At 44.7% G+C, this 57,671-nt stretch carries 46 protein-coding genes and 1 other annotated feature (2 of these 47 only partly in view); of the genes, 39 read left to right on the plus strand and 7 right to left on the minus strand.

Annotation, left to right across the window (positions count from 1 at the left end; translation table 11 throughout):
• The 11 genes from BMX69_RS05185 to BMX69_RS05235 all read left to right on the plus strand — a co-directional run.
• Nucleotides 1-856, plus strand: the 3' portion of a protein-coding gene (locus BMX69_RS05185) for a translation initiation factor eIF-2B (RefSeq protein WP_242941363.1). The gene continues 131 nt to the left of window position 1, outside the view; the window shows 856 of its 987 coding nt (coding positions 132-987); its start codon lies beyond the left edge, outside the window; the stop codon is at nucleotides 854-856.
• Between the two features lie 25 nt (nucleotides 857-881).
• Entirely contained in the window at nucleotides 882-1,673 is a 792-nt protein-coding gene (locus BMX69_RS05190; protein WP_054789592.1) for a BtpA/SgcQ family protein, read from the plus strand.
• Nucleotides 1,674-2,175: 502 nt separating this feature from the next.
• Nucleotides 2,176-3,162 carry a reverse transcriptase family protein gene (locus BMX69_RS05195; RefSeq protein WP_054789593.1) on the plus strand — a complete coding sequence of 329 codons (987 nt, stop codon included), beginning with the start codon at nucleotides 2,176-2,178 and terminating at the stop codon, nucleotides 3,160-3,162.
• Nucleotides 3,162-4,751, plus strand: coding sequence for a response regulator (locus BMX69_RS05200; protein ID WP_100041747.1), 1,590 nt, complete (start codon nucleotides 3,162-3,164; stop codon nucleotides 4,749-4,751). Before BMX69_RS05195 ends, BMX69_RS05200 begins: the two co-directional genes overlap by 1 nt.
• Nucleotides 4,752-4,766: 15 nt before the next feature.
• A complete protein-coding gene (locus tag BMX69_RS05205) occupies nucleotides 4,767-6,572 on the plus strand; it encodes a sensor histidine kinase (protein WP_054789597.1) in 1,806 nt (601 codons plus the stop codon).
• Nucleotides 6,573-6,773: 201 nt separating this feature from the next.
• A complete protein-coding gene (locus BMX69_RS05210; protein WP_100041748.1) occupies nucleotides 6,774-8,201 on the plus strand; it encodes an ABC transporter substrate-binding protein in 1,428 nt (475 codons plus the stop codon).
• Nucleotides 8,202-8,274: 73 nt separating this feature from the next.
• Complete coding sequence (locus BMX69_RS05215) at nucleotides 8,275-9,195, plus strand: carbohydrate ABC transporter permease (protein ID WP_025232622.1); 921 nt, start codon at nucleotides 8,275-8,277, stop codon at nucleotides 9,193-9,195.
• A 10-nt stretch (nucleotides 9,196-9,205) separates the two neighbouring features.
• Entirely contained in the window at nucleotides 9,206-10,072 is an 867-nt protein-coding gene (locus BMX69_RS05220) for a carbohydrate ABC transporter permease (RefSeq protein ID WP_025232623.1), read from the plus strand.
• A gap of 4 nt (nucleotides 10,073-10,076) precedes the next feature.
• Nucleotides 10,077-12,515 (plus strand): hypothetical protein, encoded by a 2,439-nt coding sequence (locus BMX69_RS05225; RefSeq protein WP_100041749.1) that lies wholly within the window; start codon nucleotides 10,077-10,079, stop codon nucleotides 12,513-12,515.
• A gap of 61 nt (nucleotides 12,516-12,576) precedes the next feature.
• Nucleotides 12,577-13,557, plus strand: coding sequence for an acyltransferase domain-containing protein (locus tag BMX69_RS05230; RefSeq protein WP_166433176.1), 981 nt, complete (start codon nucleotides 12,577-12,579; stop codon nucleotides 13,555-13,557).
• Nucleotides 13,558-13,579: 22 nt separating this feature from the next.
• Nucleotides 13,580-14,521, plus strand: coding sequence for a BadF/BadG/BcrA/BcrD ATPase family protein (locus BMX69_RS05235; RefSeq protein WP_054789633.1), 942 nt, complete (start codon nucleotides 13,580-13,582; stop codon nucleotides 14,519-14,521).
• A 124-nt stretch (nucleotides 14,522-14,645) separates the two neighbouring features.
• On the opposite strand, the gene BMX69_RS05240 is transcribed toward BMX69_RS05235, so the two are convergent.
• The gene (locus tag BMX69_RS05240) at nucleotides 14,646-16,733 is read right to left on the minus strand and encodes a sodium-translocating pyrophosphatase (RefSeq protein WP_100041751.1); all 2,088 of its coding nucleotides are present in this window, start codon (nucleotides 16,731-16,733) and stop codon (nucleotides 14,646-14,648) included.
• 266 nt (nucleotides 16,734-16,999) lie between these two features.
• Here BMX69_RS05240 and BMX69_RS05245 point away from each other — a divergent pair, with 266 nt between their 5' ends.
• The 13 genes from BMX69_RS05245 (at nucleotide 17,000) to BMX69_RS05300 (ending at nucleotide 35,014) form a co-directional block, all read left to right on the plus strand.
• Nucleotides 17,000-19,102: an elongation factor G gene (locus BMX69_RS05245; RefSeq protein WP_100041752.1), complete on the plus strand. Its 2,103-nt coding sequence runs from the start codon at nucleotides 17,000-17,002 to the stop codon at nucleotides 19,100-19,102.
• A gap of 589 nt (nucleotides 19,103-19,691) precedes the next feature.
• Nucleotides 19,692-21,035 carry a hypothetical protein gene (locus BMX69_RS05250; RefSeq protein ID WP_054789602.1) on the plus strand — a complete coding sequence of 448 codons (1,344 nt, stop codon included), beginning with the start codon at nucleotides 19,692-19,694 and terminating at the stop codon, nucleotides 21,033-21,035.
• A 70-nt stretch (nucleotides 21,036-21,105) separates the two neighbouring features.
• Nucleotides 21,106-23,235, plus strand: coding sequence for a hydantoinase/oxoprolinase family protein (locus BMX69_RS05255; protein ID WP_100041753.1), 2,130 nt, complete (start codon nucleotides 21,106-21,108; stop codon nucleotides 23,233-23,235).
• A gap of 16 nt (nucleotides 23,236-23,251) precedes the next feature.
• Complete coding sequence (locus tag BMX69_RS05260; protein WP_100041754.1) at nucleotides 23,252-23,899, plus strand: hypothetical protein; 648 nt, start codon at nucleotides 23,252-23,254, stop codon at nucleotides 23,897-23,899.
• 12 nt (nucleotides 23,900-23,911) lie between these two features.
• Nucleotides 23,912-24,658, plus strand: a complete 747-nt coding sequence (locus tag BMX69_RS05265; protein WP_100041755.1) for a GntR family transcriptional regulator — start codon at nucleotides 23,912-23,914, stop codon at nucleotides 24,656-24,658.
• Between the two features lie 83 nt (nucleotides 24,659-24,741).
• Entirely contained in the window at nucleotides 24,742-25,653 is a 912-nt protein-coding gene (locus BMX69_RS05270) for a CPBP family intramembrane glutamic endopeptidase (protein WP_242941364.1), read from the plus strand.
• Between the two features lie 87 nt (nucleotides 25,654-25,740).
• Nucleotides 25,741-25,989 (plus strand) — a binding site (T-box leader).
• A 109-nt stretch (nucleotides 25,990-26,098) separates the two neighbouring features.
• The gene (gene leuS, locus BMX69_RS05275) at nucleotides 26,099-28,513 is read left to right on the plus strand and encodes a leucine--tRNA ligase (RefSeq protein WP_100043775.1); all 2,415 of its coding nucleotides are present in this window, start codon (nucleotides 26,099-26,101) and stop codon (nucleotides 28,511-28,513) included.
• 348 nt (nucleotides 28,514-28,861) lie between these two features.
• Entirely contained in the window at nucleotides 28,862-30,283 is a 1,422-nt protein-coding gene (locus BMX69_RS05280; RefSeq protein ID WP_100041757.1) for an MBOAT family O-acyltransferase, read from the plus strand.
• A 17-nt stretch (nucleotides 30,284-30,300) separates the two neighbouring features.
• Nucleotides 30,301-31,314, plus strand: a complete 1,014-nt coding sequence (locus BMX69_RS05285) for a GDSL-type esterase/lipase family protein (RefSeq protein WP_242941365.1) — start codon at nucleotides 30,301-30,303, stop codon at nucleotides 31,312-31,314.
• A 278-nt stretch (nucleotides 31,315-31,592) separates the two neighbouring features.
• Nucleotides 31,593-31,751 (plus strand): hypothetical protein, encoded by a 159-nt coding sequence (locus BMX69_RS24030; RefSeq protein WP_157724389.1) that lies wholly within the window; start codon nucleotides 31,593-31,595, stop codon nucleotides 31,749-31,751.
• A 58-nt stretch (nucleotides 31,752-31,809) separates the two neighbouring features.
• On the plus strand, nucleotides 31,810-32,415 hold the full coding sequence (locus BMX69_RS05290) for a hypothetical protein (protein ID WP_100041758.1): 606 nt from the start codon (nucleotides 31,810-31,812) through the stop codon (nucleotides 32,413-32,415).
• Between the two features lie 100 nt (nucleotides 32,416-32,515).
• The gene (locus BMX69_RS05295) at nucleotides 32,516-33,595 is read left to right on the plus strand and encodes a CPBP family intramembrane glutamic endopeptidase (protein WP_100041759.1); all 1,080 of its coding nucleotides are present in this window, start codon (nucleotides 32,516-32,518) and stop codon (nucleotides 33,593-33,595) included.
• Nucleotides 33,596-33,685: 90 nt separating this feature from the next.
• The gene (locus BMX69_RS05300) at nucleotides 33,686-35,014 is read left to right on the plus strand and encodes a LysM peptidoglycan-binding domain-containing protein (RefSeq protein ID WP_100041760.1); all 1,329 of its coding nucleotides are present in this window, start codon (nucleotides 33,686-33,688) and stop codon (nucleotides 35,012-35,014) included.
• Between the two features lie 60 nt (nucleotides 35,015-35,074).
• Here BMX69_RS05300 and BMX69_RS05305 read toward each other — a convergent pair whose 3' ends face one another.
• Nucleotides 35,075-35,362 carry a hypothetical protein gene (locus BMX69_RS05305; RefSeq protein ID WP_054789608.1) on the minus strand — a complete coding sequence of 96 codons (288 nt, stop codon included), beginning with the start codon at nucleotides 35,360-35,362 and terminating at the stop codon, nucleotides 35,075-35,077.
• A 56-nt stretch (nucleotides 35,363-35,418) separates the two neighbouring features.
• Entirely contained in the window at nucleotides 35,419-35,991 is a 573-nt protein-coding gene (locus BMX69_RS05310) for a hypothetical protein (RefSeq protein ID WP_054789609.1), read from the minus strand.
• 77 nt (nucleotides 35,992-36,068) lie between these two features.
• On the opposite strand from BMX69_RS05310, the gene BMX69_RS24375 reads away from it, so the two are divergent.
• The 4 genes from BMX69_RS24375 to BMX69_RS05325 all read left to right on the plus strand — a co-directional run bounded on the left by BMX69_RS24375 (nucleotide 36,069) and on the right by BMX69_RS05325 (nucleotide 38,971).
• Nucleotides 36,069-36,218, plus strand: coding sequence for a hypothetical protein (locus BMX69_RS24375; RefSeq protein ID WP_166433177.1), 150 nt, complete (start codon nucleotides 36,069-36,071; stop codon nucleotides 36,216-36,218).
• Nucleotides 36,219-36,257: 39 nt separating this feature from the next.
• The gene (locus BMX69_RS25205; RefSeq protein ID WP_054789610.1) at nucleotides 36,258-36,533 is read left to right on the plus strand and encodes a hypothetical protein; all 276 of its coding nucleotides are present in this window, start codon (nucleotides 36,258-36,260) and stop codon (nucleotides 36,531-36,533) included.
• 134 nt (nucleotides 36,534-36,667) lie between these two features.
• Nucleotides 36,668-37,822 carry an alanyl-tRNA editing protein gene (locus tag BMX69_RS05320; protein ID WP_100041762.1) on the plus strand — a complete coding sequence of 385 codons (1,155 nt, stop codon included), beginning with the start codon at nucleotides 36,668-36,670 and terminating at the stop codon, nucleotides 37,820-37,822.
• A 12-nt stretch (nucleotides 37,823-37,834) separates the two neighbouring features.
• Nucleotides 37,835-38,971: an AI-2E family transporter gene (locus BMX69_RS05325; RefSeq protein ID WP_100041763.1), complete on the plus strand. Its 1,137-nt coding sequence runs from the start codon at nucleotides 37,835-37,837 to the stop codon at nucleotides 38,969-38,971.
• Between the two features lie 170 nt (nucleotides 38,972-39,141).
• On the opposite strand, the gene BMX69_RS05330 is transcribed toward BMX69_RS05325, so the two are convergent.
• Complete coding sequence (locus BMX69_RS05330; protein ID WP_025232640.1) at nucleotides 39,142-39,381, minus strand: hypothetical protein; 240 nt, start codon at nucleotides 39,379-39,381, stop codon at nucleotides 39,142-39,144.
• A gap of 165 nt (nucleotides 39,382-39,546) precedes the next feature.
• On the opposite strand from BMX69_RS05330, the gene BMX69_RS05335 reads away from it, so the two are divergent.
• Entirely contained in the window at nucleotides 39,547-40,590 is a 1,044-nt protein-coding gene (locus BMX69_RS05335) for a P1 family peptidase (protein ID WP_054789611.1), read from the plus strand.
• Here BMX69_RS05335 and BMX69_RS05340 read toward each other — a convergent pair.
• Nucleotides 40,587-40,841 carry a hypothetical protein gene (locus tag BMX69_RS05340; RefSeq protein WP_025232642.1) on the minus strand — a complete coding sequence of 85 codons (255 nt, stop codon included), beginning with the start codon at nucleotides 40,839-40,841 and terminating at the stop codon, nucleotides 40,587-40,589. The two genes, BMX69_RS05335 and BMX69_RS05340, sit on opposite strands and share 4 nt — an antisense overlap.
• Before the next feature lie 220 nt (nucleotides 40,842-41,061).
• On the opposite strand from BMX69_RS05340, the gene hemB reads away from it, so the two are divergent.
• Nucleotides 41,062-42,045, plus strand: coding sequence for a porphobilinogen synthase (gene hemB, locus BMX69_RS05345; RefSeq protein ID WP_054789612.1), 984 nt, complete (start codon nucleotides 41,062-41,064; stop codon nucleotides 42,043-42,045).
• A 21-nt stretch (nucleotides 42,046-42,066) separates the two neighbouring features.
• Here the strand turns inward: hemB and BMX69_RS05350 are convergent, their stop codons facing one another.
• Nucleotides 42,067-42,921, minus strand: coding sequence for a PHP domain-containing protein (locus BMX69_RS05350; RefSeq protein ID WP_100041764.1), 855 nt, complete (start codon nucleotides 42,919-42,921; stop codon nucleotides 42,067-42,069).
• Between the two features lie 181 nt (nucleotides 42,922-43,102).
• Between BMX69_RS05350 and BMX69_RS05355 the strand changes: the two genes are divergently transcribed.
• The 8 genes from BMX69_RS05355 to BMX69_RS05395 all read left to right on the plus strand — a co-directional run bounded on the left by BMX69_RS05355 (nucleotide 43,103) and on the right by BMX69_RS05395 (nucleotide 55,755).
• Nucleotides 43,103-44,821, plus strand: a complete 1,719-nt coding sequence (locus tag BMX69_RS05355; RefSeq protein WP_100041765.1) for a VanW family protein — start codon at nucleotides 43,103-43,105, stop codon at nucleotides 44,819-44,821.
• A 230-nt stretch (nucleotides 44,822-45,051) separates the two neighbouring features.
• Nucleotides 45,052-48,591 carry a pyruvate:ferredoxin (flavodoxin) oxidoreductase gene (gene nifJ, locus BMX69_RS05360; RefSeq protein ID WP_054789613.1) on the plus strand — a complete coding sequence of 1,180 codons (3,540 nt, stop codon included), beginning with the start codon at nucleotides 45,052-45,054 and terminating at the stop codon, nucleotides 48,589-48,591.
• A 166-nt stretch (nucleotides 48,592-48,757) separates the two neighbouring features.
• Complete coding sequence (locus BMX69_RS05370; protein WP_054789615.1) at nucleotides 48,758-49,600, plus strand: DUF4397 domain-containing protein; 843 nt, start codon at nucleotides 48,758-48,760, stop codon at nucleotides 49,598-49,600.
• An 89-nt stretch (nucleotides 49,601-49,689) separates the two neighbouring features.
• Nucleotides 49,690-50,115, plus strand: a complete 426-nt coding sequence (locus BMX69_RS05375; protein WP_100041766.1) for a GntR family transcriptional regulator — start codon at nucleotides 49,690-49,692, stop codon at nucleotides 50,113-50,115.
• Nucleotides 50,081-50,980, plus strand: a complete 900-nt coding sequence (locus tag BMX69_RS05380) for an ABC transporter ATP-binding protein (protein ID WP_025232649.1) — start codon at nucleotides 50,081-50,083, stop codon at nucleotides 50,978-50,980. The genes BMX69_RS05375 and BMX69_RS05380 overlap by 35 nt, the downstream gene beginning before the upstream one ends.
• Nucleotides 50,955-53,132 carry a DUF6449 domain-containing protein gene (locus tag BMX69_RS05385; protein ID WP_054789616.1) on the plus strand — a complete coding sequence of 726 codons (2,178 nt, stop codon included), beginning with the start codon at nucleotides 50,955-50,957 and terminating at the stop codon, nucleotides 53,130-53,132. Before BMX69_RS05380 ends, BMX69_RS05385 begins: the two co-directional genes overlap by 26 nt.
• A gap of 72 nt (nucleotides 53,133-53,204) precedes the next feature.
• A complete protein-coding gene (locus tag BMX69_RS05390) occupies nucleotides 53,205-53,693 on the plus strand; it encodes a zinc ribbon domain-containing protein (protein WP_025232651.1) in 489 nt (162 codons plus the stop codon).
• A gap of 133 nt (nucleotides 53,694-53,826) precedes the next feature.
• Nucleotides 53,827-55,755, plus strand: a complete 1,929-nt coding sequence (locus BMX69_RS05395; protein ID WP_100041767.1) for an LTA synthase family protein — start codon at nucleotides 53,827-53,829, stop codon at nucleotides 55,753-55,755.
• Between the two features lie 85 nt (nucleotides 55,756-55,840).
• Here the strand turns inward: BMX69_RS05395 and BMX69_RS05400 are convergent, their stop codons facing one another.
• A complete protein-coding gene (locus BMX69_RS05400; protein ID WP_054789618.1) occupies nucleotides 55,841-56,947 on the minus strand; it encodes a DUF362 domain-containing protein in 1,107 nt (368 codons plus the stop codon).
• A gap of 147 nt (nucleotides 56,948-57,094) precedes the next feature.
• Here BMX69_RS05400 and BMX69_RS05405 point away from each other — a divergent pair, with 147 nt between their 5' ends.
• A protein-coding gene (locus tag BMX69_RS05405; protein ID WP_100041768.1) for an O-acetylhomoserine aminocarboxypropyltransferase/cysteine synthase family protein crosses the window boundary here: on the plus strand, nucleotides 57,095-57,671 show its 5' end (the start). Its footprint extends 707 nt past the window's final position; the window shows 577 of its 1,284 coding nt (coding positions 1-577); the start codon lies at nucleotides 57,095-57,097; its stop codon lies beyond the right edge, outside the window.

The raw sequence follows: 57,671 nt of genomic DNA on the forward strand, positions 1-57,671 counted from the left end.
CATAGCGTTGCGGGGAAAGGAAGAGAAACGGCCTGTAAGCCAGGTGATCCATGAGATATTGACGGTGGCGGAATTCTTCATCGCCACGAGAGGAGAGGCCAGTCAGGCGGTGAGCAATGCCATCCTTTTGATGATACACAATGTGCGAGAATATGCGGGGATGGATGTAGAGTCGGCCGCTGAACACATGATTGAGGATAAGAACAGTTATGCGGCCACAGCGGCCGATGCGGTCAGGCAGTGTGTCGCCTATGGTGTCAAACTGGCAGAGCCGATGCAGAAAATATTTGTCTATGATTATTCCAGCACGGTTGAGAAATTCCTTTGCGGCTTGAAGGAAAATGGAAAACAATACGAAATCTATATAGCGGAGAGCAGAGTGATCGACGGTGGAAGGCCCTTTGTGAGAGCTTGCCAGGAAGCGGGGCATAGGATTAAATTCATACCGGAAGCCGCTATGATGTATTATCTGCGGGATTGTGACGGTGTATTTATGGGGGCGGAGACATTTTATCCTGATGGGACAGGATTTAATACTACAGGCTCCGATATTGTGGGACTTATATGCGGCTATTATAAGATTCCTCTCTATTTTCTGACACCTTTTATCAAGCTTGATATCAGACCTGTGACCGGCGGGAGAAAGTGCTTGGTATACAATGACCTGAAAGATAAGCTCACGGCTGGATGGGACGATGATATTGATAAGGAAGGCATTGATTTTGTGACACCGGAGCTAGTAGGCGTGGAACCCGGGGCGATTCGCGCGTTTATTACGGAGATTGGTGTTATTCCCTCGGAGCAAATGTATGGGATCAGCATGGAATACAGCAAAAATTTAAGGGGAGAACTATAATAAGTCAAGAAGGGATGAGGATCAGATGAATTGTTTTGGCCGTACGGAGAAGATCATATTGTCCATGATACAGCCGGAGCCGCTTCCGGGCAGTTACCGCCACAGGGATATGGCAATTGGGGAGATTGTGGACAGGGCTCTCAGAGAAACGGAGATGGTTGCCAGGAATCATTTTGACGGTATTATCGTGCAGAATATGAATGATATGCCTGTCAGACAGGAATCAAATCCTGAGGCAATTGCGTATATGACAAGAATCTCATATGAAATCCGGAAGCGCTTTCCGGAGCTGATCATGGGAATTTTGATGAACTGGGATGGGGTGGCAGGACTTTCGGTGGCCGACGCAGTGGGAGCTGACTTTGTGCGGGTGGAGCATTTGTATACAGGAGCAAGCATAACCAGCGCAGGAATTCTTAAGGCACAATGTGTGGATATTGCAGCGCTGAGAAAACGCACCGGATCTACGGTGCCGGTGTATGCGGATGTCTACGAGGTTCACGGAATACCTCTTGGCAGGAAACCCATTGGGGACGCTGCCTGGGAGTGTGTAAATGAAGCATTTGCGGACGGCCTGTTCATGGCCGGAAAGGATTCCGCGGAGAGCATCGAGATGATAAAAGAAGCAAGACCCCGCGTGAAAGACACACCGATTTTTCTCGGAGGGGGAGCCACCGGAGAAAATATCCGTGAACTGATGAAATATTTTGACGGTGTCTCCGTTGCCACCTGGATTAAGAACGGGGATATGAAAAATCCTATTGATCCGGAACGGGCCAGAATTTTTATAAATGAGGCGAGAGAAGGGGGATCGTGAAGCCTAAGGTAATCATAATCTCCCGTACCGCTGCCGGTCATAATATTCAATAATCGAATGCGCGGATCAGGACGTATGAAAGTCCTGATCCGCGCATTTTTTATGGGTCTTGACTCTTTTGGGCCCGCATAGCGTGCGAAATATAAACCACTCGCTATGGGGATGCGCGTCATTTACTGTAAAAAACAGGCTTAATAGTCCGTGAAATCTTAAAAAACATATCTCGTAAATATTTAGGAGTTGTGTTAGAATAAATACCATAACAGCAGAAGCAATAGTTTTTCCGCGTGTAATAAACCTGCGGCCGGGCAGCGAGTCGCTGCCGGGATTTTCTTGGGATAGGAAAAGGCCGTAATCTGCTGCGAGGTACTACCGCACATTGCATGTGCCTGCGCCTGTGGCTTGTACATCTTCACATCTTACGGCATCATGTTTGTATTGCTTCTGTTGTTTACTCAGAGATAAGCAAGAATTTTAGTATATAACTACGATGGAGGAGCCGATGTATCAGACAGATTTATGGAAATACTGCACGAAGGAGTATTGCAAGGACATGCTATTATCTTTCCGGCTTCTGGGGAATACCAGCTGGCCGGACCAGAAGGTAATGGCATGTCTTTATGCGTTCAGCAACCATACAGAACGCCATTACCGCACCGTCCGTATTCCAAAGAGAGACGGAAATCAGCGGAGTCTCATGGTACCGGATTATATGCTGATGAGAATACAGAGGAATATCCTGCATCATATCCTGGAAGGGTATGAGGTCTCCAGCTGTGCCACCGCCTACCACAAAGGTGCAGGAGTGGTGTCCAATGCCAGGGTCCATACAGGAAAACATGTGGTGGTGAAGCTGGATATCAAAGACTTTTTCGGCAGTATTTCATTTCCAATGATATTAAATCGTGTATTTCCCGTCCGGTATTTTCCTCCTGCCGTAGGAACCATGCTGACTGCCTTATGCTGCTGCAACGATTTTCTGCCTCAGGGGGCTCCCACTTCGCCTGCAGTTTCCAACCTGGTTATGAAGCATTTTGATGAATCCATAAATAAATGGTGTGAAAATAAAGGAATTTCCTATACCAGGTACTGTGATGATATGACGTTTTCCGGTGATTTTAATCCGGACCTGGTCATCCGGAAGGTATCCGGCTTTTTAAATTCCATGGGGTTTGAACTGAATGAAACTAAGACCAGGATTTTATACCGCAACGGGAGGCAGGCGGTCACAGGAATTGTGGTCAATGAGAAACTGCAGGTTTCCCGGGATTACAGAAGGAAACTGAGGCAGGAGATTTTTTACTGCCAGAAATACGGGGCAAAGTCCCATCTGGAGAGGAACAAAAGTGCTGCGGGAATTTCGGAGAATCAGTATCTTATTTCTCTTTTGGGAAGAATACAGTATATCCTTTTGGTGAATCCTGAAGATCGGTGGTTTCAGGAGGCGGAGAAGAAGCTTTTGGCTGTACTTGGGAGGAAATCAGAATAATGGATGCAAATAAAAATATAACCCTATTGATTGCGGACGATGAAGCGACGATCCGCAATGGGCTGTCTACGGTTGTTCCCTGGGAGCAGTTTGGCATTACCATCGTGGGCACTGCAGAGGATGGCAGGGAGGCTTATGAGATTATTAAGTCCTGCAATCCGGACATTGTCATTACCGATATCCGCATGCCGGGCATGGATGGGCTGCAGCTGATGGAACGGGTAAAAAACGAAAAGCTGCAGACCAATTTTATTATTTTAAGCGGATATGGGGATTTTAAATATGCGCAGAAGGCAATTCAGCTGGGGGCTAAGAATTATTTTCTAAAGCCCATTAAAATCGATGAACTGGTGACGGAGATCAGGCAGCAGAAAGAGGAGATCCTCCAGTCCAACCATATCCATTCTTATTCTGCCTATTTAAATGTCAAATCTGAGCCAAAAGAAAAGTTCTTAAAGAGACTGTTAAAGAACGAATTTTATTCCTATGATGAAATTAAGGATGAAATCAGACGGCTGGAACTTAAGTTAAATGACAGTCCTTTCCGGGTCATGGTTTTTTCCATTCAGGGGAAAGAAGACGGGGAACAAGAGGATGAGTTCCAGCAGATCAATTATCTGATGGATATTGTAAGCGAAGAACTTCAGGAAACCAGATATGAATTTCTTATCTCAAGCTCCAGCGAGCTTTTGACGATCATCCATACCATGCAGCCGGGGAATCTGCCTGTGAATTACCGGTTCCTTGCGGTCCGGTGCTTAAAACGGGTGAGCCGGGATTCGATTATGGACTTAACGATCGGAATCGGTAAGGAAGGAGCCTCGCTTACGGACTGCTCCAATTCCTATAAAACAGCCCTTATGTGCCTGTCCTACAGCTTTTATGAGACAGATCATAGGATCTTTGATGAGAGCATCCTGTGCACTGCGCCGCCGCCTGCAGCAGCTAACCAGATGGATTATAATAATCTGATGTATTCAATTGCAATGAACCGGACGGAGCAAATACGGGAATTCTGCCGGGAATATTTTTCCCAGCTTCTTTATGTGCCGATGCCTCCGCCCAATTATATCCGCGGGATGTGTATTTATCTGATCACGGACATTCAAAAGGAATTGGGAAGCGGCAAAGAATTTTCCCAGGCGGAAGTCATCCTCCCCATTAATACCATACGTACCTTTGAAGAACTGAAGGCTTATATGGAGGATTTTCTGGAAGCGTGTGCGGGAAAGCAGGGATCCGGAGAGAACGGGCCGAAGAACCAGATCATTCAGGCGGCGGAGTATTATATCAAATCCCATATGGGAGAAAAGATACTGGCTAAGGACGTGGCAAGGCACGTAAATCTCAGTGATGTTTATTTTACCAGCTATTTTAAATTAAAGACGGGAATTAATTTCAGGGATTATGTGATCCGGATTAAAATGGATCATGCCAAGGGACTTATGGAACGGATGCCGGATATGCCGGTGGCGGAAGTTGCCGCTGCAACCGGCTACGACGATTACCGTTCCTTCTACCGGGTATTCAAACAGAACACGGGTGTCTCTCCTTCGGATTACAACAGAAACAGCGGAAAAATACCGTAATTTGGAAAGGCAGATATGATAAAACGGTTAAAAGAAACGGTTTTTAAATTTATTGGAGACAGGAAGATCGCTTCCAAAATCCGGATTTGCATGTTCAGCATCGACATCATGCTGACAATTTTTATTTGCATTTTTGCAAGAGGTTATTTTAACAAACTCTATTATGAAGAAGTGGAAATGCAGATGCAGGATACCATGAATGTAATTTCGGAATCCTTAAATAACATGTATGATACCTTGCTTACCAATGTAATCAGCTTTGCTTCCACCCCTGCCATACAAAGGGTGGTAGTAAGCGGCCGGGATCAGAACAACTATTTAAACCAGGAAGGGGTTCAGGTCCAGCTCATCAATCTTATAAGCAGCAACAGCATGATTGAGTCGGTGTTTATGGTCAATAAGGATGGAACCTGCAATACGGTATATGCATATGGGGTGAGACCGGAGAAAAACTTATCTGATTTCCTTGCTGATTATGGAACCATTGATGAGATTACCTGGCTTCCTAACTGCCAGAGCCCTTTTTTGCAGCAGCAGGACGTGATTCCCATTGTGATTCCTCTATCAACGCTGATTCCCGGTGATAATGTGGTGATCACCACAAAGGGAGAAGAAGTTGCCACCAGACTGGTGGTCCTGTTAAATCTGCAGAAGTTTCAGAGCAGGCTGTCCTTATCCAATGCCAATTATTTTGAACGCTCTTATTTTGTGGTGGATTCCAAGGGGAATAACATCAGCATTAAAAATCCCCAGTCCATGAGAATGGTGTTAGAAAACCAGGATTTTATCCGGGGAGTAAAGGAAAATAATAAGGATACCCAGATCCGCCAGATTGCGGATTTGACAGACAATGTGGTTTATTCCCAGATGCTTCCCTTTTCGGACCTTCAGCTGATCAGCGTTCTTTCCAAAGAATCTTTAAACAGGAAGATCGCAGCCATGAATCAATTCATCGTCTTAATGGGCGGCGCCGGTCTGATATTTTCTGTGATATTTTCCGCTCTTTTGTCTAAGTTTATCACTTCGCCTCTGGAACGGCTTATGGAGAGCATCCGGCAGATCAAGGAGAATCAATATGAAGAGCCATATGAAACAAAATACGATGATGAAATCGGACAACTGAATGCAGCAGTCAATTCCATGCACAGTACCATTCAGTCCCAAATCAGCCAGATCAAGGAAGATGAGCATGAGAAATACCAGCTGGAGATACAGCTTCTGGCAGAACAGATTAATCCCCATCTGCTTTACAATACACTGGAAGGCATCAACCTTGAAGTGCTGAATAACCATACTCTGGTGGCATCATCCATGATCAATAACCTTGGGACCTTTATGCGGATTGGTTTGAATTATGGGGATGAGCTTATCATGGTCAGAAATGAAATCGCCCATGTGGAAGCTTACATCAATATCATGAACCACAGGACCAATAAGTCTATTTCCTTCCAGTCCTATGTGGAGGAGGAGCTAAATGAGTACCGGATTCTCAAATTGATATTACAGCCCCTGGTGGAAAACTCCATCAAGCATGGCTTTCGGGATGAGAAGTGGGGGGAGGCGGTGTGCATTCCTTCCATTGATGTTCGGTTTTACCGGAAAGAGGGCTGGATCTACATTGAAGTTACTGATAACGGCTGCGGCATTGATATAGATAAAGCCCGTGATACCATTTACCGGAATGAACCGGCGGGAGGCCATCATATCGGGCTTCATAATGTCTATACAAGATTGAAAATCTATTACGGAGAAGCGGAGATGGATTTTCAGACGATTCCATATTACAGGAACAGTGTGGTGATCCGCATTCCCGAAAAATAAGAAGCGTAAGAGAGGTATCCCAAATGCCGGATAATGGCCTGCGGGATGCCTCCTTTTATTTTCATTTGGCTGTCTGCAGCGGTACAATGTTTAAAAATGTTACATTAAACATGGAAAATGCCATGTCATAATAAAGCTGAAATGGTTAAAATTATAGCATAAAGGCAAATACGTTATGATAAGTTTGGAAAGGAGAAAGTTATGAAAAAAAGAGCTTTGAGTTTTATGATGGCAGGAGTCCTGGCTGCTGCAACACTGACCGGCTGTTCCGGCGGAGGGGGTACGGCCGGCACAACTGCAGCGCAGAATCAGGCAGAGGGGGAGGGCACAAAAGCCGCTTCAGCAGGGGAAACCGTGATTAAGGTCTGGACCAATGACCGTCATGACTCCGAGTACGTGGATCAGAAGATCAGCGAATTCAATGAGACCAATGACAAGGGCATCAAGATCGAGATGACTGTGGTAACAGACGATTACGCAAATATGCTTTCCATGGCATATTCCTCCGGCACGGCACCTGATATTGCAGGAATCAGTGCAGGCCAGAGCGGCTTTGATTTAAAGACCTTTGCAGATGCAAAAATCCTGGAGCCCTTAAATGATAGAATTACAGATGCTGATTATGAGAAGGTGACCGAGGCCAGCAAGCTTCAGTATGAAGGAATCGACATGATCGACGGCAATGTATACTGGATTCCAACAGGCATGAGAAGCGGTGTAAGAATGGAGTACAACAAGGCTCTGGTGGAAGCAGCAGGCGTTACAGAGTTTCCGGATACCTTAGATGGTGTCATTGATCTGGCTAAGAAGGTAACGGAAAACGGCGGCGGGAAAAGCTACGGTGTTGCCTTTACCTCAAGTGTTCCCTTCATCAGATGGATTGAAGGAACTTCTGAGACAAGCGGTATCTACCGTTATGACTATAAGAATGGTGAATTTAATTTTGACGGTTACAAACCGGTGATCGAAAAGAGCAACCAGTTCTTTAAAGATAACAGCGTTCTTCCAGGATCCGTATCCCAGGGCGTTGACGCCATGAGAGCACAGTTTGCAGAGGGTGCATTTGCTCTCTGGGGAAATGCATCTCAGGAAGCAGGCGTGTTTACCGATCAGTTCCCGGTTACTAAATTTGACTGGGGAGTATCCACCGTTCCGACTCTTGACGGAGAAGTAAAGGGTGCTTTAACCATTCAGCCTCAGAAGGGGTACATGATGCTCTCTTCTTCCAAGAATAAAGATGCTGCATGGGAAGTTATTAAGTTCTTTTCCAGCGAAGATTTCTTAAAGGGCTACTTAGAGGGCGGCTATTGCCTTCCGATCTCCAGCTATATGAGCGATGCGATCGATTCCTCTAAGACCGGAAGACTGGCAGATTTCAAATTACAGGATTACGAAAGCGTATATCCGGCAGTACCGGCTGTGGCTATCCAGGGTGATGATTATATAGCAACTCTTTGGAATGCGATCTTAGGCAATGTCAGTGCTGATGATGCGATCAAAGATTTAAACAAGAGATACAATGAGGCGCTTGACAATGATGTAAGCATGGGCAAGATTAAGAGACTTATCATCAAGGACTTTGACCCGATGCATCCAAATGCAGGAACTATTGAGTACTTAGACAAATAAGTGCAGAGAGCAGAGGGGCTGTTTTTAGACAAACTAAAAGCAGCCCCTGTTTTAAAGAAAGGTGATACGACTCATGAAAGAAAAATTAAGCTTTGCGGAGCGATTGAAACGGGCAGGCAGCAGGGGGGATTTTGCTTCTGTTTTCATGCTGCTTCCGGCAGTGTTCTTGCTGGTGGTGATATCCATCTATCCTTTCTGCTGGCTTTTCCGATATATTTTCTATGATTATAACGGATTTACAGCCTACTATATAGGATTTAAAAACTTTACCAGAATGTTTCAGGATGCCGTTTTCTGGCGCAGCGTCCTTCATACCTTTGAATATGCAGTGATGAAGTTAATCATCATCATACCCTTATCCCTGCTTCTTGCTGTATTGCTGAATCAGAAGATCAAGGGAAGCGGAATCTTCCGTGGGATTTATTTCATGCCTACGGTCATAAGCTCCGCCGTTTACAGCCTTATATTCGGCTTTATCTTTGCCGTATACAACGGCGTATTGAATGCTTATCTGCAGAAGCTTGGAATGATCCATTCCCCCATTGACTGGCTGGGAAGCGCCTCCATCGTTATGATATCCATTATCATCGTGGCGGTATGGGGCGGATTCGGAAACTATATGATTCTGTTCATGTCAGGTCTTTCCAGCATCTCGGAAGAAATATACGAAAGCTGCAAGATGGACGGGGCTAATGGGGTACAGTCATTTTTTTATATCACCCTTCCCATGCTGAGTCCTGTCTTAAAGGTTATCTTAATGCTGGCTATAACTACGGCGCTGAAGGATTATGAATCGATCCTTGTACTTACCAATGGAGGACCAAACAGCAGATCCGAGGTAATGTTTACCTATATTTATAAGCTGATATTCGGTTCACAGACAACGCCCCAGATCGGTTATGCAACCGTACTCAGCATTATGGCGGCTCTTATTATCGGCGTGATTACAGCCGTTTATATGTACCTTGCAAGAAAACTGGATGATGTGGTTTAAGGAGGCAGATATGGAAAAGACACATACCGTATATTCAAAAAAGACAAAAGTAATGCGAAGCCTTCTGTTCCTGCTTCTCCTGGTTATTTCGCTGATAACCCTTTACCCGGTTATCTATATTATACTGGGATCTTTTAAGGCGAATAATGAACTGCTTTTAGGAGGCACTGACATTCTGCCTAAAACATTTATCTTTGACAACTACAAGCAGGCCTGGGAAAAGGCCAATTTCGCGGTCTATACTGTGAACAGCCTTATGATAAGCCTTGGTGTCATGGTATTGTCCATCCTGACAACGACCATGGCCGGATACGTGTTCGCTAGAAAAAAATTCAAAGGAAAAGAGTTATTGTACAGCATTTTTGTGGCCTTTATGTTTGTCAACGTGGGAAGTGTAAGCTTAAGACCACTGTTTGAACTCGCTGTGAAGGTGAAAATGAACACCTCCCTTCTAAGCATTATCCTGATTTCCACTGGTATGGGACAGGCAACCTACATTTTCCTGGTACGAGGATTTATGAATACCATTTCCAAGGAACTTGATGAGGCGGCTAAATTAGATGGCTGTACTTTTTTCCAGATTTATTATAAAATAATATTACCACTTTTAAAACCGGTCATTGCGACCATTGGACTTCTTTCGTTCCGTACCGGCTGGAATGAATACATCATGCCGTTGGTGTTCACCATGTCCAACGACAAGCTCCGCCCTCTGACCGTGGGCGTTGTCATGTTAAAGAACAGCGGAGACGGAACGGCTGCATGGAACCTGATGTTTGCAGGCTCTACAATTTCAATCATACCGATCATAGTCATATATATGTGCACCAGCCGCTATTTCATGAGCGGGTTGACTGCTGGCGCGGTAAAGGGATAAGAAGATGGAAAAATTACATTTAAACAGATCGGGCTTTCTTACCAATTACCTGGTATCCGGCCCAAGGGAGACGGATTTTATCAATCATGAAACCGATGATAACCAGCTGCGCTATGAGAAATATTTAAGATCATTGGTGGCAGACAAAAGTATAGCCCTTCCGGAAGGGCCTGTGGCTTTGGGAGAAACCAGCCGGCTTGGTATGCCATGGAGATACTATTATCACTATGGAAACTGGTTTGTAGATGAAAGCACCTTTTATTCCACCCTTCAGAAGGTGGAGCTGGATGCAGTTACCGGAATCCTGGTTGAGAGGGATTTGACGGTAAAGGCCGTTGTATGGTCTTATGCCGCAGTGGATGTCTGGTGCAACGGGGTACCTATGTGCCATATGGACCCGCCTGTCTACAAACCCATCCGGAAAGAGACCATGGAGCTTCAGTTAAAGAAAGGCATCAACCAGATCTATGTCAGCCTTCAGACTCTTGGCGTCCGGGATACCAGAACCTTATTCGGAATCCAGATCCTGGATCATACGTCTGATATTACCGTTGTTCTTCCTGATAGTGAAAAAACTGATGAACTGGTTCGTACGGAGAATTGGCTTAGCTCTCTCTGCATACGGGATTCTGTTATGACCTATGAAGGAAATGCCCCCCAGGGCACGTGGCTGGCTTATGACAGCCAGAGTCCTGATTTTGCTCAAGTTAAGAGCCGGAAGAAGTGGCAGGAGATCAGTGGCAGGAATCAAGTGGTTCTGGACGAAGAAAAGCCTGGAGTGATTTTAGTAAGCGTCAGAAAGGAACATGCCGTTCTCACCAGAAAGGTGGAGAACATTCTGGCCCAGAAGCCGGTGTATTCAGATGGAAAGAACTTTGAAGAAAACAGGGAGGCCATTTTCCGCAGGATTGGGAATGCGGAAAGCTTATCCAGAGGAGACAAGTTTGGCTTTTCCATTTCAAACATCCTTGCAAGGAAAGCCCTTGGCATGGAAGATGGAAGGGATATTGACCTGCTTTACGAGACCCTTGACCAGATCGAAAGCCGGTATGACTGCTCGGATTTCCTGGTGTGCGGCCTGATCCGGTATTTAAAGAATTATCCGGTGGATGAAAGCATGGCAAAACGGGTAAAGGAGGTACTTCTTAACTGGAGGTACTGGATGGACCAGAGAGGCTCCGATGCCATGTGTTTCTGGAGCGAGAATCATTCCCTGATGTTCTATACCTGTGCCATGAATGCAGGGGAAATGTATCCGGATGATCACTTCCCCCGGGCGGACATGACCGGAAGGGAGCTTTCGAAAGCAGGAAAGGCCAAGGTGGAGCGCTGGCTGGAGGATGTGGAAGAACACGGCTTTGAAGAATTCTTAAGCACCGTTTATATGTGCGTCACCTTTGCCGCCCTGTTAAATGTCATTGATTATTCGGAGCCAGAGATCTCTGCACGCGCTGTAAAAATTACGGACCGTCTTTTAGAGATGCTCTGCCGTCACACCTACGATGGGGTCATTATCGCTCCCATGGGACGTGTATACCGGGAAGTGGTCCATCCCTTTGAACAGGGGGCCCAGGCGCTGATGAATTTAATCAATCCCAAAGTTCCTTATTCCTTTGGCGAGGGCTGGCTGGGCTTTTATGCCAGCAGCAGATACCGGCTGCCGGCCGGTTTGATACAGCTTATGGAAGAACCGGCAGATGAAAGCTATTCTACGGGAAATGCCCTGATCTGCCTGAAAAAGACTCCGGAATACTGTATGACCTCAGTTCAGTCCCCCAGACTGGATCCGGGATTTGAGCGCTGGAAGAATTTGACTCTGGATCCGGATGCAGATCCTTCAACCTGTGAATACACCAAGTCCCTCAATGAAAGATTCCACGGAACCACCTGCTTTGAACCGGGAGTTTACGGTTACCAGCAGCACATGTGGTATGCAGCCCTGGATAAAGAGACGGATCTGTTCACTAACCATCCGGGGGGGACCTGTGACTCCAGTTCCATGAGACCGGGCTTCTGGTATGGAAACGGAATGATGCCGGCTCTGGCTCAAAAGGGGAATCTTCTGGGCGCGGTTTACCACATTCCTAAGGAGCATCCAATACATTTTACCCACGCCTATTTCCCCGCTCCAAAATTCCAGGAGGTCGTGATCCGGGATCATTGGCTTTTGGGCAGGCAGAAGAATGGATTTGCTGCTTTGTGGTGCAGCGGCGTGATGGAACCTGTTAATGACCAGCTATTTGATTGCGAATACAGGACCTATGGAGATGATATGGCATACGTTTGCGTATGCGGAAGCAGCCATGATTTTAAATCCCTGGATGAGTTTACGGCTTATGCGGAAAGCTTACGGCCGGAATTTAATGAAAAGGACCGTGTACTGACAGCAGGCGGGTTAATAGTGAGGTTTATGGAAAATCATGATAAGACACAATATATTTAGTGAAAATACTCAAAAGGCGGTTGCTTCTGCATCCGCCGTTTTCCGCAGTTATCCCTTTTTTATGAATAATTACATATGGTGCAAGGAGCTTCTGCTGAAAAGAAAGAACCCGGAACACGCTGCAGAAGCGGTAGAGCTTGGGATCCGGCATGCGAAAATGCTGAACCTGGATGCTTATTTGCTTCCGGTCGTTTATATAGACTGGATGCTGCCGGAGGCTATTGATGAATTTAAAAATCAGGGGATCCCGGAATGGGTTCTTCTGGAATCCATGAAGGATATTGAAATCTGGATTAAGGTTTACCGTAGATACCATGGGGATAAGGTTGGCCTTGATCAGATTGAGTGGGTGTTCCGGTCCGTTTCCGGCAGGGTGCGTCGGTTTGGCAGCCTGCAGTTTGAGGAGGTGACTTATGAATTACCCTTCCTGATTTATAAAAACAGGCAGACCGGCGAATATAAGGCTTTGGCATGTCCTGGACTTAAAGTAGATCAGGATGGTTATTTTTCGGGGACCAATGGCAGAAATTTAAACAGGGAGTCCGAAACATATGTAAAGGTTCTGAAAGAAACGGTGACTGGTTTTTCGCCGGATCTTAAGCAGGGAGTGCTTGAGATGGAGAAAGCGGTAACGCTTAATTTGTCTGACTGGGAGCTTAAACTGGCTCCGGGAGAAAAGGCGGTAGCAGTTCACATTCCGGAAGGGGCAGACCTTTCTCCCGATAAAATTGATTCTGCTTTGGAAACGGCAAAAGAATATTATTCAGGAAGCCTTCTAGTCTGTGACAGCTGGCTGCTGGATCCTCATCTGGAGGCTATTCTGCCGGAGAAAAGCCGGATCATAAGTTTTATGAAGCGTTTTTACAAAATGCCCTTAAAGACGGAACAGCCCCAGATTCTGGAACGGGTTATGGGGTTTGATTGTTCTATGGAAAAACTGGAGAATTACCCATGCAGCACCTCGCTGCAAATCTCGTTAAAAAAATATCTTCTTGGAGGGAAGGAGATGTTTACCACAGCAGGCTTTCTGCCGTGGAAATGAAACATATATGGAGGAGGGCATCATGAAAGGATATTATGCAGGATTGGATATTGGCGGAACCAATGGAAGGCTTAAAATCTGCGGTTCGGATGGAGAGGTACTTGGAGAATTTACAGCACCGGGCTGCAGCCTCAATACGGATGGGGCGGAGAAAAGCCGGCTTCGATACCGGGATCTGGTACTTCCGGCCCTTCAAGAACTTCATCTGGATCCGGGCTTCTGCCTGGGCATCTGTGTTGCAGCCAGCGGGATCGATTCTCCGTCGGATGAGCATGATTGCAGGTCCAGCTTTGAGGAGATGGGATTTCCTCATGAAAGGCTGCTGGTGTTAAATGACTGCGAGGTCTTTCTTCACATGACAGAGGATCCGGCTTTGGTAGTCATATCAGGGACCGGTTCGGTATGCTTTGGGAGAGATAAAAAAGGAAGTATCTATCGGACCGGCGGCTGGAATCACATCATTAGCGACGAGGGAAGCGGGTTTGACATGGGGCTAAAAACCTTAAAAGCAGTAGGAGATGATCTGTCCGGACGAATCAAATGTCCCGTTCTCACACCACTTATTATTAAGGAGACAGGGCTTGATACGCTGGAAAAAATAGATGATTTTATTAATGCCAATCTTATGGAAAAGTCTGAGATCGCCAGATTATCCTTGTTTGCATATCAGGCGGCAGCCCTTGGTGATCATGAAGCCGTTCGCATTCACCGGGAATGCGGGGATGCCTTGTGGGGGCTTATTCGGGATACGAAAGCAAAGATGGCTGGAAAGAGTCTTAAGGACAAGTTAAACCTCTGGCTCTGGGGCAGTGTTCTGGTTAAAAATGATATAATCCGGAGTATGGTGGAAGAGAAGGTCCGGGTAGGACTGCCGGGCACTGAGACCGGGATACCGGAGATGAGTGCGCTGGATACGGCTCTTAAGGCTGCCAGGGCGCAGGAAACTGAAAGAAGAACTTTATAAAATGTTGAAAGATATAGGTTTCACTGAATCTTAAAAAACGGTGCCAGGATTTGTTTCCTGACACCGTTTCTTTAGTCTGTGCGCGGCGGTCTGCCACGATTATATTAAGTCCTGCCGTTATCAATCAGAACAGGGAAAATGCCAAAAACAAGGAAGACATCAAAGAAGCTACCAGAGAAACCACCGTTATCTGTGTATTGATGGACGGGCCAGCCGTATCCTTGAAGGGGTCACCCACCGTATCCCCTACTACAGCAGCCTTATGGGCTTCACTTCCTTTTCCTCCATTTCCTCCGGCCTCAATGTATTTCTTTGCATTATCCCACAGCCCTCCGGAATTGCTCATAAACAGGGCGAGCAGGAGACCGCTGATAATGTTGCCTGCAAGGTATCCTCCGACGGATTCAACACCGCCTACAAACCCGACCACAATGGTCACGAGAATGCTGACGAGTCCGGCAGGAATCAGTTCCTTTAATGCACCATTGGTAGCAATATCAATGCATTTGTCATACTCCGGTACCACTCCCGGCTTGCCTTCCTTAAGTCCCTTGATTTCCCTGAACTGACGGTGGATTTCCGATACCATTCTCTGTGCATTGCGGTCTACCCCAAGCATCAGCATAGCAGAGAATATAGCCGGAACGGAAGCTCCTACCAGCATTCCGAAAAATACTGTGGGATTAATAATATCAAATCCGGTAAGTACTGTAGTACCGGCCGCATCGTTTACCTCACTCATAAATGCACCAAGCAAGGAGATAATGGTCAATCCGGCTGCCGCAATGGCAAATCCTTTTGTTACCGCCTTTACTGTATTTCCGGCGCTGTCAAGCGAGTCTGTGATTTCAAGTGCTTCATCTCCCAGATCGCCCATTTCCACAAGTCCTCTGGCATTATCGGCAATTGGACCATAGGCATCATTGGAGATGATCATACCGACGATGGAAAGCATTCCAACTGCGGCCATAGAAATTCCAAACATTCCTGCAGTAGGATCCTCAGGAGCGATGGAAGCGCAAAGGTTATAGGAAATCATGGCGGAGATACCGATTCCCACCATAGCAGGCAGTACACTTAAAAAACCATAGGAAACACCGGAAAGAATGGTGAATGCAGGTCCTGACTCAGAGGCCTTTGCAACATTACGTACAGGTTTTTTATTATCGTTTGTAAAGTAATCACTGGTAATTCCTATAATGACACCAACAAATAAGCCTATAGCCGTTGCTCCCCAGATGCGCCAGTCAAACTGAAACACGATTGTTGCCCCGGCAGTAAGTACGGCAAATATGCCGGTGGTAATATAAGTACTCATATTAAGAGCCATGGTAGGATCGCCCTTTTTTCCCATACGGGCGGCCATAACTCCTATGATCGAAGATAAAAGTCCCAGAGAAGCGTAGCAGAATACCATGGCTGCATAGTCCACGCCTATCTTTTTGCCAAGAGCGATCGCCATAACCAGGGCGGATACTGTGGAAGCCACGTTAGAATCAAACAGATCCGCGCCCATTCCGGCAACATCTCCTACATTATCTCCAACATTATCGGCAATTACCGCCGGATTTCTGGGATCATCCTCAGGGATCCCAAGTTCTACCTTCCCAACAAGGTCTGCACTGATATCTGCGGTCTTTGTAAAAATACCGCCGCCTGCCTTGGCAAATAAAGCAAGGGAGCTGGCACCAAAGCTAAAGCCCAACAGTGCAACGGAATCTCCGCTGATCATCATAACAAGAGTCACACCTAAAAGTGAGCTTCCCACGACTGCCATTCCCATAACGGCACCGCCACGGAAGGCAGACAGAAAAGAAGGCTTTAAGCCGCCTCTCTGAGCTGCTTCAGCCGTCTTAATGTTGGCTATAGTAGCTACCTGGATTCCTATTTTACCAGCGACGGCAGAAAAAACAGTTCCGCATAGGTATGCCAGAACAATGGTAAGGTTATGTAAAACCGTGCCCCCGCTCCAGATCGGAGCCGGAAGGAACAGAAAAATCAGAAGCGCAGCTCCCGCACAAAACTTTGATAAAACAATGTATTCTTTTTTTAAAAATGTATTTGCCCCCTGTCTGATGTAGCTTCCAACCTCTTTCACCCGTTGATTTGAAGATGGCTGTGCAGATACCCAGCGGTACAACCACACTGCAAAAGCAAACGCAAAAATAGAAACAAGAATGGAAATGATTAGAAATAAGCTTAAATTACCCATAACACCATTAACCTCCTACTTTCTTCAGTTTGAAAAATTTGCTATTATTTCATTGTATATTTTATCACGATTTTTGTATATTTCAACTCGGATGTTGTTAAGATTGTATAAAAATTTTGTCGACTTTCATAACAGTAACCGCTTCTTTTATTGAATTGGGATATGTATAAAAAATATTTGTGCAAATTGCACCTTTTGCTTGCAATTATAAGACATTTTTAGTAAAATATCGTTATAGACTTAAATACCGAACAGGAGGAATGTTTATGAACGTGTATGGAACCAAACAGATCCGTAACGTCGCCTTACTTGGGCACGGGGGCGCCGGTAAAACCACCCTGGCAGAGGCTATGGCGTTGATTACCGGAGCCATCAGCAGAATGGGAAAAGTTACCGATGGCAATACCATCAGCGATTATGACAAAGAAGAGATTAAGAGACAATTCTCCATCTCTACTACCCTGATTCCTTTGGAGTATAAAGGAGAGGATGGCCCCATCAAGATCAACCTGCTTGATACTCCCGGATATTTTGATTTTGTTGGCGAAGTGGAAGAGGCCATCAGTGTTGCGGATGCAGCAGTAATAGTTGTGAATTGTAAGGCAGGTATTGAAGTTGGAACATTAAAGGCGTGGGAACTCTGCGAAAAGTACAAGCTTCCCAGACTTTTCTTTGTGACAAATATGGATGACGACCATGCAAGTTTCCGTGAATTGTTATTAAAGCTTGATAAAGAGTTCGGAAGAAAGATTGCGCCGTTCCACCTCCCGATTCGTGAAAACGAAAAGTTCGTAGGTTTTGTTAATATTGTTAAAATGGCAGGCCGGCGTTTTACTGTCAACAGTGATTATGAAGAATGTGAGATTCCTGAATATAGCCAGAAGAACCTGGGAATAGCCCGTGAAGCTCTTATGGAGGCCGTGGCAGAAACCAGCGAGGAATATATGGAACGCTATTTCTCCGGTGATGAGTTTACCCTTGATGAGATTTCTTCAGCCCTTCGGGAACATGTGATAAAAGGAAATATCGTTCCGGTCATGCTTGGTTCCGGAATTAACGCCCAGGGCGCCAAGATGGTGCTTCAGGCTATAGATAAGTATTTTCCGTCCCCCGACTATTTTGAGTGCATCGGCGTGGATATTTCCACGGGTGAGCGCTTTACAGCGAAGTATAACGATCATGTGTCCTTATCAGCCCGTGTGTTTAAGACGATTGTGGATCCGTTTATCGGAAAGTATTCCCTGTTAAAGATTTGTACCGGCACCTTAAAGCCTGATTCCGCCATTTATAACGTGAATAAGGATACAGAGGAAAAGGTCGGGAAACTATATGTGTTAAGAGGGAAAGAGGCCATTGAAGTTACGGAATTAAAAGCAGGAGATATCGGAGCCGTGTCAAAGCTTAACGTGACGCAGACCGGTGATACCATAGCTCTCCGCTCTGCACCGATCGTCTATCATAAACCGGAGATATCCACACCATATACGTATATGCGTTATAAGACCAAGACAAAGGGCGACGAAGATAAGGTTTCAAGCGCTCTGGCAAAGCTGACGGAAGAGGATTGGACCTTAAAGGCAGTCACTGATACGGAAAACCGCCAGTCTCTCCTTTATGGCATCGGTGACCAGCAGCTGGAGGTGGTTGTAAGCAAATTATTAAACCGCTATAAGGTTGACATTGAACTGAGTAAACCGAAATTTGCCTTCCGGGAAACCCTTCGTAAGAAAGTGGAGGTCCAGGGTAAGTATAAGAAACAGTCCGGCGGACATGGACAGTACGGCGACGTAAAGATGTCCTTTGAACCTTCCGGGGATTTAGAAACTCCTTATGTATTTGCTGAAAGCGTATTTGGCGGAGCTGTACCAAGAAACTATTTCCCGGCAGTTGAAAAGGGAATCGCCGAGTGCGTCTTAAAAGGACCGCTTGCCGCTTATCCGGTAGTGGGATTAAAGGCTACGCTGACCGACGGTTCTTACCATCCGGTTGACTCTTCAGAGCTGGCCTTTAAGATGGCTGCAACCATGGCCTTTAAAAAAGGCTTTATGGATGCAAATCCGGTTCTGCTTGAACCGATCGCATTCCTTAAGGTTACGGTACCGGATAAATTTACCGGAGATGTTATGGGAGATTTAAACCGCAGGAGAGGCCGCGTTCTGGGAATGAATTCCAACCATAGCGGAAAGCAGGTCATTGAGGCAGATGTGCCTATGTCTGAACTGTTTGGCTATAATACGGATCTGCGCTCCATGACCGGAGGCATCGGAACCTATGAATATGAATTCAGCCGCTATGAACTGGCTCCGGGAGATGTGCAGAAGAGAGAAGTAGAAGAAAGAGCATCAAAGATTGATAGGATGGAAATTTAAATAAGTCATAGGAAAACCCATTGCAGCGCCTGCTTGTATGCCCTGCAATGGGGTTTTCTTATTACTGCCTGAATATCGTCCGGTACAAGGCTTGATCTCATAAGCATTCCTACTTTTGGTCAGATAAACTATTTCTTGCATTATACGGAAATGACTTTTGGGTGTCAACGATTAAAAGGAATAAATTCTAATGTTAAGTTAAGGATAAATAATATGAAATAAAACCATTTGAAACTAAGTTAAATTGGAAAAATAGTAAGGGAGAAAAGTGATTTTTCAAATGATTAGTGCAATAAGAAAAATACAGATTGCGAGAGAAGAAAACTAATATATTAGTGTGGAGTTCGACATTATTATTACGGTTTCGACGTTGTGAAAATGTAAAATAAATCAAGGTTAAAACATAATATTTTGTAATAAATAACTAAATAAATAACATAAAAACTGGGAATATCCCCGTATACAATCTAATATTTTAGTACTAATATATTAGTATAAACGGCGATTTACTGCCGCTTAAGGGGTGGCGGGAGGCTTAGACGGCTTTCCGCAGGTTTCTATAAACTTTATTTTTTAAAGGAGGGTTCATATGAACGTCAATGTTTTCATCGGCATTATCATGATTCTGTCTTTCCTGGGCATGGTATGGTATTGTGTAAAAGGGCTAAACCTCATGGTGGGATTTGCAGTCATGGCAACTTTCTGGACAGCGCTTGCGTTGGTGGGAAATTCTATTTCACCCAATTCCGCTATGGAAGGCAAGTCGTTTATTGATGTACTGACCTACGTTTATGCGGATGGTCCGGCCGGATATGCAAAATCTATCCTGGTCAACGTATTCTTCGGAGCATTCTTCGGCAGAGTTCTGGTAGAAACAGGAATTGCATCAACACTTATCCGTAAGGTTGTTGAGCTGGGCGGAGATAAACCGAGGATCACCATGGGATTGTTGTGTATCGTTACGGCAATTATCTTTATGTCTATGACAGGGATTGGTCCTGTAATCTCCATTGCAGTTATCGTGCTTCCGATCATGCTGTCCCTGGGTGTGCCGGCACCTGTTGCCATGTTCAGCTTTATGGGATCCATTATGGCCGGCATCTTTGGCAATATTGTGAATTTCAAACAGTATCAGACGATTTATGCAGGCTTTAACCCTGCTGCGGAAAACTATACTTACAATGATTATTTCCAGATGGGCGTTATCTGTATGGTAGTTGCGCTGGTGGTGGTGCTGATCGTAGCCAATCTTTTCATGAGCAAGAAGGCGGCTCATGCCTGGGCGGCAAAATCTTTTACTGTAAGCGATAATGCTCCTGCCATTTCCTGGATTTCTGTCATTCTTCCGGTTCTGGGTGTTGTAATCTTTCAGATTCCAATTATCCTTGGATTCTGCCTTGCCGGTATTTATGCACTGATAACCACTGGAAAGCTGAAAGGAACATATTCCGATATCTGCCGGCTTTTTGCTAAGCTGTTTACCGATGGTTCCATTGATGTTGCTCCTATGATCGGCTTTTTGCTTACCCTGTCCATGTTCAACAACGCTGCTGCATATGCCGCACCGTATTTTACTGCGATTCTGGGAGGCTTTGTTCCGAGGAGCGCTTTGATCCTTGCTCTTATTTTTGCAATCCTGACTCCTCTTGGCTTCTTTAGAGGTCCTTTGAACCTTGTTGGATGCGGAACTGCAATTCTGGCGGTTGTCATTGCCGCACTTCCGGACGCACCTGTTGCATTCTTATATCCTCTGTTTGCTATCACAACCATTGCACCGCAGCATCTGGATATCACCCAGTCCTGGGTAGCCTGGGGCTTTGGCTATACAAAGGTTTCGACAAAAGATTATATGAAGATGTCCATACCCACAGGATGGATCGTCGGCTTTATCTGCTGTATTCTTGCCTTTGTCCTTTACGGTGGTTTAATGTAATATCATATGAAATAAATACGGAACTGGCAGAGAATACTGCCAGTTCCCTCTTTAGAAAGGAATGGTCATAATGGGAAGATCAGTAAGAATGGGCATCGATGTGGGAGGCACTCATACAAAGGCGGTTGCCATTGATAATGCCACCCATGAAATTATTGGAAAGTCTTCAGTGAAGACAACCCATGACGATCCCAGAGGCGTCGCGGCAGGAGTGGTAAAGTCCTTCCAAAATTGTCTTCGCGAAAATCAAATCAGCCCGGAAGATGTAGTATTCGTCGCCCACTCAACAACACAGGCTACCAATGCGCTGATCGAGGGGGATATGGCTGCAGTAGGCGTTATCGGTATGGCTAAGGGTGGTCTGGAAGGAATCCTTGCAAAAAAGCAGGCCAGACTATCAGATATTGATCTGGGAAATCATAAGAAAATCAAAATTATCAATGATTTTCTGAACATTAAAAAAATGGATAAATCCGTAGTGGAAAAAACCATTGGGGAGATGCAGAAAGCAGGAGCAGAGGTATTTGTTTCCTCCATGGCTTTTGGTGTAGACGACGGCGGGCCGGAGCAGGAGGTCTACGAGGCTGCCAGCGAAAGAGGCATTCCCACTACCATGGCCTCCGATATTACCAAGCTCTACGGGCTTACCAGGCGGACAAGAACCGCTGCCATCAATGCATCCATCCTTCCAAAGATGTTAGATACGGCCAATTCGACAGAGGACTCCGTAAGAGAGGCCGGGGTGTATGTGCCGCTGATGATTATGAGAGGCGACGGCGGGGTAATGGAAATCTCTGAAATGAAGAAACGCCCCGTTCTGACCATGCTGTCAGGGCCTGCAGCCTCCGTGATGGGGTCACTCATGTATCTGCGTGCATCCAACGGCGTTTATTTTGAGGTGGGAGGAACCACCACCAACATCGGCGTCATTAAAAACGGACGTCCTGCCATTGATTATTCCATTGTTGGCGGACATCCTACCTATATCTCCTCCCTTGATGTGCGGGTTTTAGGCGTGGCCGGAGGGTCCATGGTCCGGGCGAATAAGCAGGGGGTTCTGGATGTAGGTCCCCGTTCTGCCCATATTGCAGGACTGGATTATTCCGTGTTTACGGACCCGGCTAAAATCAAAGGGCCAAAGGTGGAGTTCTTCTCCCCAAAACCCGGTGATCCTTCCGATTATGTCCGGATCCGGCTGGATGACGGTTCTGCGGTTACGCTTACCAATTCCTGCGCGGCCAATGTGCTGGGACTGGTAAAGCCAGAGCATTTTTCTTACGGAAATGTGGAATCTGCCAGAAAGGCCATGGCGGCTTTGGCTGATTACTGCGGCACCACGGCGGAAGATATTGCAAAGCAGATCATGGAAAAGGCTTATGCAAAGATTGAACCCGTCATACTGGAACTGGCGGAGAAATATAAGCTGGAAAAAGATCAGATCTCACTGGTCGGCGTAGGTGGAGGAGCTGCTTCCCTGATTATCTATTTTAGTGAAAAGATGGGCGTTAAATATTCCATACCGGAAAATGCAGAAGTCATTTCATCCATTGGTGTTGCTCTATCCATGGTGCGGGATGTGGTGGAGCGCATTATACCCACTCCATCTAAGGAAGATATCCGCGCCATTAAGAATGAGGCCTTAAACAAAGCCATTGAGTCCGGAGCGACCGCAGAATCAGTAGAAATCCACATTGAGATTGATCCGCAGACCTCCAAGGTAACGGCGATTGCAACCGGATCCACAGAGGTTAAAACAGCGGATCTTTTAAAGGAATGCGATGAAACGGAAGCCAGGCATCTGGCTGCCCAGGATATGCGGATTGCAGACAAGGAAACAAAGCTACTGGCAAGTTCGGATTACTTCTATATCTATGGGGAAAAGGTGGAGGACGACTCTCCCGGTGCCATACGTATCGTTGATAAAAAGGGCTTTATTAAGGTGCAGAGAGGAAGAGGTATGTGCCGGAAGGTAAGAGCGGCAGATTATCTGGAAGCGTTAAAACAGCTTTGGGATGATATGGCTGTTTACCAGACGGACCTGATTATAAGGCCGGATTATTACATTTGTATGGGTGCCCGGGTCACGGATTTTGCTGCCCAGGATTTTGAACAGCTGGAACTCCTGATCGATCTGGAGGTATCATCTTTGGAGCCTGATGAAGAAATTATGATTGTCGGAGCCAACGTAAAACAGAATTAAATGTATGGAGACGGATATGTCGGAGATGAAATTGCGGGAAATGGCAGAAAGCCTTGCACAGGTGGATGATCTGTCCTGGGGAATGTATGCATTCTCCAGGGACATCCTGCGAGACAAGGTCAGCGAATCGGAAAAAAAGAGGATGATTGAACAGGCGATCCGCTGCGGATATGAAATGGCAGATAAGGTTATGAGCAGTCTGGGAACCTGGGATCCCTGGGAACTGGCAGAGAAATTAAAACTTAGCGTGGAGTACGCGGACAGTGGGCAGATAGCTGACAGGGTGTTATTTGCTCTTTTTACCCCTCCGGACAAGATACAGATTATGAAGGAACCCATAGAGCTTGCGGCGAAAAATGGCCTGTTTGAAGGTCTGTTTCCGGTGGAACAGATTGAAAGGCTGATCCTGGGGCATGAGATTTTTCATTTTCTTGAGGAACAGGAAGAGGGAATCTATACCAGAAGGGAAAAAGTGATTCTGTGGAAATTGTTCGGTTACAAGAGTAAATCAACCGTCAGAGCATTATCTGAGATTGCCGGCATGTATTTTTCAAAGAAAATAAATGGATTTCTTTATTCACCATTTGCTCTTGATATTCTTTTGTATTATAATTATAATTCAAACGAAGCCCTGAAGATGTACAGGGAAGTATTAAGTTATTAACAGGAGGCATTCATGGGCGTCATAGAAAACAACCAGGAAGATACCATTTATGATGTATTGAGATCCGATATACTGGATTTGAAGCTGCGCCCTGGAATGATATTCAGCATCAAGGACATCAGCGAGTCCTATGAGGTTGGAAGAACTCCGGTCAGGGACGCATTAATCAGCCTTTCCAAGGAGGGGCTCATTACATTTCTTCCCCAGCGCGGAACCATGATATCTAAGATTGATTATGATAAGGTACGCAATGAGCGGTTTCTTAGGATTTGTGTGGAAGAAAATGTGATGCTGGAATTTATGGCGGTATGCAATTTAAAGGCGATCACCGCATTGGAGATGTCTTTGGACAGACAGGAGCAGCTTAAAAAAACAAAAGATATCCGGGCATTCCGGGCAGAGGATATGTATTTTCATTCCATCTTTTACGAAGGAGCCAACAAGGGATACTGCAATGATATTCTGGCGGCAAACTCCGGCCATTACAGAAGAATCCAGATGCTGGCGATGGCAGACTCCGGAATTGAACCCGGGGTTGTAAAGCAGCATAGAGAAATGGTGGATGCCATCCTTGCAAAGGATTCTGAACAGCTTCATGGAGTATTAAACCATCATCTGAACCGTCTGATCAGCAAGGAACGGCCTCTGGTATCCAAATATCCGGAATTGTTTGATCGTGAAAATAAAGAAATTAGAAGAGAACCGGATGAGCTGGGCATTGACTTTCTGGTGGACACAAAACTGAAATATCATGCATAGCCGGTAGGAGGGGGGCTTTGAATAATTGCGCTTTTTTCTGATCTGTGATAAACTGATACCAACTGGCAGGAGGTATGAGAATAGTGGAAGACAGAAGAAATGCATGGAAGGCGTTTACAAGAGTGGGGATCGGATATGGAGCATTCCTTCTTGTAACGATTGTTATACAGCTTGGGGTAGGAGTCATTGCTCTTTTACTATCCCGGTTTGGCATGAATATAACCTTTGGAAACTGGTATATGGTATTTGTTTCCCTGTCGAATTACCTTGTGGGAGGAGTCGTTGCCTGGCTGATAATAAAGGATATGCCGGTTTTATATAGACCCGTGGCAAGAAAAGCCGGGGCAGGAATGCTGGTTTCCGGATTCCTGGTCTGTATGAGTACCCTGTTTTTTGGAAATCTTATGGGTCAGAGCCTTATGAGTATAGTTTGTGCTTTGTTGGGAAAGCCTATGGTCAACCCGGTAGAGGAAGTGATGAAGGGCTTAAGCACCTGGTCAATTTTTGTCACCATGGTGGTAATGGCCCCGATTTGTGAAGAAATCCTGTTTCGTAAGATCTTAATTGACCGGATCCGTCTTTATGGAGATAAGGCGGCGATTTTAGTATCCAGCGTTGTCTTTGGCTTAAGTCACGGAAACTTTTATCAGTTCTTTTATGCCTTTGGAATCGGTCTGGTGTTAGCCTATATTTATATTCAGACGGGGAAGCTTCGCTATACCATCATTTTTCATATGATCATTAATTTCCTCGGCTCTGTTGTGGCTCTTCATATAGGAGACGATCCGCAGCTTGCCGTAGCCTACTCCATTTTTATGCTTGGAGCGGTAATTGCCGGAACTGTTTTGTTTTTTATCAATCAAAAAAAGTTAGTATTACATCCCGGACTTATGGAGACATGGGGCAAAGGGGCATTTAAAATACTATTTTTAAATCTTGGAATGATCTTGTTTTTTCTTGTTTCGGCTGTGACCTTTATCATTTCGTCCAGTTAATGAAATAGAAAGACAATCGATAGAAAATCTGGGTTTCTTAAAATCCGGTTGACACAATTCGTCAATTATGTTAAATTTGTAGTTAGCAAAAATACTGTGATTAGGAGTAGTAAACTGTCTGAAACATACAGAGAGCCGGCGGGTGGTGGAAGCCGGTTGGGAATGACAGCCGAACTCGCCTTTGAGTAGCGTGCTGAAGGAAGCTTTGCTTTCTGTGTAGGCATTGCCGGTGTCCTGACCGTTACAGCGGGCGGATATGTTTTTCATATCCAGTGAGAGCATACGAAACTTGTATGAAATAGAGTGGTACCACGCGGTAGATCCTGCGTCTCTATGGCCGTATGAACGGTCTGAGGCGCTTTTTTTATACGTTCATACGGATTTGTTTTATCTGCAGACATTTGATACAGGGAAAAGCCCTGTCGTAAAAGGAGGAAATTTTGTTATGGCAGCATCATACAACCACAGTGCCATTGAGAAAAAATGGCGGGAAAACTGGGCAAAGAGCCCCATCAATGTTGATGATGGAAAGAAGCAGAAGTATTACTGTCTGGATATGTTTCCATATCCATCAGGAAGCGGTCTTCATGTAGGCCACTGGAGAGGCTATGTAATTTCTGATGTTTGGAGCCGGTATCAGATTTTAAAGGGTCACTATGTGATTCACCCCATGGGCTGGGATGCGTTCGGCCTGCCGGCGGAGAATTACGCCATCAAAATGGGAGTCCATCCAGCAAAATCCACGGCAGAAAACGTGGCGAACATTAAGCGTCAGATTAATGAGATCGCTGCCGTATATGACTGGGATATGGAGGTCAATACCACGGATCCCGGATTTTATAAATGGACCCAGTGGATTTTTGTTCAGATGTTTAAAAAGGGCCTGGCCTATGAGAAGGAATTCCCCATCAACTGGTGCCCATCCTGTAAGACAGGACTTGCAAACGAAGAAGTGGTTAACGGCTGCTGCGAGCGCTGCGGAACCGGTGTTACAAAGAAGAACTTAAGACAGTGGATGTTAAAAATCACCGCTTACGCAGACCGTTTGTTAAACGATCTGGATAAGCTTGACTGGCCGGAAAAGGTCAAGAAGATGCAGTCTGAATGGATCGGCAAATCCTATGGAGCTGAGGTTGATTTTAAGGTAGACGGAAAAGAGGAGAACATCACAGTTTATACTACCAGACCTGATACCTTATACGGAGCCACCTTTATGGTACTTGCGCCGGAGCACGCCCTTGCGGCAGGCCTTGCTTCTCCGGAAAATAAAGAAGCGGTTGAGAAGTATATCTACGATGCATCCATGAAGTCAAACGTGGACCGTCTTCAGGATAAAGAAAAGACCGGTGTATTTACCGGCAGCTATGCAGTAAATCCCATAAGCGGTGCCAAGGTACCCATCTGGCTTTCCGATTATGTGCTTGCTGACTACGGTACCGGTGCTATCATGTGCGTACCTGCCCATGATGACAGGGATTTTGAGTTTGCGAAGAAGTTCAGCATTCCCATTGTCCAGGTTATTTCAAAGGACGGCGAGGAAATCGAAAATATGACCGAAGCCTATACCGATGCCAGCGGAACGATGATCAATTCCGGCGAGTGGAACGGTATGGAGTCCTCTGTCCTTAAAAAAGAAGCTCCGGCTATGATCGAGAAACGGGGTCTTGGAAAGAAAACCGTAAACTTTAAGCTGCGTGACTGGGTATTCTCCAGACAGCGTTACTGGGGAGAGCCTATTCCCATTATTCATTGTCCGCACTGCGGTAATGTTCCGGTTCCGGAGGACCAGCTTCCTCTCACCCTTCCGGAGGTGGAAAGCTACCAGCCTACCGGTACGGGAGAATCTCCGCTGGCAGATATTGATGAATGGGTGAATACTACCTGTCCGGTATGCGGCGCTCCTGCTAAGAGAGAGACCAACACCATGCCTCAGTGGGCCGGATCTTCCTGGTATTTCCTTCGCTATGTTGACAGTCATAATGATAATGAACTGGTATCCAAGGAGAAAGCGAAAAAATACCTTCCGGTTGATATGTATATCGGTGGTGTGGAGCATGCTGTCCTTCACCTTCTGTATTCCCGTTTTTACACCAAGTTCTTAAACGACATCGGTGTAGTTGATTTTGATGAGCCCTTTACCAAGCTGTTTAATCAGGGCATGATCAACGGAAAGAATGGAATCAAAATGAGCAAGTCAAAGGGAAATGTGGTATCTCCTGATGATTTGGTGCGGGACTATGGCTGTGATGCTCTCCGTATGTATGAACTCTTCGTTGGGCCGCCGGAATTGGATGCAGAGTGGGATGACAGGGGAATCGAAGGCGTCAGCCGTTTCTTGCACCGCTTCTGGAATCTGGTAGCGGATAGCAGCAATAAGGATGTAGAAGCCACAAGAGAAATGCTTCGTCTGCGCAACAAGCTGATCTTTGATATTGAACAGCGTTTCAATCAGTTTAACTTAAATACGGTAATTTCCGGATTTATGGAATATAACAATAAGTTGATCGACATGGCCAAGAAGACCGGCGGCATTGACAAAGAAACCTTGAAAGCCTTTGTTGTATTAGTTGCTCCTTTTGCTCCGCATATCGGTGAGGAGCTGTGGCAGCAGCTTGGCGGCGAGACTTCCGTATTCCATGCACAGTGGCCGGAATGTGATGAAGAGGCCATGAAGGATGACGAGATCGAAGTTGCAGTTCAGGTGAACGGAAAAACCCGTGCAGTGGTAAAACTTCCTGCAGACGTATCAAAGGAAGATGCCATTGAAGCAGGCAAGGCTTTGATCCCGGATAAGATAACCGGAACCATTGTTAAGGAAATCTATGTTCCTGGGAGGATTGTAAATATCGTGTGCAAATAAAACCGTCTTTATAGGCGGAAAACCTTTAAAATAAGGACATTATAGGCTATTGAAAAATGGCTTATAATGTCCTTATTTAGTGTTGAAATAATGTATGTAAAAATCCCCGCCCATGTAGTTAATAGGGCGATATGGGCATTCCGGAGCGTCATAGATGCAGTGTAAAGGTACACTTTAAACATGTGTTTCATTATAAGTTTAAAGCAAATCATAGGAGACTCTAAGTGGAACTGATGCTTTAAATCGTGTTTTAATTACTAAAAAGTACAAAATTTTACAGGATTCTGCAACTTTCCGGTCTCTTATTTCGTCTAATATATAAATACATATGTTAGGAATAAATGTTAAATGATTTTTAGTAGCTTGGAGTTTATATTTCAATTTCTGCCGATATTTCTGCTTCTTTATTATGTATGCCCGGACAGAGCAAAAAATTTCTGCCTACTTGCAGGAAGCCTGTTTTTTTATTTTTATGGAGTTGCGGAGCATCCGGCCTATATGGTGCTTTTGCTGTTATCTGTCTGCGTCAATTACTGCGTTGGCAGGAAAATGAAACGATACAAATCTCGCTTAAGACGCAGGAAATGGTTTCGCTTAGGAATCGCCTACAACCTGTTTTGGCTGATTCTGTTTAAATATTCAGGATTTTTGATTGAACAGATCAGCTTATTACTACAAGATGGAGGACTGGAGAAAGCGTCCGTTCCTATCCTTCACCCGGCTCTTCCGCTGGGAATCAGCTTTTATACTTTCCAGGCCATTTCTTATCTGGCCGATGTTTATCGGAGGGATGTGGCACCGGAAAAATCATTTCTGGACTTTGCCCTGTATATGACCATGTTTCCTCAGCTCATATCCGGACCGATTGTAACCTATACTTCTCTTAGGGAGTTAATTAAAAAGCGTGTCCATACGATGGAACAAGTGGAAGCAGGACTTCGGGAATTTACAATTGGACTGGGATTGAAGGTGCTGCTTTCAAACCAGATAGGCGGACTGTGGAGCCAAATTGGTGCAGTAGGATATGAGAGTATTTCAACGCCACTTGCGTGGATGGGACTGGCAGCTTTCAGCCTACGGCTGTATTTTGATTTCTATGGCTATTCCCTGATGGCCAGGGGTCTGGGGATGATGTTGGGATTTCCTCTTCCTGATAATTTCAACCATCCCTATATGGCTCTGACCATGACAGATTTTTGGCGCAGATGGCACATGACTCTGGGCGGCTGGTTTCGGAATTATGTATATATTCCGCTGGGCGGAAACCGTGAGGGATTCTTAAAAACCTTTCGAAACATGCTTGTCGTATGGCTCCTGACCGGACTGTGGCATGGAACAAGCCCCAACTTTCTCTTATGGGGATTTGTACTGTTTACGCTTATATCATTGGAGAAGCTGGGACTGGGAAAACTGCTGGAACGCTGGGGCGTTGTGGGACATGTGTATATGCTGTTTGCAATTCCTCTTACATGGATGTTATTTGCAATAACGGATTTTTCACAGTTGGGAATTTATATTCAACGGCTATTTCCTTTTCTGTCGCCTGGCGGGAAATATACATATTTTGCCGGAGATTTCCTGAAATACGGAAGGAGCTATGGATTGTCCTTATGTGCTGGTCTCATTTTCATGACTGGTCTTCCGCGAAGGCTGTATGACAGAAAACGGGAAGGCCTATGTACGGCAATCGCCCTTTTGATCATATTCTGGCTGTGTGTCTATTGTATGAAAATGGGGGAAAATGATCCGTTTATGTATTTCAATTTTTAGATTGTGAGGAATAAGCAATGAGAAAATACTGGTTTACCCTTCTTTTAGCCGTCAGTCTGGTACTGATTGCCGTTTTGCATGCATCAGCAGGAAGCATGGATCCGTTAACATCACTGAGGCTGAACCTGGAAGGAAGCAAACGGCCGCATGGGGACAGTATAGATACAACTGACAATTTAGATGAAACTGATAGTCCAGACGAAACTGATAGTCCAGGCGAAACTGAAAATTCAAACGGAACTGAAAGTTCAGACGAAACTGCTGATGAGAGTGCAATTGTCGGTATGAGTGAAGCAAGCGGTGAAAACACAACCGATAGTTCAAGCGAAACTACTGATGAGCACGCAATGGACGGTGTAAGCGTAGCAAGTGGTGCAGATGTAACGGGCAATACCAGCGGGTCAAATGATAGGAATGCAGAATTTACGCCGTCTTCCATGTTGCTGCAGCCTGGACAAAGGCCGGAGCCGCCTGAAAATTTCCAGGGCGTACTTTTTATTGGAGATTCAAGAACCATGGGACTTTCCGAGTATGGAGATTTGGGGAATGCCTCAGTATTTGCAAACTCCGGCATGAGCGTTTTCAATGTATTAACTGCCCGCGTCTCATCAGGAGGTGAGAAACTAACTCTGGATGAGGTTCTTTCAAGCGAACATTACCAGATGATTTACCTTATGCTTGGGATCAACGAACTGGGTTATGATATGTCCCAGACTATAAAACAATATAATGTGGTTTTGGATAAAATCAAGGAAATGCAGCCAGAAGCAATCATGGTCTTAGAAGCAAATCTCCACATTACCAGTGAAAAATCAGAAAAAAGTCCTGTTTACAGTAACAGTAAAATTAATCGGTTGAATCAGGAAATACAGAAGATAGCAGAAGAAAATAGCTGCTATTATATTGATGTTAATGAAATATTTGACGATGAAGGAGGCAGCCTGAACCAGGCATATTCGACAGACGGTTCCCATGTATTGGGAAAATATTATGCCGAATGGGTAAAATGGCTGAAGGAAAAAAAGGTTTAATTAATTTAGACCTTTCTGGTATTGCCTATTAAGATGTTTAGATCAGCACCTGTCGAAATTTAATCGATGGGTGCTTTCTTTTAGTGAAATTTAGTGGATGATATAGCCTCTATGTACATTGATACAGGGACAATTAAAATGATGCTGCCGGTTATCAGATTGCTTCATGGTTAAATTAAGGTTTATACGGCGGAGATACATTGGATTATGAAAATCTGGTGGCTTTTATGTTAATGAAATAGTATAATGATAAAAAATACTGGAAAGAGAGTAATTTTATGACCGAATACATGAATGAACCAATTAATTATGAGTTTTCTGAACAGGATATTATTGATGAATATATAAAATGTGGAGACATCAGAAAGGTTGCCGGAATATATTGTTTGGAGAAAAAGTCGGTTAAGGCAATTTTAAAGAATGAAGGGGTTTTATAATAGTTCTTTGACTTTAAACGTAAAAACTGCAGCAAATCAAAATAAAAGGAGAATTATCATGATTTCACAATACAAAAAAACACCCGTTAAATGGACTGTAATAATGTTGCTGTGCCTTATTTTATTAAATGGATGCTCAAGTACGTCCAGTTCTTCCCCCGGGACGAATCCGCAAGATACCGCAGTAACGGAAAGCAGTTCAAAGGTCGGTGAGAATTCTGCCGCACAGGCTCCCCCTATTGCCGTTTCCGGAGAGGAGTCAGTTACTTATGACCAAGTATCTTCCTCTGATAACGAAGTCAACTCTTTTGAAATATATTTTAATTTATTAGGTTCGAGTAAACAGGAACTGATCAATAACATAAGTGAGAAGCCGGAATCAGCAGACGAGGGCGGTTTGGAATATAAAGAGACTGGAATCCGGGTATGGTTTAATTCGGATACTGGTATTGTCAATCAGGTATTTACCCAGCGGGAAGATTTGGACTTCAAAGGTGCTAAAATCGGTGATAAAGCAGAAAGTTTCCAGAATGCCTTTGGGGAGCCGATTAGTGATCAAAATGGCGACATGCATTTTAAATATAAAGATGGTTATATATCCGTTATTTATGATACACAGACCGGAATCACTTTTGCTGTTTATCTCTTGAATGAAGATTTTTAGGATATTATTGTTCAAAAACTTTGTGTCGGAAATTTAACGTATTTAATGAAAGGTTGGCTGTCCAGCTTTTGGCTGTGGCGATTTAAAGAAGGAGAACAAAATGGAACGTCAAAATTATGAGAAAACTCAGTTGCTAATTTTTCTGGGTGTGGCCTTTGCATTACCTTATATCTTAGGGATTTTAATGGGAATTGGCTATAGTAAGGGGCTTGATGTATCGGTTTTCCCTTCAGCCCAGATGTTCTACCCTGCTTCGGGAGCGATACTGGCTGCTTTAATTACACATAAAGAAGATTCTCTGATTCCTAAGCGATTTTTTATTGGTTATTTAATTTTCAGCTTATTGTTATTGGTTTGTACAGTAGCGAGCATAATTGTACCTGGAATGAGCTGGAATGTTATTTCGCAATATTTAATGATACTTGGTTCTGTTATCGCATGGATTTTACTGCTTACTGAGAAGAAAGATAAACGTATTGCCTATGGCTTGAAAGGAGGGCGCTGGAAAAAAGCTGCTCTTATTATTCTGCTGTATTTAATTCTTTACTTTGGCAGAACCGTTATCATGTATATCTTAAGCGGTCAAATGCAAACCATGTTTGAATTAATACAAAAGCCTGTTACCTGGCTGATGTTACTCACGCTGCCCATAAACTATTTTTTAATATTTATTGCTTTTTTTGGAGAAGAGTACGGTTGGAGGTACTTTCTTCAGCCTATACTGCAAAAAAGGTTTGGAATGGTTCGCGGTGTATTAGTTCTTGGAATTGCTTGGGGAGTGTGGCATTTGCCCATTAATTTCTTTTATTATTCCTCTCCCTCTACTGGGCTTATAAGCCTGACAGGACAATTAATTACATGTGTTACATTGGGAATATTCTATGGTTGGGCTTATTTAAAAACCGATAATATATGGACAGTTGTTATTTTGCATTTTATTAACAATAATCTGGTTCCGATTATTACCGGAAATTATACGGAGGAAGTTCTGCAAAATCAGGACGTAACATGGAATGGTGTGATTGTATTACTAGTGGTCAATACACTGTTGTTTGCAGGTGTTATTTTTACAAGTTATTATAAAAACCATAGCCGGAGACTTCCAACAATGGATGAACGAGTGGATCGGCAGATGAAGAAATTGGAAGAACTGGCACAATGGCAGGATGCGATAGAATAATAGGCACATCCAGATGACAGTGAACTTTTAATCGTATGAACATGTAGGATTAGCATATAATTGAATTAATAAGATCATTTGAGGGAAGCCATGATCATACATGTTGTCCAACCCGGCGAAACCATCAAATCAATATCAGAATATTACAAAATTCCTGTTGACAGATTAATATTAGAAAACGGAATTACAAATCCTGAAAATTTAGCAATAGGCCAAACCATTGTGATTGTTCAACCGGAAACAATCTATACCGTTCAGCCCGGAGATACATTAACCAGTATTGCGGAGCAGCATAATGTTTCACCGATGGAATTACTGAGAAACAATCCCTATCTCTCAGATAGAGAATTTTTGTACTCCGGTGAAACGATTGTTATAAATTATCAAACGAATAGAACAAGAACAATTAACACCGGAGGCTATGCCTTTCCATATATTGATAATTCTGTTTTAATAAAAACACTGCCTTTTTTAACTTATTTAACTATTTTCAATTACAGGGCTACAAGTGAGGGAGAAATTATTGCTAGGGCTGACGACACTGGGCTTATCCGGTTGGCTAAAGCATATGGAGTTGCGCCCATGTTGTTTGTTTCTACTATCACTGAAGAAGGAATAGTGAGCCATGAAGTGAACTATGAAATTTTAAATAATCCTGCAATACAAGATCGTCTTATTGATAATGCTCTTCAAACATTAAAAAGGAAAGGTTATTACGGAATTAACATATATGTCGAAAACATCACCTTTGACAACATCAATAGCATTGCGGATTATTTGAAGAAAGCCTCAGCGATTTTTCATGCAGAAGGTTTCAGGATCGTGATTACCGTAACACCTATCACGAATATTGATACCCCTTACGTCAGCTTTGAAAAATTAGATTATGCCAAATTGTCTGATTATGTAGATGGAATCATATTTGCCTCCTATGATTGGGCAAGGATTTACAACTACCCGAATTCAGTTTTTCCGGTTTATGTTTTAAAAGAATTATTAGATTACGCAGTTCGTATTATTCCTGATGAAAAAATCATATTGGGAATCACCACTCAAGGTTATGATTGGACACTTCCATATGTTCCAGGTGCCACAGCTGCTATTGTAATGTCTAATAATAGAGCGGTACAAATTGCAGCGGAAAACGATCTGCCAATACAATTTAATGATGCAGCACAGGCGCCTTACTTTTACTATGAGGATTGTGATGGGACCATGCATGTAGTATGGTTTAAAGATGCCAGAAGCTTTAACGCAAGAGTGGGGTTGGCAGAAGAATATAACCTCCAGGGTTTATCTATTTGGACAATTATGAGGTTTGATGCTCAAATGTGGTTTATTATTAATACTAAATTTTACATAGAGAAGCTTATGGAGAGTGTGACGAAGTGCCGGCCAAGGTTCAGGCCAAAGTGCTGAGTGGTAAAATAAGGACATTATAGCGGATCCCTATTGGGACCGCCCATAATGTCCTTTTTCTTATTTTGTATTGCGCTTCATTATATTTTGGGAAAGCATGCGCAAGGTATCCATTCGTTTCCGCTCGTTTGGAGTCATGTTGGCGCTCATAATGGTAATGAGAAGGTCAGTCTCTTCATTACTGAACTGAATGCCTTTTCGGCTTGCTTCTGCATTTAAGTTTAAAAGTGTTGGAACAAGCTGGTCTTTTGGAGTGGATTCTACCCTCTTTGCAAATTCGGTCAGCATGGAGAGTTTTTGCGGATTCATATTTCTAAGTCTGGGGTCTTGTTTCCAGTTAATATTCATATTTGTCATTCTTCCTTTCTATGGGATATGGTAAGGGAACCAGGGAGAAACATGGATTAATTCATTTGCTGCATGGCTGACATCATAAGCTGCATGGTTTCAAACTTGGCCTGTTGATCTGGCGGCATGAAATTCTTGAGCTGATCCAGTGGCATCCGTCCAAAGGGGTTATTATTCTGCCGGTGGTTGCCGGTAGGCCTGCTGGATCCTTCAGTCTGGGATTGAGATTGGAACTGGGATTGGGATTGAGCCTGGACCGGAATGGTGGAACTTGGTACCGGGCTTGGATCCGGGTAGGAGTTGGCCAGCCTAAGGCCCTGGGAGAAGTTGATAATAAGGTCAATGAGATCCTGTTCTGCCGGATTAGCAAAGGACTTTATGGTGTTCAGCATGTCAATGGGGTTGTTATTCCGCTCTCTTTCCCTTGAGGAGTTAAGTCCCATGGCAGCTACCTCTCCTTCTTCAAAAAGATTTATGGTGCGGCGCAGCTCGTTTATTTTAACGAAGTAGGACATAAAACGCTGCTGGGAAACACTCATATAAGGCAGGGCAGCCTTCATCATCTGAAGATGATTATCACCGATAAGGGAGTCCAGATCATTTGCGCGAATATTTTGCTCGTTGTTCATGGCATAAGATTCCTTACTTTTCTTGTTGACAATATATGCGTCTGCATATATTAGTATTACAGGAGAGTGATTTAGATATGAAAAGCAGATTAATCATAGATGGAAATTCAGTATATGAAATTGATGAAGATTGCATGAAGAGAAAGCAGAACAAGAGCTCCTTAAAAGGAGTAAGCAGCCAGAACTCTTTTCAACGGCCTGGTAAAAACAACGGTCAGAGCCGCTAATAAATAAAAAACAAGGCCCGATCTGTAAAAGATCGGGCCTTGTTTTATGTTTGCTTAGCAGAAGAAGTTATTTCCACCGCCACAGCAGCAGAGCAGAAGAATGATGATCAGAATACAACTGCAATCATTACCACCGCATCCACCACCACAACTGTTACCGCAACCGCCACCGAAGCCGCCGCCACCGCCACAGAAGCACAGGATAATGATCAGCCAGATAATATTGAAGCCGCATCCACTATTACCACATCCTCCATCACATCCGCATCCACAGTTAGTTGCTGCCAGATCACTCATATTGGTTCCTCCAAATAATTTGTTTACAATGTAAGTGTATGAATGTCAGCTTGCCACTGTTTCCAATTTTTCTTAAAATTTTAGAATTGTTATGATTGAACTTATCCAATTGTTGTGTATAATTAGTACAACAGAGAAATAAGGAGCAAAAGATGGAAAAATTATATTATGACAGACCTTATGTTAAAACATTTGAAGCGGTAGTGATAGATTGCAGGCCGGGAAAGGACTGTTTTTTTGAGGTGTTTTTAGATCGGACGGCTTTTTATCCGGAGGGCGGCGGACAGCCGGCTGATACGGGAAGTCTGGGGGAAGCGGCGGTCCTTGATGTCAGGGAAAAGCCGGAAGGCATAGTTCACATTACGGATAAGCCCCTGAAGGCTGGAAGCAGGGTGAATGGAATCATAGACTGGGAGAGGAGATTCTGCCATATGCAGAATCATTCCGGAGAGCATATATTATCGGGAATCGTACATAAGCATTATGGCCTTGATAACGTAGGATTTCACATGGGAAAGGATGAGGTGACCGTGGACTTTAACGGAATCCTCACCATGGAACAGATAGAGGCAGTAGAAACGGAAGTGAATGAACTCATCTGGCAGGATATCCCGGTTCTGGAGTCTTATCCGTCAAAGGAAGAGCTATCCCTTATGGATTACCGGAGCAAAAAGGAATTGAGCGGGCAAGTCCGGCTGATCGAGTTCCCGGGAGGGGATGTGTGTGCCTGTTGCGGAACCCATGTGATAACGGCGGGAGAAATCGGTTTTTTGAAAGTGACTGGGATGATTCATTATAAGGGCGGTGTCAGGGTGACCATGCTGTGCGGAAGGATGGCTCTGGAAGATTACCGCAAAAAACAGAAGGCAGTATCCGGAATTTCCGTCCTGCTGTCGGCAAAACCGGATCAACTCCTGGAGGCAGTTGGCAGATTGAAAGAAGAAGGGCAGAAAAAGGATGGAAGAATCGGCCAGCTTTCCAAAGAGCTTTTAGAAAGAAAGGCCGGAGATTATCCCGAACTGGATGCGCCTCTACTGGTTTTTGAACGTGACTTATCCCCGGTACAGCTGAGACAGTTTTGCACGATGCTGTATGAAGGAGGGAAGGGAAGCGTTGTTTTGGCATGTTCCGGAGATGAGGGTGTCTTTCAGTATGCACTTGGAAGCGGTCAGAAGGACATGAGGGTGTTGAGCAAAGCATTAAATGGAAGATTAAATGGCCGGGGAGGAGGAAGCTCCCTGATGGCCCAGGGCACCTTTCAGGCCTTACAGGAAGATATCAGACAAGCTTTTGAAGAGGAGTCATAAAAGGAGAGTATGATGGAATTTAATGACAGTACAATTAAAAAAATACGGGGCCTGATCGTATTTGCCGTAATCGTGGTGGTGGCGGGCTGGAATTATCGCAGCCTGTTTGCCCTGGCGATGAAGATTATGGGATTTATTTCACCCTTTCTTTTGGGAGGCGTTATGGCTTTTATCCTCAATGTGCCGATGCGCAGGATCGAACAATTGCTGCCGGTAAAGAAAGATAACAAAATCCGCAGGCCGTTAAGCCTTTGCCTTACCCTGGTGTTTGTAATTGGGCTCCTGCTTCTTGTTATTTTTGTTGTGTTGCCTCAGCTTATTGATACCGTTATAAGCCTGCAAAACAGCATTCCGGCGTTTCTTGCAGGTATTAAAGAGGAAGCGGAGAGGCTGTTTGTCCAGAACCCTGAAATCGCGGATTATATCAACAGCATTGAGATTGACTGGAAATCCTTTCTGGAAAAGGTGGTTGGATTTTTATCTGCCGGAGCGGGTTCGGTACTTTCTTCCACCGTGTCGGCCGCTCTTTCCATTATCAGTGGGATGACCGCCTTTTTAATCGCCCTGGTCTTTGCCATTTATATTCTTCTTCAGAAGGAGACTCTTTCACGGCAGATACAAAAGCTGATGAAGGCATTTCTTCCGGAAGAGGTGTCCTTGCGGACGCTTGAGATTTTAACGCTGGTTTCTGAAACCTTTTCCCATTTTCTTACGGGACAGTGCATGGAAGCAGTCATTCTTGGGAGTATGTTTTTTTTGACCCTGACGGCCTTTGGTCTTCCATATGGGATACTCATCGGCGTTTTGATTGCATTTACAGCCCTGATCCCGATGTTCGGGGCATTTATCGGCTGTGCCATCGGGGCATTTTTAATGCTGATGGTAAGGCCATTGGATGCATTTATTTTTTTAATCATCTTCTTTGTGCTTCAGCAGGTGGAAGGAAACTTTATCTACCCTCATGTAGTGGGAAATTCCGTGGGACTTCCGTCCATCTGGGTCCTGGTTGCAGTCACCATTGGCGGCAGCGCCATGGGAATTGTGGGAATGCTGATTTTTATTCCTCTCTGTTCCGTGGTGTATGCCATTCTCCGGGAAATTGTGAATGAAAGGCTGGAAAAGCAGAAGAAGCCTAAAAACAAAAAATAAAAAGCTGCCCTGCTGGTTCTATCGGCCAGCAGGGCAGCTTTCTGTCCCTATCCTCTCGCCCACCGCGCCGGATACCATTTCTGGAACCAAACGGTAAGAGCACCCATAAACGCAGGCAAAGCAGAATTGAACCAAACAACTCATTCCACTTAAGCATGAGATTATTTCTGTTATTCTCCCTGATACATGTATTTAATGAGTCTTTCTACATCTTCCGGGTCATGAGCAACCAGTTCCAGTTCATTGATGATGCTGCCGTTGGAAAAAATGGTGGCCATGGATAAGTACTGGCTTAATTTGGACTTTAAGTTGATCCGGTCACCTTCCTTGGAAACCAGCTCAACGGTGCCTTTGCACTGCTCGATTACCTTGAAAAATTTTTCTACATCTGTGATATTTTGAATTTTCATGTGAATCCCTCCTCTGAAATGTCCGTGAAATGAATATCATTTCCTACGTCCTTATTATAGCAGTGTTCCTTCTCTGGTACAATATGGAAAAAACAAGAAAAAGAAGTCAAACCACTGTTTATTATGTATAATAAGAACATAAATGTGAAAAGGGAGGATAGGATCATGAAGAGGATACGGGAATATGGCATTATCACGGGCAGACTGGCTCCGGGACCCCTTAATAAAATTACGGATGTGGAAGGCGTTCTGGTGGGACATGCCACGATTGATACCAAGGATCACAAAACAGGAGTCACGGTCATCATTCCCTGTAAGGACAATCCCTTCCGGAAAAAGCTGGTGGCAGCGGCTTATATTCATAATGGTTTTGGCAAAAGCCAGGGACTGATCCAGATGGAAGAACTGGGAACTTTAGAAACACCCATTGCTCTTACCAACACGTTAAATGTGGGGAAGGTTCATGATGCTCTGGTGGATTTAATGCTTGAGAGATGCAGGAAAGAGGGGGCAGAGTTAGCTTCTGTAAATCCTGTAGTGGGAGAGTGCAATGATTCGGTCTTAAATAACATCAGCGAAAGGGTTATAGGACTGAAAGAGGTGATGGCGGCTGTTAAAGATGCTGTGCCGGACTTTGAAGAAGGGGCCGTAGGAGCCGGCTGCGGAACGGTATGCTATGGCTTAAAGGGAGGAATCGGGTCTGCTTCCAGAAGGTTTAAAATCGGAGGAGATACCTATACCCTTGGAGTATTGGTGCAGTCGAATTTTGGAAGCACCGAGAACCTGATGATAGGCGGACGGACTGTTGGAGAGGAAATTACCCGGATAACAGAGCCGCAGGTTCTGGACAGAGGTTCTATCATGACCGTCATAGCCACGGATCTTCCTGTCTCAGACCGTCAGTTAAAGAGAATTATAAAGCGGGCCGGGGTAGGACTTTCCAGAACAGGCTCTTATATGGGACACGGAAGCGGAGATATTATGATTGGCTTTACCACGGCAAACCGGATACCGGAACAGGCAGAAAAAGAACTGCTCTCCATCCGCATTCTAAAAGAAAGTGCCCTGGAGACGGCCTTCACGGCTGCGGCAGAAGCGACGGAGGAAGCGGTCCTCAATTCTCTTGCCATGGCAAAAACAACCACAGGCTGCAAAGGTAATGTGGTACATTCCCTGACGGACCTGTGGCTTTCCAAAGAGCGGTCTTAATCAAAATCTGCGTGATAAACCTGATCCGGCGAGTGGATGTCAATGGAGCTTAAATTAAACTGGTCTTCGAAAACCTGGATTTTATATTCGAAAAAAGTATCATCCGTTTTCTTTGACATGAATACATAGGCCCCCGGTTCCTTATCCTCAATCTCATCGCAGATCTCGTCGTAGATTTCTTCCCCGTCCACCGGGCCTTTATAGCCGGTCATGCGGATGGCTTCTTCAATTGCCTGATAGAATTCTTCCATAAAGCAGTACCTCATTTCTGATTCATTTTATATGGATACTATTATAAGCAATCTTTTCCATTGCTGCAAGAATTACTTGAATCTTATTTTAGAGGGTGTATAATGGACAAGGTCAAATACCTCGCAGCAAGCTAAGGGATATTTGTTCCTACAGCATTTGCCGGTTGAAAGAATGCAGCCTGGCTCATAGCCTGCGTAAAATAAAATGGAGGGATTGGATATGGATTTATTATACAGACCAAGAAGATTAAGAACATCAGATACCTTAAGGAAAATGGTACGGGAAACCAGAGTTTCAAAGGAATCCCTTATTTATCCGCTGTTTGTGGTGGATGGAAAAGAAATTGTGGAAGAAATCCCTTCCATGGAAGGCCAATACCGCTACAGCGTGGACCGGCTCCGGCAAATTATGGACCGGCTCGTAAATGCCGGTGTGGAAAAAGTCCTGTTGTTTGGAATTCCGGCTCATAAAGACACTTGCGGCAGCCAGGCCTACGATGAGGAGGGCGTTGTGCAACGGGCCATCCGCTTTATCATAGAGCATTATCCTATGGTATACATTGTTACGGATGTGTGCATGTGTGAATATACATCCCATGGTCACTGTGGAATCCTTGACGGAGAATCGGTTGATAATGACAAGACCCTGGAATATTTGAACATGATAGCCCTATCCCATGTAAAAGCAGGAGCTCATATGGTGGCCCCTTCCGACATGATGGATGGCAGGATCGGTTCCATGAGACAGGCCCTTGATGAGGCAGGATTTGTGAATGTGCCGATCATGGCTTATTCTGCCAAATATTCCTCCGCATTTTACGGGCCATTTCGGGAAGCTGCCGGATCTGCGCCGTCTTTTGGAGACCGGAAAAGCTATCAGATGGATTACCATAACAGGAAAGAAGCATTAAAGGAAGTGGAGTTAGATGTGGCGGAAGGAGCCGATATTGTGATGGTAAAGCCTGCACTTTCTTATCTGGATATCATAAGAGAAGTGGCAGACCGTCACGACCTTCCTGTGGCCGCATACAGTGTAAGCGGTGAATATGCCATGATAAAAGCGGCTTCGAAAGCTGGTTTTATTGAGGAAGAAAAGATTGTTTGCGAGTCAGCAGTGAGTATATACCGCGCAGGGGCGGATATCCTTATTACATATTACGCAATAGAACTTGCCCGTTTCATGGATGAAGGAAAAATCGGCTGATAAAGATGGCGGGGGAGGGGATCAAAGGCCCTTCTCCCTCCGTATCCTTTTAATATCGTCTAAAAGAAGCGCAGTTATCCGCAGGCCTCCCCGTCCGACACCTAAGCGGATGTCAGGCTTGTTGCTCCCATGAAAATCAGAGCCGCCTGTGGGAAAGAGGTCGTATTTCCGGGCCAGTTTTCTTAATTTGCCGCTTTCATACTGATTATTGGAAGAGTGGTAGACCTCCAGACCCTGAAGCCCCAGATCCTTTAAATAGCAGACCAGTTCCTCTGTTTTTTTATCTCCCAGGTGATATTGGTATGGATGGGCCAAAACAGGGGAAGCATTACAATCGGTAAGGATTTTCATGGCGTGCTCCGGCGTGATCTTTTCTTTGCGTGGGCAGTAGGGACCGCTATAGTCCAGATATTTTTTAAATGCCTGGTCCATATTCTTTACATAGCCTTTTTCAAAAAGAACCCGGGCAAAATGGGCACGGGTTATGACCGTGTCAGGATTTCCAGCCATTACTTCATCTAATGTGATGGAAATGCCGGCATTTTGGAAACGGCGTATCATTTCCTCATTCCTTTTTTTTCGAATTTCTTTAAGAGCATCCGTTTCAGAGATAAATACCCGGTCCGTAGGATCGACATAAATCCCCAGGATGTGAATTTCTTCTCCCTGGTACACACAGGAGAGTTCAATTCCGGGGATGATTTCAATTGGAAGCCCGACAGCAGCAGCCTGGGCTTCTGAAAGACCGTCAATGGTGTCATGATCGGTCAGTGCAATGGCAGCCAAGCCCTTTTCCGCGGCCAGGGCCACCACTTCGGAGGGAGTGAATGTGCCATCCGAAGCATTGGAATGAACATGCAAATCGACAAATTTCATAAAAACCTCCAAAATGAAATAGATTGGTAACACTATAGTAACATGTTTTTTTCATTCTGTAAAATGTTGAAAAAAGACGAAAAATAATTAAGAAAATTCATAAAATCGTAATAGCATTTCCCACAAAGTATGGTATACTACTCAATGTAAAGCTACAAAATCATGTAAAAAGGTGAAGTTAATGAATCAAATAGATAACAGACAAAGAGGTGGGGGAAGAACCAATTCTTCCCGGAACGGAAGCAGTAAAAATGCATCGGAAACAGGCCGCAGAACAGGACAGGCTTACAGAACGGGTAGCTCCTATCAGCAAAGGCGGGGAAAGAAAAGAAAAAGAGGCCCTCAGTATAACATTACAAAGATTCTTCTGGCGATCATTCTGGCTGTTGCTGCTTTTATCTGCGTTATGGCGGCTGTTAAGCTTATTGGAGGCCGTAAGGTAAAAGAGACGGAGGTCAATACCCCAACCGTTTCAGAACCGGAATTACGGAAAGAAGTTAAAGTCGATGGAATCTCCATCGCCGGCATGTCCAGGGAAGAGGCCCGGGATGCCATTGAAAAGAAATATCAGTGGGGAATGAAGGTCACCTATCATGACGATCAGTACGAACTTGAGAATCTGCTGGACAAAAAGCTGGACTCCCTGCTTGAAGAAATATATTCAGGTGAACCAAAGGAAAGTTATACCCTTGAATTTGACGGACTGGATGAGGACGTTCAGGCTGAGGTAAAAGCCATCGCAGGAAAATGGGATGTTGCCGCCAAGAACGGTTCTATTTCAGGATTTGATAAAAATACCGGGAAATTTGTCTATTCCGGAGAGAAAAACGGGGTTGTGATTAATCAGGATAAGCTGGCATCGGATATTTTGACCCAGCTCAAGGATAAGAATTTCCAGGCAGTTATCGCGGCGGAAGGCAAGGAAGTTGCTCCTAAGATAACGGAAGCCCAGGCAAAGGAAATGTATAAGGTCATAGGTACTTATACTACAACTACTACGGCAAACAGTGCAAGGAATAAGAATATCGAACTGGCTTCTGAGGCCCTGAACGGGGTAATTCTGCAGCCGGGAGAAGAATTCTCCTTTAATAAAGCCACAGGGGAGCGTTCCACTGCAAAGGGATATCGTCCGGCAGGCGCTTATTTGAACGGAGAATTAGTGGAGGAGCCCGGAGGAGGCGTATGCCAGGTGTCTTCTACCTTATATAATGCGGTAGTATTCGCAGGGATTTCTACTACGGAGCGCCACGCCCACAGCTACGAGCCTTCCTATGTAACACCGGGAGAGGATGCTATGGTCAGCTACGGCGGACCTGATATGAAATTTGTCAATAATTCTACCACTGCAATAGCCATCAGAACCAGCTTTGCCGATCGGAAGCTTAAGATCTCTATTGTGGGAATTCCGATTCTGGAGGAGGGTGTCACATTATCCATGACATCGAAGAAAACAGCAGAATTAGATGCTCCGGCGCCGGTTTACGAGGAAGACCAGACACTCCAGCCTACGGAGGAAAAGATCGTTAAGGCTGAGACCAAGGGAAGCCGCTGGGTGACCAATCTGGTTACCAAAAAGAATGGCGTTGTGGTTAGCGATGAGTTTTTCCATAACAGTACGTACCGCGGAAAGCCGGCTACCATCAAGCGGAATAAATCCGGAGTTGTCATTCCGGCCACTGATCCGGCTACTTCTGCCCCTGAAACCACTGGAGTAAGTCCCCAGGGACCTGGAGAGACCACCGCACCTAACGATAATGAGACGGCTGGAAATTCCGGAGGACCTCAGGGTCCCGGTACCCCGGAAACTCAGCCTACCCAGCCCCAGGGACCGTCTTCCACCACAGAAGCGGCAGGCGATAACGGAGGCCAGAATGTCATTCCTCCCAACCCTTTTAACTAAAAACAAAATAAAAACACGATAAAAACAAAATAAAATCAAAACAAAAAAAGACAGGACTGGACAGAATACTCGTTCCAGTCCCTTTTTATCGGATTGTTTCGAAAATAATACTTAATTTTCCTGTTTTAATATTTGCTTTTTGTTGAATAATTGTTATAATAATGTCAGGTCACTTTCCCTATACGGGAACCAATTTATACATTATTCACATTTGCAGGAGGAAATCAAGAATGGCAAGAAAAATGAAAACCATGGATGGTAACCATGCAGCAGCTCATGCGTCATACGCATTTACTGATGTAGCGGCTATCTATCCGATTACCCCATCTTCACCTATGGCTGAAGCAACAGATGAATGGGCGACAGACGGAAGAACCAATATCTTCGGTCAGAAAGTACAGATTACAGAGATGCAGTCTGAGGCAGGTGCAGCAGGTGCAGTACACGGTTCCTTAGCAGCAGGTGCGCTGACCACCACCTATACAGCTTCTCAGGGTCTTTTACTGATGATCCCGAACCTTTATAAAATCGCAGGCGAGCAGTTACCAGGTGTAATCAACGTATCCGCACGTGCAGTTGCAAGCCATGCTTTATCTATCTTTGGTGACCACTCCGACGTATATGCTTGCCGTCAGACAGGCTGCGCTATGTTATGCGAATCCAGCGTACAGGAAGTTATGGACTTAACTCCGGTTGCTCATATGGCAGCACTCGAGGGAAAAGTACCATTTATTAACTTCTTCGACGGTTTCCGCACATCCCACGAGATCCAGAAGATCGAAACCTGGGATTATGAGGACTTAGAAGAGATGGTAAGTATGGACGCGATTGACGAATTCCGTCGCCGTGCATTAAATCCAAACCATCCGGAATTAAGAGGTTCCGCTCAGAACCCTGATATTTTCTTCCAGGCAAGAGAAGCCTGCAACCCTTATTATGATGCTCTGCCTGCAATTGTTCAGAAATACATGGATAAGGTTAACGCAAAGATCGGAACTGATTATAAATTATTCAATTACTACGGCGCACCGGATGCAGAGCACGTAATCATTTCCATGGGTTCTGTAAACGATACCATAGAGGAAACTCTTGACTATCTTCTGGCTTCCGGAAACAAGGTAGGTGTAATCAAGGTTCGCTTATACCGTCCTTTCTCTGCACAGGCTTTCATTGATGCAATCCCGGATACCGTTAAGACCATTTCTGTATTAGACAGAACAAAAGAGCCAGGTTCCTTAGGCGAGCCGTTATACCTTGATGTTGTTGCAGCTCTTAAGGGAACTAAGTTTGATCAGGTTAAGATCTTAACCGGCCGTTATGGTTTAGGTTCCAAGGATACAACACCAACTCAGATCGTTGCTGTTTATGATAACAAGGAGAAGAGTCCGTTTACGATCGGTATTGTAGATGATGTGACCCATCTCTCTCTTGAGACAGGCACACCAATCGTTACCACTCCGGAAGGAACTTCAAACTGTAAGTTCTGGGGTCTTGGTGCAGATGGTACCGTAGGTGCCAACAAAAACTCCATAAAGATCATCGGTGACAACACTGACATGTACGCTCAGGCTTACTTTGATTATGACTCTAAAAAGTCCGGCGGTGTTACCATGTCTCACTTACGTTTTGGACACAAGCCGATCAAGTCTACTTACCTGATCCGTCAGGCTAACTTTGTGGCTTGTCACAATCCTGCTTATATCCGTAAGTACAACATGGTTCAGGAACTGGTTGACGGCGGTGTCTTCTTATTAAACTGTCCATGGGATGCAGCTGGTCTTGAGAAGCATCTGCCAGGACAGGTGAAGAAGTTCATTGCTGACCACAACATCAGATTCTACACCATCGATGGTGTAAAGATCGGTATTGAGACCGGTATGGGCCAGACACGTATCAACACCATCCTTCAGTCCGCATTCTTCGAGCTGACCGGAATCATTCCTTCCGAGAAGGCGAACGAACTGATGAAGGCTGCTGCAAAGGCAACCTACGGACGCAAGGGTGAAGAAATCGTTATGAAGAACTGGGCAGCCATCGATGCAGGTGCAAAGGGCGTTGTTAAGGTAGACGTTCCTGAAAGCTGGAAAAACTGCGAAGATGAAGGACTTGATTATAAGTTTATTACGGAAGGCAGAAAGGATGCCGTTGATTTCGTTAATAACATTCAGTCTAAGGTAAATGCACAGGAAGGAAATTCCCTGCCTGTATCCGCATTCAGCGATTATGTCAATGGTTCCACACCATCCGGCTCTTCCGCATACGAGAAGCGCGGTATTGCAGTTACTATTCCTGGCTGGGTTCCAGAAAACTGTATCCAGTGTAACTTCTGTTCCTATGTATGTCCTCATGCTGTTATCCGTTCCGTAGCTCTTACTGAGGAAGAAGCAGCAAGAAAGCCAGAGGAGATGAAGACTCTTCCGATGACAGGCATGCCAGGATACCAGTTCGCTGTGACTGTATCTGCATTTGACTGTACAGGCTGTGGTTCCTGTGCAAACGTATGTCCTGGAAAGAAGGGCGAGAAGGCTCTTGTTATGGTCAACATGGAAGAAAACTGCGAAGAGAAGCAGAAAGTATATGATTTCGGCCAGACACTTCCGATCAAGCAGGAAGTTATCGACAAGTTTAAAGAGAATACCGTTAAGGGCAGCCAGTTTAAGAAACCTCTTCTTGAGTTCTCAGGAGCATGTGCAGGCTGTGGCGAGACACCTTATGCAAAACTGATCACCCAGTTATTCGGCGACAGAATGTATATTGCAAACGCAACCGGATGTACTTCCATCTGGGGCAACTCCTCACCATCCACACCTTATACCGTAAATGCAAAGGGACAGGGTCCTGCATGGGCAAACTCCTTATTCGAAGATAATGCAGAGTTCGGTTACGGTATGATGCTGGCTCAGAGCGCTATCAGAGGCGGCTTAAAGGCCAAAGTTGAAGAGGTTATGAATTCCGAGAAGGCTTCCGTTGAAATCAAGGCAGCTTGCAAGGAATACCTGGATACCTTTGAGGCAGGCGCAACCAATGGTTCTGCAACCGATAAGTTAGTTGCAGCATTAGACGGCATTGAGTGTGATACCTGCAAGGCTATCATTAAGGATAAGGATTTCCTTGCTAAGAAATCTCAGTGGATATTCGGCGGCGACGGCTGGGCTTATGATATCGGCTTCGGCGGTGTTGACCACGTACTTGCAAGCGGCAGGGATATTAACGTTATGGTATTTGATACAGAGATCTATTCCAATACCGGCGGACAGTCCTCTAAGGCTACCAAGACAGGTGCTGTTGCTCAGTTCGCAGCAGGCGGTAAGGAAACAAGAAAGAAAGATCTTGCAAGCATCGCTATGAGCTATGGTTATGTATACGTTGCACAGATCGCCATGGGCGCTGATTATGCACAGACTGTTAAGGCAATCGCTGAGGCAGAGGCATATCCAGGACCATCTCTGATCATCGCTTATGCTCCATGTATCAGCCATGGTATCAAGAAGGGCATGTCCAAGGCTCAGACAGAAGAGAAGCTGGCTGTTGAGTGCGGTTACTGGAACAACTTCCGCTACAATCCAGCTGCTGAGAAGAAGTTCACCTTAGACAGCAAGGCTCCTGCATTAGAAGGATACCAGGAATTCTTAAAGGGAGAGGTTCGTTATGCTTCCCTGGCTATGAAGAATCCTGAGAGAGCAGCTGAATTATTTGCAAAGAATGAGGCAGATGCGAAAGAGCGGTATGAATACCTGCAGAAGCTGGTTACTTTATACGGCAATGATTAATTGATCTTTATTTATAAGTTACAGGCCCGGATGAAACCATCCGGGCCTGTTTTTATAGATGGAACAAAGATTTTACACAAAAAGGCGGGAGTATTTAAAATAATACAGGCACTGGGCTTTTATGAGAGAATAAACTTACTATATAGAGATAAAATTGAGGGCTTCTATGGAAAGTTTATTTTATATGCAGAATGATACGGATATAGAGCCGAATATGCCGCCAGCTCCGGAAGAAGACGAGTTTCCAGCGGATGAAGAAAACGGGAACAATAAAGATGAAACTGGGGGGAAACCACTAGAGGAACCACCACAGCCTGTACCCGATTTTCCGCTTTCGGAAACAGGTCCTGATGGTACCGGGACCTCTATTATCACGGTATTCCCAAAGCCAATCATTCCGTGCTACTATTGCGAGACGGATCAAAACGGTCTTGTCCGGTTTTTAAATGCGGTAGCCGGCTATCAGCCATTTCTTATTTATATCAACAATCAGCTGGCTGTGAACGGATTGAGTAACGGAGAAATGAGCCAGTATGGCCGGGTTTCTGCAGGAGAGCAGACCATAACCGTAGGCGGGCTGGATGGATATGTATACGTTGTAAAGCGGATTACGGTTCCAGTTGACCGTGCGGTTACTGTCGCGATCATCAATACGGATCACGGACTGGATTTGATGGTAATTTTGGATATGTATTGCAATGCCGGAATTAACACAGGCTGTTTCCGTGTATGCAACTTATCCATAACAAACCAAGGGGTTCATGTGATCCTAAATGGACAAAGCATAACGTTCTTTGATGTAAATTATATGCAAGTGACCAGCTTCCAGTATGTCTCAACAGGCTTTTATATGGTCTCAGTGTCTAACAACATCGCACATAACGGTAAACTCCTTTTGACCTCTGATATGTATATACGGGGCAATGCTTCCTATACCTTGTACGTATTTAACTGGAGTAATGTGGAGGATGCCATTCGTATTCTGATTGTTGAAGACCGAAGGCCTTAGAAAAAATTGGAAACCTCTGATTGACAGTTCAGAGGTTTTTTGCTATACTAAGTGTATTAGGAGTATTAATACAGACTAGGAGGTGGAATATGATACTGCTTGATTACAAAGACCGCAGGCCAATATACGAGCAGGTTGTAGAAAAGCTAAAGGATCTTATGATTTGCGGCGTGTTGGAACAGGATGCGCAGCTGCCGTCTGTCCGCGTTTTGGCAACAGACTTATCCATTAATCCCAATACAATCCAGAGAGCTTATGCGGAGCTGGAGCGAAGAGGATTCATCTATTCCGTGAAAGGAAGAGGCAGCTTTGTGGCAGATTCCAGTTCCATTCGTGCGCTTAAGAACAGTGAACTGAAAAAGGAGCTTCTTAACTGGATCCAGGAAGCAAAACGGGCAGGTCTGACAGAGGATAAAGCTCATGCATGGATTGCAGAGGAATGGGTAAGACAGGAATATTTGACCGGGGAGGAGAGAGAGGATGATAAAAGCAGAGAATCTGACAAAAAAGTTTGACGATATAGTGGCAGTGGACCATGTAAGCGCACAGATACGGGATGGAAATGTATTTGGCCTCATTGGAACCAATGGAGCTGGAAAAAGTACATTTTTAAGGATGATGAGCGGTATCTTAAAGCCTGATGAAGGAAGTGTTACCATCGATGGAGAACAGATCTTTGAAAATGAAAAGGTGAAAGGCCGGTTTTTCTACATTTCCGACGACCAATACTATTTTAATAACGCTTCACCCCTTGATATGATGGAGTTCTACAGCAGGATCTACCCCCAGTTTAACAAGGAACGCTTCCACAATCTTTTAGGAAGTTTCGGACTGGAAGCCCGGAGAAAGGTCCACACTTTTTCTAAGGGTATGAAAAAACAGCTTTCCGTCATTTGCGGGATATGTGCCAATACGGATTATCTTTTCTGTGATGAAACCTTTGACGGACTTGATCCGGTGATGCGCCAGGCAGTTAAGAGCATATTTGCAAATGATATGTCTGAGAGAAATTTAACTCCTATCATTGCTTCCCATAACTTAAGAGAGTTAGAGGATATCTGCGATCATGTGGGTCTTCTTCACAGGGGAGGGATACTGCTTTCCAGGGATTTAGATGATATGAAACTCAACATCCATAAGCTGCAGTGTGTTTTAAAAGATGGGATGACTGCCGAAGACTTAACAGCTCTGCAGCGTATTAAGACTGAAACAAGAGGAAAACTCTATACCATTACGGTTAGAGGAACCAGAGAAGAAGTGGAAGGGCTGATGGAATCTTACCAACCGGTTTTTTATGAGATTATCCCATTATCTCTGGAAGAAATATTCATTAGCGAGACGGAGGTGGCAGGATATGACATCAAAAAGCTTATTTTATAATCTATTAAGAGAAGATGGCAAAAGACGCCTTTGGTCCATGGCTCTGTCATTTTTAGTGTTTTTCTTTACCTTTCCGGTGGGAATTGCACTATCTTTAAGTGAACGAATGAGAGGAGAAATTGATCTTACGTATATTATCTCCACCCTGAAATCCTGGCTGGGCTTTCAGAACGGCTGGGTTGCGGCAGTGATTATAATCCTGTCACTTATTATGGGAGTGACCAGCTTCTCTTATCTTCATTCCAGGCAGAAGGTGGATTTTTATCACGGTATTCCGGTAAACAGGAAGCATTTGTTCTGGGTGAATTATTTTAATGGAATTCTTATTCCGGCAGCCGTATATGGGGTGAATTTGATCATTGCCATGGGAGTGATTGCAGTGAACGGCATTTCTCCTGTGGAGGTATGGAAAACAGCCCTTTCAGGATTCCTGCTGTTTATGATCCACTACTGCATGATGTATTCCGTGACTGTGATATCCATGATTCTTACAGGAAATGTTCTGGTCGGAATTCTTGGAAATCTGGTATTGCAATTTTATTTTGTATGTGTGATCGGAATTCTGGAATACTGCTATAGCAGCTTTTTCTATACCAGCTACCGGGCAGGCGGGAATGTATTTAACAGGTTCATGGATAAATGCTCGGCATTTGCCCTGTTCATGGTAAACTTAGATCGGCTGCAGCCAGGGAGTCCGGCAGGAACTAAGACTGTCAGGATTTTAGCGGTTCTTGCCGTAACAGTAGTTTTGACCCTCCTTTCTTTCTGGCTGTATAAAAAGAGAGGCTCAGAAGCAGCAGGAAGAGCCATGGCATTTAAGATCAGCATGCCGGTCATCAGGATTCCGATTGTGGTTTTATCGTCTCTTGGCGGAAGTATTTTTTTCTGGTCCATGCGTTCCAGCGTAGGCTGGGGAATATTCGGACTGATTTGCGGAATGCTTTTATCCCACTGCGTCATAGAGATCATTTATCATTTTGAATTCAGAAAACTGTTTTGCCATTGGAAACAGATGGGAGCCTGTGCCTTGTTGGCGGCAGTGATATTCTGCGGCTTCCGTTATGATTTGTTTGGGTATGACGGATATATACCGTCTGAAGCCTCCATCGAATCCGTTGCGGTTTCCATGTCGGATGTGAACTACTGGGTTTCTTATGGAAGCGCAAAGCAGAATTCCCTGGGAGAATATTACTGGGAGTATCAGGATTCTGATGAATATATATTCAACCATATGAAGCTTAAGGATACGGCGCCGGTTCTGGCCCTGGTACGTGATGCTGTGGACAGGAACCAGAAGCTGCATCATGGAGATGATTATTCTGATACGTGGGACAATGGAAGTATAAGCTATAATTTTTCCATAAAATACACGCTTAAAAACGGCAAGAATATTTACCGCACCTACCATTTATCCGGAGATGAAGTCCGGCCGGAGATCGCGGAGATCTTTGAGAACCAGGAGTTTGCAAAAGCTGTTTATCCCATCCTTCTCCAGACTTCGGAAGATACTGCCTGGGTCAGGATAAGCAGGGGAGAGCAGACCAATGTTGTCAGCCGTGACAGAAACGGTACAGAGAAAGCCATGACAGATAAATTACTCCTTGTCTATCAGGAGGATCTAAAAAACTTAAAGGTGGAAACCATGGAAAAGGAATATCCGTTGGCTACCATCCAGTTTTTAACAAAGATGCAGGCAAATGCGGAAACAAAGCGGGAAGAAGTCCAGAGCTCCTGGAAATACAGCGATGTTACCTCAAGAGGGTATTATCCGGTCTATCCTTCCTTTAAAAACACACTGGAACTATTGAAAGAGTGTGAGGTTGACGTAGAGAGCTGGAATAGCCTGGAAAATGTCAAAGAAATCAATATCGATGCCTATCAGTTTAATGATTATCGTTCCACATATGAAGATAAAGGCTCTCAATATTTAACAATTACCGATGAGGAACAGATTAGTCAGATCATGAGCTTTGCAGCAATCGATGGATATTCCAACATGAATCCTTTTGGCGGCAGGGGAGAGGAACGGATCAGCTTCTCAGCTGTAACGGAATCAGGGGGAAGAAGAAGTGAAACTTCCTGTACCATTCCTTTGAATCAATTACCGGATTCCGTTAAAAATGAAATCAATAAGATAAAAAAAGACGTGTAAGCAGTCTTTCATTGACTTTTTCTTCCAATGAAGTTAAAATGATAGGAGCATAAGTCAAAGGAGGAATCACGGATGGCATTTTTTGAAGAGCTGGGAAAGACACTTAGTGATACCGGCAAAGAGGTTGCAACCAAGGCAAAAGCGCTGACTGAGACGATACAGCTAAAGACGCAGATCAGTGTAGAGAAAACAAAGCTGGAAGAAGCTTATGCGGTCATCGGTAAACAATTTTACGAAGCGAACAAAGAGCCGGATGAAGCTTATGCAAAGGCTTACGAAGCTGTTAGGGCCAGCCGGGAAAGAATTGCCGCTCTGGAGATCGAACTGAGCCAAAGTGAGGGAACCCGTATCTGTGCGGAGTGTGGAGCTAAAGTTCCAAAAAGTTCCTATTACTGTGGAAAGTGCGGTGCTCCTGTAAAGGAAGCAGCCCAGAAGACTGATACAGAAGAAGATATTGTGGAGGAAGTGGAACCGGAAGCGCCTGCAGAGGAAGTAAATCCAACAGCCGGAATTAATACGGTTAGTGAAGACGCTTTTGAACCTACAGAAGAACAGGAATAGTTATTTAAAAGGCCGGCTGAAAAAGCCGGCCTTTATTTTATTATATTCAATTAAAAAAAGTATGTAAATTTTCCGTAAAATGTGGTAGACTAAATCCGACTCTGAAAAGAAATAAGCTGCAATGAGGTATATCATGAAACGATATGTCAAATGGTTTGGAAGGCTTTTTGCGCTTGCTGCCATTATCAATGTCTTTATTGAACTGGTCAGCAGAAAATCGCTGCCAAGCCTTGGTTTTTATATATGGAGAAGTTTTCCGGTTTTTCTATTGAATACTCTGATCATCGCCCTTCCCTTTACCATTGTATTTGTGACGAAGCGGAAGGCATTTGCCTGCATTACCATATCGTTGATATGGTGTTTTATGGGAGTGGTTAACGGCATCCTGCTTATCTTTCGGACTACCCCCTTTACTGCGGCAGATTTTCGTCTGATAAAGTATGCGGTCAGCCTGGCCACGGTTTATTTTACCTGGATGCAGATTATCTTTATTGGAGCCGGCATTGTATCAGCAGTTATATTTATAGCCGCAGTTTGGCGCAAAGCGCCTGTTTCTAAGGAAAAAGTCCGGTACGGCCTTGGAGCAGGGCTTATAGCCATAAGTGGAGTGGTTGTGCTGGGACTGACAAGCGCCGCTATGAATACGGGACTGGTGGCAGTTCATTTCGGCAATATCGGAGAGGCATTTAAAAGCTATGGTTTTCCATACTGCTTTTCCAATTCCATGTTTAACACCGGTATATCCAAGCCGGAGGGATATGGGACCGAGACAATGGAAGAGATCCGGGATGAGGAACTGGTTCCGGAGAACACGTATGCTCTGTCTGAGGATACAAAGCCGAATGTGATCATGATTCAGCTGGAATCCTTTTTTGATCCTTCTTTATGGAAAAACAATCCGGTAAATTATGATCCCATCCCGTTTTTCCATCACCTTCAACAGAGTTATCCGGGAGGTTATTTAAGTGTACCCTCTGTGGGTGCAGGAACCGCAAATACGGAGTTTGAAACGATTACAGGAATGAATCTGGATTTTTTCGGCCCGGGAGAGTATCCCTATAAAACCGTGCTAAAGAAAACTCCCTGCGAAAGTGTGGCCTTTGATCTAAAAAACTTAGGTTACAGTGCCCATGCGATCCATAACAATGAGGCAACTTTTTATGACAGGAACCGGGTGTTTTCCCAGCTTGGCTTTGATACCTTTACCCCCATTGAATATATGAATAACGTAGAAAGAAATCCAACGGGCTGGTGCAAGGACAAGATTCTCACCGGTGAGATCATCAGGACACTGGATTCTACGGCAGGCCCTGATTTTATCTATACCATTTCTGTTCAGGGACATGGGAAATATCCAAACTTTGAGTATTACTGCCAGCAGATCGGAGAGATGGATCAGTTTATCCGTTCTCTTGTCAACACCCTGCGGACCAGGAAGGAACCCATTGTTTTGGTCATGTACGGGGATCATTTACCTGGATTTGAGTGGTCAGAGGATGAGATGAAGAACCGTTCCCTGTTTCAAACCGAATATGTGATATGGAACAACATGAATCTTCCTGTGGAGAAAAAGAATGTGGAGGCTTATCAGCTTGCAGCTCATGTATTGGATATGCTTAACATTCATGAGGGAACAATGATGAGGTTTCATCAGAACTATTTCAGTAATCCTGAAACAGAAGAAGAAAGTTATTTAAGGGATATGAAGACTCTGGAATATGATATTCTTTATGGAAGCCGTGAAGTGTACGGCGGAGAAAGTCCTTACCAGTCCACAAACCTTAAGATTGGAATTGATGATATCGTTGTTGACCATGTGGTGTACAATGATTCCAATGTTCTGGTTTACGGGGAAAATTTCACTCCATATTCCAGGATCTGCTTTGACGGAAAGGCTGTAGAGACCACGTTTGTATGGCCGGAGCTTATTATTGCAAAAGGTGTTCCTGAAAAGAAGATGAAGGATTCAGCGCTTTCTGTTTGGCAGATCGGAAGGGACAAGGTCCCACTTGGAGAGAGCAAAACCCATCACTGGACGAACAGGATCAGAGATTTGAATTGAGCAGGAAAAGAGGGGAGTGCGCAATACTTTTGCGCCTCCCCTCTTTATGGCTCACATAAAAGGGTATTTCTTAAACAATGCTGTATTACAGCGTGATTAATTCATATTCCGCACTGCCCAGTCCGATTTTTACCGCATGTTCAATGGAAGATTTCCAGTTTGTGTTGGGATGAGTGTCTTTAAAATGGTCATGATGATGGCTGCCGTGCTTTTCCAGTACGCTTCCTGCCATAACAGGCTGGCGGTTTACGGCATCTGCGCAGGCCATATCAAGAGCTACCGGGTCAAAAGAAGCAAACATACCTACATTAGGTATAATAGGGATATCGTTTTCTGAATGGCAGTCGCAGTAAGGTGATACATCCATAACCAGGCTGATGTGGAAATTTGGCCGGTCTCCGAGAACTGCCTGGGTGTATTCTGCAATTTTATAGTTCAGGATGTCATTGGACTCATCAAAGTCGGTCTCAACGGCATCCACAGGACAGACTCCGATGCAGCGGCCGCAGCCTACGCACCTGTTATGGTCAATGAAAGCCTTTTTATCCTGGAAAGAGATGGCGCTGTGGGCGCAGTTCTTTTCACAGGCATGACATCCGATACAGGTTTCTTCGCTTACATGGGGCTTTCCGGAGTTATGCATCTCCATCTTACCTGCCCGTGAGCCGCAGCCCATTCCAATGTTTTTCAAAGCTCCGCCAAAGCCGGTGCTTTCATGGCCCTTAAAATGGGTAAGAGAAATAAAGATATCGGCATCCATAACAGCCCGTCCGATTTTTGCTTCCTTTATGTATTCCCCGTTAATGGGAACCAGGCTTTCGTCAGTTCCTTTTAAGCCGTCGGCAATTAAAACATGGCATCCGGTTGAGAAAGGGGAAAAGCCATTTTCATAAGCGGTATCCAAGTGGTCCAGAGCATTTTTCCGGCTTCCCACATACAACGTGTTGCAATCCGTTAAAAATGGTTTTCCGCCCTGGGATTTTACAAGATCCACCACTGCTTTTGCATAATTGGGGCGTAAAAATGACAGGTTTCCAAGCTCGCCAAAGTGAATCTTTATGGCTGTATATTTATTCTGGAAGTCAATCTGCTCCAGCATTCCGGCAGTTTTTATAAGTCTCTTAAATTTCTGAGGAAGGTTTTCCTGAAAGGTGGCATGAAAGCTCGTATAGTAAACCTTTGATTTTTCCATTTCGGTCTCCTTTGATCCGTGATATGATACCGCTTATTATACTGTAAATAATCAGGGAATTCAAGAAGGCAATTTGGACTTTATTTCCAGAACTATTTATGCTAAACTAGGAGAAGCAAATGACTACGGTTCACAGGAGGATATAAGATGAGTCAGAACATTCGTTCCAGAGAGACGGTTTGCATACAGGGCGGCTGGCAGCCGAAAAGCGGCGATGCCAGGGTGCTTCCGATTTTTCAGAGCACAACATTTAAGTATGATGACAGCGATAAGATGGGAAGGCTGTTTGATTTGGAGGATGAAGGGTATTTTTATACCAGGCTGGCAAATCCTACCAATGATGCGGTGGCATCTAAAATCTGCGAGCTGGAAGGCGGGGAGGCTGCTATGCTGACTTCTTCCGGACAGGCTGCCAATTTTTATGCGCTGCTTAACATCTGCCAGGAGGGAGATCATGTAATCAGCTCTGCTACGATCTACGGCGGCTCCACCAATCTGTTTACCGTAACTTTAAAAAAGATGGGCATTGAATCCACTCTGGTGGATCCGGGCCTTTCAGAAGAAGAGCTTTTAAAGGCATTTAAGCCAAATACAAAGGCAGTATTTGGTGAAACCATCGGCAATCCGTCCCTTGTGGTTTTTGATATTGAGAAGTTTGCGAGGCTTGCACATAAGCACGGTGTTCCTCTGATTGTGGATAATACGTTTGCAACTCCGATCAACT

The organism is Lacrimispora sphenoides JCM 1415, from assembly GCF_900105615.1.
Lineage (GTDB): Bacteria > Bacillota > Clostridia > Lachnospirales > Lachnospiraceae > Lacrimispora > Lacrimispora sphenoides.

Bases quoted from the DNA above. Each gene is read 5' to 3' on its own strand.
- BMX69_RS05300 (WP_100041760.1), top strand. From the start codon at position 33,686: ATGATCATACATGTTGTCCAACCCGGCGAAACCATCAAATCAATATCA.
- BMX69_RS05290 (WP_100041758.1), top strand. From the start codon at position 31,810: ATGATTTCACAATACAAAAAAACACCCGTTAAATGGACTGTAATAATG.
- BMX69_RS05310 (WP_054789609.1), bottom strand. From the start codon at position 35,991: ATGAACAACGAGCAAAATATTCGCGCAAATGATCTGGACTCCCTTATC.
- BMX69_RS05295 (WP_100041759.1), top strand. From the start codon at position 32,516: ATGGAACGTCAAAATTATGAGAAAACTCAGTTGCTAATTTTTCTGGGT.
- nifJ (WP_054789613.1), top strand. From the start codon at position 45,052: ATGGCAAGAAAAATGAAAACCATGGATGGTAACCATGCAGCAGCTCAT.
- BMX69_RS05255 (WP_100041753.1), top strand. From the start codon at position 21,106: ATGGGAAGATCAGTAAGAATGGGCATCGATGTGGGAGGCACTCATACA.
- BMX69_RS05335 (WP_054789611.1), top strand. From the start codon at position 39,547: ATGAAGAGGATACGGGAATATGGCATTATCACGGGCAGACTGGCTCCG.
- BMX69_RS05190 (WP_054789592.1), top strand. From the start codon at position 882: ATGAATTGTTTTGGCCGTACGGAGAAGATCATATTGTCCATGATACAG.
- BMX69_RS05250 (WP_054789602.1), top strand. From the start codon at position 19,692: ATGAACGTCAATGTTTTCATCGGCATTATCATGATTCTGTCTTTCCTG.
- BMX69_RS05205 (WP_054789597.1), top strand. From the start codon at position 4,767: ATGATAAAACGGTTAAAAGAAACGGTTTTTAAATTTATTGGAGACAGG.
- BMX69_RS05280 (WP_100041757.1), top strand. From the start codon at position 28,862: ATGATTTTTAGTAGCTTGGAGTTTATATTTCAATTTCTGCCGATATTT.
- BMX69_RS05385 (WP_054789616.1), top strand. From the start codon at position 50,955: ATGACATCAAAAAGCTTATTTTATAATCTATTAAGAGAAGATGGCAAA.
- BMX69_RS05375 (WP_100041766.1), top strand. From the start codon at position 49,690: ATGATACTGCTTGATTACAAAGACCGCAGGCCAATATACGAGCAGGTT.
- BMX69_RS05370 (WP_054789615.1), top strand. From the start codon at position 48,758: ATGGAAAGTTTATTTTATATGCAGAATGATACGGATATAGAGCCGAAT.
- BMX69_RS05200 (WP_100041747.1), top strand. From the start codon at position 3,162: ATGGATGCAAATAAAAATATAACCCTATTGATTGCGGACGATGAAGCG.
- BMX69_RS05225 (WP_100041749.1), top strand. From the start codon at position 10,077: ATGGAAAAATTACATTTAAACAGATCGGGCTTTCTTACCAATTACCTG.
- BMX69_RS05230 (WP_166433176.1), top strand. From the start codon at position 12,577: ATGAATAATTACATATGGTGCAAGGAGCTTCTGCTGAAAAGAAAGAAC.
- BMX69_RS05320 (WP_100041762.1), top strand. From the start codon at position 36,668: ATGGAAAAATTATATTATGACAGACCTTATGTTAAAACATTTGAAGCG.
- BMX69_RS05305 (WP_054789608.1), bottom strand. From the start codon at position 35,362: ATGAATATTAACTGGAAACAAGACCCCAGACTTAGAAATATGAATCCG.
- BMX69_RS05350 (WP_100041764.1), bottom strand. From the start codon at position 42,921: ATGAAATTTGTCGATTTGCATGTTCATTCCAATGCTTCGGATGGCACA.
- BMX69_RS05380 (WP_025232649.1), top strand. From the start codon at position 50,081: ATGATAAAAGCAGAGAATCTGACAAAAAAGTTTGACGATATAGTGGCA.
- BMX69_RS05395 (WP_100041767.1), top strand. From the start codon at position 53,827: ATGAAACGATATGTCAAATGGTTTGGAAGGCTTTTTGCGCTTGCTGCC.
- BMX69_RS05340 (WP_025232642.1), bottom strand. From the start codon at position 40,841: ATGGAAGAATTCTATCAGGCAATTGAAGAAGCCATCCGCATGACCGGC.
- BMX69_RS05400 (WP_054789618.1), bottom strand. From the start codon at position 56,947: ATGGAAAAATCAAAGGTTTACTATACGAGCTTTCATGCCACCTTTCAG.
- hemB (WP_054789612.1), top strand. From the start codon at position 41,062: ATGGATTTATTATACAGACCAAGAAGATTAAGAACATCAGATACCTTA.
- BMX69_RS05325 (WP_100041763.1), top strand. From the start codon at position 37,835: ATGGAATTTAATGACAGTACAATTAAAAAAATACGGGGCCTGATCGTA.
- BMX69_RS05210 (WP_100041748.1), top strand. From the start codon at position 6,774: ATGAAAAAAAGAGCTTTGAGTTTTATGATGGCAGGAGTCCTGGCTGCT.
- leuS (WP_100043775.1), top strand. From the start codon at position 26,099: ATGGCAGCATCATACAACCACAGTGCCATTGAGAAAAAATGGCGGGAA.
- BMX69_RS05245 (WP_100041752.1), top strand. From the start codon at position 17,000: ATGAACGTGTATGGAACCAAACAGATCCGTAACGTCGCCTTACTTGGG.
- BMX69_RS05240 (WP_100041751.1), bottom strand. From the start codon at position 16,733: ATGGGTAATTTAAGCTTATTTCTAATCATTTCCATTCTTGTTTCTATT.
- BMX69_RS05215 (WP_025232622.1), top strand. From the start codon at position 8,275: ATGAAAGAAAAATTAAGCTTTGCGGAGCGATTGAAACGGGCAGGCAGC.
- BMX69_RS05195 (WP_054789593.1), top strand. From the start codon at position 2,176: ATGTATCAGACAGATTTATGGAAATACTGCACGAAGGAGTATTGCAAG.
- BMX69_RS05390 (WP_025232651.1), top strand. From the start codon at position 53,205: ATGGCATTTTTTGAAGAGCTGGGAAAGACACTTAGTGATACCGGCAAA.
- BMX69_RS05285 (WP_242941365.1), top strand. From the start codon at position 30,301: ATGAGAAAATACTGGTTTACCCTTCTTTTAGCCGTCAGTCTGGTACTG.
- BMX69_RS05355 (WP_100041765.1), top strand. From the start codon at position 43,103: ATGAATCAAATAGATAACAGACAAAGAGGTGGGGGAAGAACCAATTCT.
- BMX69_RS24030 (WP_157724389.1), top strand. From the start codon at position 31,593: ATGACCGAATACATGAATGAACCAATTAATTATGAGTTTTCTGAACAG.
- BMX69_RS05220 (WP_025232623.1), top strand. From the start codon at position 9,206: ATGGAAAAGACACATACCGTATATTCAAAAAAGACAAAAGTAATGCGA.
- BMX69_RS05265 (WP_100041755.1), top strand. From the start codon at position 23,912: ATGGGCGTCATAGAAAACAACCAGGAAGATACCATTTATGATGTATTG.
- BMX69_RS24375 (WP_166433177.1), top strand. From the start codon at position 36,069: ATGAAAAGCAGATTAATCATAGATGGAAATTCAGTATATGAAATTGAT.
- BMX69_RS05235 (WP_054789633.1), top strand. From the start codon at position 13,580: ATGAAAGGATATTATGCAGGATTGGATATTGGCGGAACCAATGGAAGG.
- BMX69_RS05330 (WP_025232640.1), bottom strand. From the start codon at position 39,381: ATGAAAATTCAAAATATCACAGATGTAGAAAAATTTTTCAAGGTAATC.
- BMX69_RS05260 (WP_100041754.1), top strand. From the start codon at position 23,252: ATGTCGGAGATGAAATTGCGGGAAATGGCAGAAAGCCTTGCACAGGTG.